This is a genomic window from Streptomyces sp. NPDC045701 (assembly GCF_056432045.1).
In genome coordinates this window covers 1-55,062 of record NZ_JBWKJV010000028.1, presented here as the reverse complement: position 1 = coordinate 55,062, position 55,062 = coordinate 1, and the positions used below count along the sequence as shown (strand labels likewise).

58 protein-coding genes and 1 tRNA gene are annotated in these 55,062 nt (G+C 73.1%); 36 read left to right on the top strand and 23 right to left on the bottom strand.

Translation table 11 applies throughout. The features are described 5' to 3' along the window. Positions 1-89 precede the first annotated feature (89 nt). The 4 genes from AC07DW_RS24895 to mshD all read right to left on the bottom strand — a co-directional run bounded on the left by AC07DW_RS24895 (position 90) and on the right by mshD (position 3,342). Positions 90-1,037 (bottom strand): hypothetical protein, encoded by a 948-nt coding sequence (locus AC07DW_RS24895; protein WP_478859895.1) that lies wholly within the window; start codon positions 1,035-1,037, stop codon positions 90-92. Beyond that, entirely contained in the window at positions 1,034-1,930 is an 897-nt protein-coding gene (locus AC07DW_RS24890; RefSeq protein ID WP_478859894.1) for an ABC transporter ATP-binding protein, read from the bottom strand. Before AC07DW_RS24890 ends, AC07DW_RS24895 begins: the two co-directional genes overlap by 4 nt. Beyond that, complete coding sequence (locus AC07DW_RS24885; RefSeq protein ID WP_478859893.1) at positions 1,927-2,313, bottom strand: GntR family transcriptional regulator; 387 nt, start codon at positions 2,311-2,313, stop codon at positions 1,927-1,929. The genes AC07DW_RS24890 and AC07DW_RS24885 overlap by 4 nt, the downstream gene beginning before the upstream one ends. A 90-nt stretch (positions 2,314-2,403) precedes the next feature. Then, positions 2,404-3,342 carry a mycothiol synthase gene (mshD, locus tag AC07DW_RS24880; RefSeq protein ID WP_478859892.1) on the bottom strand — a complete coding sequence of 313 codons (939 nt, stop codon included), beginning with the start codon at positions 3,340-3,342 and terminating at the stop codon, positions 2,404-2,406. Between the two features lie 132 nt (positions 3,343-3,474). Between mshD and AC07DW_RS24875 the strand changes: the two genes are divergently transcribed. Continuing rightward, positions 3,475-5,283, top strand: a complete 1,809-nt coding sequence (locus tag AC07DW_RS24875; RefSeq protein ID WP_478859891.1) for a bifunctional metallophosphatase/5'-nucleotidase — start codon at positions 3,475-3,477, stop codon at positions 5,281-5,283. A gap of 100 nt (positions 5,284-5,383) precedes the next feature. Then, a complete protein-coding gene (locus AC07DW_RS24870) occupies positions 5,384-6,268 on the top strand; it encodes a phosphatidylinositol-specific phospholipase C (RefSeq protein WP_478859890.1) in 885 nt (294 codons plus the stop codon). 247 nt (positions 6,269-6,515) lie between these two features. Here AC07DW_RS24870 and AC07DW_RS24865 read toward each other — a convergent pair whose 3' ends face one another. From AC07DW_RS24865 to AC07DW_RS24845, 5 genes are all read right to left on the bottom strand, one after another. Further along, positions 6,516-7,943: a HAMP domain-containing sensor histidine kinase gene (locus AC07DW_RS24865; RefSeq protein ID WP_478859889.1), complete on the bottom strand. Its 1,428-nt coding sequence runs from the start codon at positions 7,941-7,943 to the stop codon at positions 6,516-6,518. Next, positions 7,940-8,659 carry a response regulator transcription factor gene (locus AC07DW_RS24860; protein ID WP_478859888.1) on the bottom strand — a complete coding sequence of 240 codons (720 nt, stop codon included), beginning with the start codon at positions 8,657-8,659 and terminating at the stop codon, positions 7,940-7,942. Before AC07DW_RS24860 ends, AC07DW_RS24865 begins: the two co-directional genes overlap by 4 nt. 19 nt (positions 8,660-8,678) lie before the next feature. Beyond that, positions 8,679-9,632 (bottom strand): S1C family serine protease, encoded by a 954-nt coding sequence (locus AC07DW_RS24855; protein ID WP_478859887.1) that lies wholly within the window; start codon positions 9,630-9,632, stop codon positions 8,679-8,681. 128 nt (positions 9,633-9,760) lie between these two features. Further along, positions 9,761-10,789, bottom strand: a complete 1,029-nt coding sequence (locus AC07DW_RS24850) for a LacI family DNA-binding transcriptional regulator (protein WP_478859886.1) — start codon at positions 10,787-10,789, stop codon at positions 9,761-9,763. A gap of 24 nt (positions 10,790-10,813) precedes the next feature. Beyond that, the gene (locus AC07DW_RS24845) at positions 10,814-11,608 is read right to left on the bottom strand and encodes a response regulator transcription factor (protein WP_478859885.1); all 795 of its coding nucleotides are present in this window, start codon (positions 11,606-11,608) and stop codon (positions 10,814-10,816) included. A 218-nt stretch (positions 11,609-11,826) separates the two neighbouring features. Here AC07DW_RS24845 and AC07DW_RS24840 point away from each other — a divergent pair, with 218 nt between their 5' ends. From AC07DW_RS24840 to AC07DW_RS24805, 8 genes are all read left to right on the top strand, one after another. Further along, positions 11,827-12,642, top strand: coding sequence for an alpha/beta hydrolase (locus AC07DW_RS24840; protein ID WP_478859884.1), 816 nt, complete (start codon positions 11,827-11,829; stop codon positions 12,640-12,642). 42 nt (positions 12,643-12,684) lie between these two features. After that, positions 12,685-12,939: a MoaD/ThiS family protein gene (locus tag AC07DW_RS24835; protein ID WP_478859883.1), complete on the top strand. Its 255-nt coding sequence runs from the start codon at positions 12,685-12,687 to the stop codon at positions 12,937-12,939. Positions 12,940-12,949: 10 nt separating this feature from the next. After that, positions 12,950-14,212: a hypothetical protein gene (locus AC07DW_RS24830; protein ID WP_478859882.1), complete on the top strand. Its 1,263-nt coding sequence runs from the start codon at positions 12,950-12,952 to the stop codon at positions 14,210-14,212. A 96-nt stretch (positions 14,213-14,308) separates the two neighbouring features. Next, complete coding sequence (locus tag AC07DW_RS24825; RefSeq protein WP_478859881.1) at positions 14,309-15,001, top strand: LmeA family phospholipid-binding protein; 693 nt, start codon at positions 14,309-14,311, stop codon at positions 14,999-15,001. Positions 15,002-15,187: 186 nt separating this feature from the next. Further along, positions 15,188-15,268, top strand: coding sequence for a putative leader peptide (locus AC07DW_RS24820; RefSeq protein ID WP_350497993.1), 81 nt, complete (start codon positions 15,188-15,190; stop codon positions 15,266-15,268). Between the two features lie 171 nt (positions 15,269-15,439). Beyond that, a complete protein-coding gene (locus AC07DW_RS24815) occupies positions 15,440-16,285 on the top strand; it encodes a sulfurtransferase (RefSeq protein WP_478859880.1) in 846 nt (281 codons plus the stop codon). 41 nt (positions 16,286-16,326) lie between these two features. Further along, positions 16,327-16,614 (top strand): DUF1416 domain-containing protein, encoded by a 288-nt coding sequence (locus tag AC07DW_RS24810; RefSeq protein WP_064067594.1) that lies wholly within the window; start codon positions 16,327-16,329, stop codon positions 16,612-16,614. A 101-nt stretch (positions 16,615-16,715) separates the two neighbouring features. After that, a complete protein-coding gene (locus tag AC07DW_RS24805; RefSeq protein ID WP_478859879.1) occupies positions 16,716-16,976 on the top strand; it encodes a DUF3099 domain-containing protein in 261 nt (86 codons plus the stop codon). A 43-nt stretch (positions 16,977-17,019) separates the two neighbouring features. On the opposite strand, the gene AC07DW_RS24800 is transcribed toward AC07DW_RS24805, so the two are convergent. Next, positions 17,020-17,382 (bottom strand): DsrE family protein, encoded by a 363-nt coding sequence (locus AC07DW_RS24800; protein ID WP_478859878.1) that lies wholly within the window; start codon positions 17,380-17,382, stop codon positions 17,020-17,022. A gap of 240 nt (positions 17,383-17,622) precedes the next feature. Here AC07DW_RS24800 and AC07DW_RS24795 point away from each other — a divergent pair, with 240 nt between their 5' ends. From AC07DW_RS24795 to ygfZ, 3 genes are all read left to right on the top strand, one after another. Beyond that, positions 17,623-18,195: a heme-binding beta-barrel domain-containing protein gene (locus AC07DW_RS24795; protein ID WP_392274925.1), complete on the top strand. Its 573-nt coding sequence runs from the start codon at positions 17,623-17,625 to the stop codon at positions 18,193-18,195. A 61-nt stretch (positions 18,196-18,256) separates the two neighbouring features. Beyond that, positions 18,257-18,730 carry a Fur family transcriptional regulator gene (locus AC07DW_RS24790; protein ID WP_478859877.1) on the top strand — a complete coding sequence of 158 codons (474 nt, stop codon included), beginning with the start codon at positions 18,257-18,259 and terminating at the stop codon, positions 18,728-18,730. Positions 18,731-18,739: 9 nt separating this feature from the next. Beyond that, positions 18,740-19,720 (top strand): CAF17-like 4Fe-4S cluster assembly/insertion protein YgfZ, encoded by a 981-nt coding sequence (gene ygfZ / locus AC07DW_RS24785; RefSeq protein ID WP_478859876.1) that lies wholly within the window; start codon positions 18,740-18,742, stop codon positions 19,718-19,720. 119 nt (positions 19,721-19,839) lie between these two features. Here the strand turns inward: ygfZ and dtd are convergent, their stop codons facing one another. Next, positions 19,840-20,265 carry a D-aminoacyl-tRNA deacylase gene (gene dtd, locus AC07DW_RS24780; RefSeq protein WP_478859875.1) on the bottom strand — a complete coding sequence of 142 codons (426 nt, stop codon included), beginning with the start codon at positions 20,263-20,265 and terminating at the stop codon, positions 19,840-19,842. A gap of 144 nt (positions 20,266-20,409) precedes the next feature. On the opposite strand from dtd, the gene AC07DW_RS24775 reads away from it, so the two are divergent. From AC07DW_RS24775 to AC07DW_RS24755, 5 genes are all read left to right on the top strand, one after another. After that, a complete protein-coding gene (locus tag AC07DW_RS24775; RefSeq protein ID WP_478859874.1) occupies positions 20,410-21,006 on the top strand; it encodes an RsiG family protein in 597 nt (198 codons plus the stop codon). 45 nt (positions 21,007-21,051) lie between these two features. Further along, entirely contained in the window at positions 21,052-22,014 is a 963-nt protein-coding gene (locus AC07DW_RS24770) for an asparaginase (protein ID WP_478859873.1), read from the top strand. A 110-nt stretch (positions 22,015-22,124) separates the two neighbouring features. Further along, the gene (locus tag AC07DW_RS24765; protein WP_478859872.1) at positions 22,125-23,366 is read left to right on the top strand and encodes a GNAT family N-acetyltransferase; all 1,242 of its coding nucleotides are present in this window, start codon (positions 22,125-22,127) and stop codon (positions 23,364-23,366) included. 101 nt (positions 23,367-23,467) lie between these two features. Continuing rightward, the gene (locus tag AC07DW_RS24760) at positions 23,468-24,451 is read left to right on the top strand and encodes an IS481 family transposase (RefSeq protein WP_478859871.1); all 984 of its coding nucleotides are present in this window, start codon (positions 23,468-23,470) and stop codon (positions 24,449-24,451) included. Between the two features lie 72 nt (positions 24,452-24,523). Then, on the top strand, positions 24,524-25,048 hold the full coding sequence (locus AC07DW_RS24755) for an HAD family hydrolase (RefSeq protein WP_478859870.1): 525 nt from the start codon (positions 24,524-24,526) through the stop codon (positions 25,046-25,048). A 48-nt stretch (positions 25,049-25,096) separates the two neighbouring features. Here the strand turns inward: AC07DW_RS24755 and AC07DW_RS24750 are convergent, their stop codons facing one another. Continuing rightward, positions 25,097-26,071 carry a zinc-binding dehydrogenase gene (locus AC07DW_RS24750; protein WP_478859920.1) on the bottom strand — a complete coding sequence of 325 codons (975 nt, stop codon included), beginning with the start codon at positions 26,069-26,071 and terminating at the stop codon, positions 25,097-25,099. Between the two features lie 111 nt (positions 26,072-26,182). On the opposite strand from AC07DW_RS24750, the gene AC07DW_RS24745 reads away from it, so the two are divergent. Beyond that, a complete protein-coding gene (locus AC07DW_RS24745; RefSeq protein WP_478859869.1) occupies positions 26,183-26,797 on the top strand; it encodes a TetR family transcriptional regulator in 615 nt (204 codons plus the stop codon). A gap of 224 nt (positions 26,798-27,021) precedes the next feature. Beyond that, a complete protein-coding gene (locus AC07DW_RS24740; RefSeq protein WP_478859868.1) occupies positions 27,022-29,001 on the top strand; it encodes a HelD family protein in 1,980 nt (659 codons plus the stop codon). Positions 29,002-29,089: 88 nt separating this feature from the next. Here the strand turns inward: AC07DW_RS24740 and AC07DW_RS24735 are convergent, their stop codons facing one another. Then, complete coding sequence (locus AC07DW_RS24735) at positions 29,090-29,578, bottom strand: MarR family winged helix-turn-helix transcriptional regulator (RefSeq protein ID WP_478859867.1); 489 nt, start codon at positions 29,576-29,578, stop codon at positions 29,090-29,092. 115 nt (positions 29,579-29,693) lie between these two features. Here AC07DW_RS24735 and AC07DW_RS24730 point away from each other — a divergent pair, with 115 nt between their 5' ends. The 3 genes from AC07DW_RS24730 (at position 29,694) to AC07DW_RS24720 (ending at position 31,284) form a co-directional block, all read left to right on the top strand. Beyond that, complete coding sequence (locus AC07DW_RS24730; protein WP_478859866.1) at positions 29,694-30,101, top strand: helix-turn-helix domain-containing protein; 408 nt, start codon at positions 29,694-29,696, stop codon at positions 30,099-30,101. A gap of 26 nt (positions 30,102-30,127) precedes the next feature. After that, positions 30,128-30,673, top strand: a complete 546-nt coding sequence (locus tag AC07DW_RS24725) for a hypothetical protein (RefSeq protein WP_478859865.1) — start codon at positions 30,128-30,130, stop codon at positions 30,671-30,673. 272 nt (positions 30,674-30,945) lie between these two features. Further along, complete coding sequence (locus AC07DW_RS24720) at positions 30,946-31,284, top strand: DUF2516 family protein (protein WP_478859864.1); 339 nt, start codon at positions 30,946-30,948, stop codon at positions 31,282-31,284. 62 nt (positions 31,285-31,346) lie between these two features. Here AC07DW_RS24720 and AC07DW_RS24715 read toward each other — a convergent pair whose 3' ends face one another. The 3 genes from AC07DW_RS24715 to AC07DW_RS24705 form a co-directional block, all read right to left on the bottom strand. Further along, positions 31,347-32,693, bottom strand: a complete 1,347-nt coding sequence (locus AC07DW_RS24715; RefSeq protein WP_478859863.1) for a PP2C family protein-serine/threonine phosphatase — start codon at positions 32,691-32,693, stop codon at positions 31,347-31,349. Positions 32,694-32,922: 229 nt separating this feature from the next. Then, positions 32,923-33,999: a C40 family peptidase gene (locus AC07DW_RS24710; protein WP_478859862.1), complete on the bottom strand. Its 1,077-nt coding sequence runs from the start codon at positions 33,997-33,999 to the stop codon at positions 32,923-32,925. Between the two features lie 134 nt (positions 34,000-34,133). Beyond that, positions 34,134-34,949, bottom strand: coding sequence for a class I SAM-dependent methyltransferase (locus AC07DW_RS24705; protein ID WP_478859861.1), 816 nt, complete (start codon positions 34,947-34,949; stop codon positions 34,134-34,136). Between the two features lie 331 nt (positions 34,950-35,280). Between AC07DW_RS24705 and mshA the strand changes: the two genes are divergently transcribed. After that, on the top strand, positions 35,281-36,642 hold the full coding sequence (mshA, locus tag AC07DW_RS24700; RefSeq protein ID WP_478859860.1) for a D-inositol-3-phosphate glycosyltransferase: 1,362 nt from the start codon (positions 35,281-35,283) through the stop codon (positions 36,640-36,642). Next, a complete protein-coding gene (locus AC07DW_RS24695) occupies positions 36,635-37,123 on the top strand; it encodes a type III secretion system chaperone family protein (protein ID WP_478859859.1) in 489 nt (162 codons plus the stop codon). The genes mshA and AC07DW_RS24695 overlap by 8 nt, the downstream gene beginning before the upstream one ends. Before the next feature lie 129 nt (positions 37,124-37,252). Here AC07DW_RS24695 and AC07DW_RS24690 read toward each other — a convergent pair whose 3' ends face one another. Next, on the bottom strand, positions 37,253-38,548 hold the full coding sequence (locus tag AC07DW_RS24690) for an MDR family MFS transporter (RefSeq protein ID WP_478859858.1): 1,296 nt from the start codon (positions 38,546-38,548) through the stop codon (positions 37,253-37,255). Positions 38,549-38,665: 117 nt separating this feature from the next. Between AC07DW_RS24690 and AC07DW_RS24685 the strand changes: the two genes are divergently transcribed. Further along, positions 38,666-39,424, top strand: coding sequence for a phosphoglyceromutase (locus tag AC07DW_RS24685; RefSeq protein ID WP_478859857.1), 759 nt, complete (start codon positions 38,666-38,668; stop codon positions 39,422-39,424). A gap of 505 nt (positions 39,425-39,929) precedes the next feature. On the opposite strand, the gene phoU is transcribed toward AC07DW_RS24685, so the two are convergent. Beyond that, complete coding sequence (gene phoU, locus AC07DW_RS24680; protein WP_478859856.1) at positions 39,930-40,610, bottom strand: phosphate signaling complex protein PhoU; 681 nt, start codon at positions 40,608-40,610, stop codon at positions 39,930-39,932. 201 nt (positions 40,611-40,811) lie between these two features. Here phoU and phoR point away from each other — a divergent pair, with 201 nt between their 5' ends. Further along, positions 40,812-42,038, top strand: coding sequence for a two-component system sensor histidine kinase PhoR (phoR, locus tag AC07DW_RS24675; RefSeq protein WP_478859855.1), 1,227 nt, complete (start codon positions 40,812-40,814; stop codon positions 42,036-42,038). Beyond that, positions 42,035-42,715 carry a two-component system response regulator PhoP gene (gene phoP / locus AC07DW_RS24670; protein WP_064067557.1) on the top strand — a complete coding sequence of 227 codons (681 nt, stop codon included), beginning with the start codon at positions 42,035-42,037 and terminating at the stop codon, positions 42,713-42,715. The genes phoR and phoP overlap by 4 nt, the downstream gene beginning before the upstream one ends. 120 nt (positions 42,716-42,835) lie before the next feature. Here the strand turns inward: phoP and AC07DW_RS24665 are convergent, their stop codons facing one another. Beyond that, positions 42,836-43,522: a DUF461 domain-containing protein gene (locus tag AC07DW_RS24665; protein WP_478859854.1), complete on the bottom strand. Its 687-nt coding sequence runs from the start codon at positions 43,520-43,522 to the stop codon at positions 42,836-42,838. A gap of 641 nt (positions 43,523-44,163) precedes the next feature. Here AC07DW_RS24665 and AC07DW_RS24660 point away from each other — a divergent pair. The 6 genes from AC07DW_RS24660 (at position 44,164) to AC07DW_RS24635 (ending at position 50,326) form a co-directional block, all read left to right on the top strand. Then, entirely contained in the window at positions 44,164-44,646 is a 483-nt protein-coding gene (locus AC07DW_RS24660; protein ID WP_003953493.1) for a CarD family transcriptional regulator, read from the top strand. 272 nt (positions 44,647-44,918) lie between these two features. Then, positions 44,919-45,656 (top strand): 2-C-methyl-D-erythritol 4-phosphate cytidylyltransferase, encoded by a 738-nt coding sequence (ispD, locus tag AC07DW_RS24655; protein ID WP_478859853.1) that lies wholly within the window; start codon positions 44,919-44,921, stop codon positions 45,654-45,656. Continuing rightward, positions 45,646-46,143 (top strand): 2-C-methyl-D-erythritol 2,4-cyclodiphosphate synthase, encoded by a 498-nt coding sequence (ispF, locus tag AC07DW_RS24650; RefSeq protein ID WP_478859852.1) that lies wholly within the window; start codon positions 45,646-45,648, stop codon positions 46,141-46,143. Before ispD ends, ispF begins: the two co-directional genes overlap by 11 nt. 46 nt (positions 46,144-46,189) lie before the next feature. Continuing rightward, the gene (gene cysS, locus AC07DW_RS24645) at positions 46,190-47,587 is read left to right on the top strand and encodes a cysteine--tRNA ligase (RefSeq protein WP_478859851.1); all 1,398 of its coding nucleotides are present in this window, start codon (positions 46,190-46,192) and stop codon (positions 47,585-47,587) included. Positions 47,588-47,654: 67 nt separating this feature from the next. After that, positions 47,655-48,605: a 23S rRNA (guanosine(2251)-2'-O)-methyltransferase RlmB gene (gene rlmB, locus AC07DW_RS24640; RefSeq protein ID WP_478859850.1), complete on the top strand. Its 951-nt coding sequence runs from the start codon at positions 47,655-47,657 to the stop codon at positions 48,603-48,605. Between the two features lie 95 nt (positions 48,606-48,700). Next, entirely contained in the window at positions 48,701-50,326 is a 1,626-nt protein-coding gene (locus AC07DW_RS24635) for a DoxX family protein (protein WP_478859849.1), read from the top strand. A 304-nt stretch (positions 50,327-50,630) separates the two neighbouring features. Here the strand turns inward: AC07DW_RS24635 and AC07DW_RS24630 are convergent, their stop codons facing one another. The 3 genes from AC07DW_RS24630 to AC07DW_RS24620 form a co-directional block, all read right to left on the bottom strand. Further along, on the bottom strand, positions 50,631-51,341 hold the full coding sequence (locus AC07DW_RS24630) for a nucleotidyltransferase family protein (RefSeq protein WP_478859848.1): 711 nt from the start codon (positions 51,339-51,341) through the stop codon (positions 50,631-50,633). 40 nt (positions 51,342-51,381) lie between these two features. After that, positions 51,382-51,795, bottom strand: coding sequence for a hypothetical protein (locus AC07DW_RS24625; protein ID WP_189550217.1), 414 nt, complete (start codon positions 51,793-51,795; stop codon positions 51,382-51,384). A gap of 212 nt (positions 51,796-52,007) precedes the next feature. Further along, positions 52,008-53,105, bottom strand: coding sequence for an ABC transporter ATP-binding protein (locus tag AC07DW_RS24620; protein WP_478859847.1), 1,098 nt, complete (start codon positions 53,103-53,105; stop codon positions 52,008-52,010). A 184-nt stretch (positions 53,106-53,289) separates the two neighbouring features. Here AC07DW_RS24620 and AC07DW_RS24615 point away from each other — a divergent pair. Then, positions 53,290-53,366, top strand: a tRNA-Thr gene (locus AC07DW_RS24615). Positions 53,367-53,426: 60 nt separating this feature from the next. Here AC07DW_RS24615 and AC07DW_RS24610 read toward each other — a convergent pair. After that, positions 53,427-54,863 carry an NAD(P)/FAD-dependent oxidoreductase gene (locus tag AC07DW_RS24610; protein WP_478859919.1) on the bottom strand — a complete coding sequence of 479 codons (1,437 nt, stop codon included), beginning with the start codon at positions 54,861-54,863 and terminating at the stop codon, positions 53,427-53,429. Here AC07DW_RS24610 and AC07DW_RS24605 point away from each other — a divergent pair. Further along, on the top strand, positions 54,749-55,062 hold a 314-nt coding region (locus tag AC07DW_RS24605), incomplete at its 3' end, for a helix-turn-helix domain-containing protein (RefSeq protein WP_478859918.1). The genes AC07DW_RS24610 and AC07DW_RS24605 overlap by 115 nt on opposite strands.

The window sequence follows — 55,062 nt, the reverse complement described above, 5'->3', positions numbered from 1 at the left end:
GCGTGTCTGAATGGCCGGTAACGTTGACGTGACGTGCTGGGGGCGGACGGCCGGACCCCCCGTCCCGGCCGTCCGCCCAGGTGGCGCGGTTACGCGTGGTGGCGGCGCAGCACCCGGAAGGCCAGGGCGGTGGCCAGGGCCGCGAGGACGAGGAGGATGCCGGTCTCGACGAGCTGGAGGGGCCAGAAGTGCGAGGCGGGGTGGTACACGGCGTACCACTGCTTCGCGGAGCGCGCCTCGTAGCACCCGGGTGGCGCCACGGTGTGCAGGCACTCCTGGATGCGCTGCCCCGTCGGCGTGATCACACCCATGTCGAGCTGCCAGGCGCCGCCTCCGACCTCGCCGCGGGAGTTCTTCCACACCACCTCGGCGGGAGACCACAGCCCGGACCGCCACCGCTCGAAGAGGACCATCAGCAGGCCGGTGGCGGCGAGCGCGATGCCCCCGGCGGGCAGCGCGCGCCGAACCAGCAGGCCCGAGAGCGCGCCGAGGGCCAGGGCCAGCAGGCCGTACGCGGGGAGCGCCGGGCCCATCGCCACGAAGACGTCCGGGTGGTACCACACGTCGGCGAGCGCACCGGGGGCGGAGCGGCGCACCCACCGGTACAGCAGCGAGAGCGTCAGGAGACCGGTGGTGGTCGCGAGCGCCGGCAGGGCGAGCTTGGTGAGGAGCCAGCGGGCCGGGGTCACCCCCTGCGTCCAGGCGAGGTGGGCCGTGCCGCGCTGGAGCTCCGCCCCGATCAGCACCGCGCCGGCGTAGAACGCCAGGACGAGCGGGGACCAGGCCAGCACGGTGGAGGCGAGGCTCATGTTCCCCGAGTGGGCGAACGACGGCATCACGTCGTGCTCCACGCAGGGCGGCAGCCCGGTGCCGGGCGAGCCGCACGGTCCGGCCCGCCCGGCGAGCTCGGTACCCGCCGCGTGCAGTGCGACCAGGGCGGCGGCGCCGAGCACCAGGAACCCGCCGAAGAGCAGCAGCGCCCTGCGGTGCAGGGTGAGCACCGTCCAGGTGAGCCCGCGCGGGGCGAGCGCGCTCACGCCGCCACCGTCCCGTCCTCCGTGCCGACGGACGCGCTCGGGGTGAGGAGCGGTGGGGCCTCGGGGGCGCGGAGATGGGCGAGCAACAGGTCCTCCAGGGTCGGTTCCGTGGTGCGCCAGGACGCGGGGTCGACCGGGCCGTCGTGGCGGACCAGCGCGGTGAGCTGGCGGCCGGTGACGCGGGACTCCACGACCGTGTGCGGGGCCGGGTCGCCGACCGGGCCGGTGATCAGGGTGTGGGCGGCGAGCAGGTCGTCGATGCCGCCGCCGAGGCGGATCCGGCCGCCGGTGACGAGCAGCAGGTGGTCGCAGACGCCCTCCAGTTCGCCCAGGATGTGCGACGACATCACGATGCTCGTGCCGTGTTCGGCCGCGTCCGCCATGAGCGTGCCCATCAGCTGGTGGCGGGCGAGCGGGTCGAGGTCGGCCATCGGCTCGTCGAGCAGGAGCAGTTCGGGTCGTTTGCCGAGCGCGAGGGCGAGGGCGACGCGGGTGCGCTGACCGCCCGACAGGGTGCGGACGCGGGCTGTGGGGTCGAGCGTGCCGACGACGCGGCCGGCCGTTTCGGCGTCCCAGCGGCGGGGGTTGAGCTCGGCGCCCATGCGCAGCGTCTCGGCGACCGTGAGCTGCGGGTACAGCGGCTTGTCCTGGGCGACGTACCCCACGCGGTCGCGGGCGGACACCGGGTCGGTGCCGAGGACCCGGACCGTGCCGGCGGTCGGCCGCGCCAGCCCGGCGGCCAGCGCGAGGAGCGTGGACTTGCCCGCGCCGTTGGGGCCGACGAGCGCGCAGACGCGGCCGGCGGGGACCCGGAAGCCGCAGTCGGACAGGGCGGGGTCGCCCCGCCGTCCGTACCGTTTGGTGAGGCCGTGGGCCTCCAGGGCGCTGGTCATGAGTCGTCCCCCTCGTAGAGCTGTTCCAGTACGGAGGCGAAGAGCGCGGTCATGTCGTCCCGCTCCAGCCCGGCCGCGCGGGCGCGGGCGGCCCAGTCGGCGAGTTCGCCGCGCAGCGGGGAGTCGGCCGGGGCGCTGCCCAGGGTCCTCCGTACGAAGGTGCCGAGGCCCCGGCGGGCCTCCACCAGGCCCTCCCGCTCCAGTTCGCGGTAGGCCTTGAGCACCGTGTTCGGGTTGATGGCGGTGGCCTGGACGACCTCGCGGGCGGTGGGCAGCCGGTCGCCGGGTTCCAGCAGGCCCAGGCGGAGGGCCTGTTTGGTCTGCTGGACGATCTGGAGGTAGGTGGCGACGCCACTGCGCCGGTCGATGCGGTACTCGACCACGTCTGCACCACCCTTTCACTAATCAAGTAGTGAAAGGGTGGTGCAGAAGAGGGCGGGGTGTCAACACCCCGCCCTCTCGGACTTCCGGCGTCACGTCTCCGAGCGGTACATCAGGTCCACCTCGTGCGTGGTGAACCCCATCCCCTCGTACACCCGCACCGCCGCCGTGTTGTCGGCGTCCACGTACAGCATCGCCGTCGGTACGCCCTCCGCCGCCAGGTGCCGCAGCCCGACCGAGGTCAGCGCCTTGCCGAGGCCGCCGCCCTGCGCGTCGGGGCTGACGCCGACGACGTACACCTCGCCAAGCTGCTCCTCGGCGTGCACCTTCGTGCAGTGGAAGCCCACGACCGCGCCGTCCGACTCCCGTACGGCGAGGAAGAAGCCCTTGGGGTCGAACCACGGCTCGGCCTTGCGGTCGTCCAGGTCCCGCTGGGTCAGCGCGCCCTGCTCGGGGTGGTGCGCGAACGCGGCGGCGTTGACCGCCAGCCAGGCGGCGTCGTCCTGACCGGGAACGAAGGTGCGCACGGTCACGCCGGGCGGGAAGGCCGGCTCGGGTACGTCCGACAGGTCGGTCAGCGGCCGGCGCATCTGCCGCAGCTCCCGGAACAGGGTCAGCCCCAGCACCTGGGACAGGTGGCGGGCGGCGGACTTGCCGCCGTGCGCCCACACCCGCAGCCGCTTGCCGGAGGCCGCCAGCAGCGCGGAGCCCAGCGCCCGGCCGTGCCCCCGGCCGCGGTGCGAGGGGTGGACGACCAGCTCCGCCGCCGGCGCCTCGACCGGGTCGGTGTCCTCCAGCTGGGCGTAGCCCACGAGGTCGCCCCGGACGGTGAGCAGCAGGTGGGACACCCCCGCGCGGCGCCCGCCGCGCAGCTGGAGGCGGCCCTGTTCGGAGACCGCCTGCATGCCGTCGGCGCGAGCGGCGTCGGCGAGGAGGGCGAGGACGTCCTGGGCCTGCTCGTGGGTGAGCTCGTCGAAGGTGTCGATGCGGCGGCCGGGTTCGAGGGCCGGTACGGGGGCGTCAGTCGTCATGCGTACGAGCCTACGACCGGGTGCCGGTGGTCGATGGCAACCGGCTTGTAACCCGCCAACCCCTGTTGCGCTACGCGCGTTGACTCTAGGCTGCGCTGGGCCCTACCGAACTTGTTGACCACGAGGGGACAGATGTCAGCGACACCGCACAAGAACCGGGCGGCGCGGCGGATACTCGCCACCGCCGCCGGACTGGCCACCGTCGGCGCGATGGTCGCCGCCCTGCCCGCCGGCGCCGACGACCGGGGCCGGCCGGCCGGCCACCACCCGGGCCGCACCGTCGACGTGCAACTGCTCTCCTTCAACGACCTGCACGGCAACCTGGAGCCGCCGGCCGGTTCGTCCGGGCAGGTCACCCGGACCAAGCCGGACGGCACGACCGAGAAGGTCGACGCGGGCGGTGTCGAGTACCTCGCCACCCACCTGCGCACCGCGCGCCAGGGCAACCCGTACTCCGTCACCGCCGCCGCCGGTGACATGATCGGCGCCTCGCCGCTGATGTCGGGCCTCTTCCACGACGAGCCGACCGTCGAGGCGCTGAACAAGCTGAAGCTCGACGTCTCGTCGGTGGGCAACCACGAGTTCGACGAGGGCGCCAGGGAGCTGGCCCGCATACAGAACGGCGGCTGCCACCCGACCGGGGGCTGCTTCGAGGAGGGCAAGACCTTCGGCGGCGCCGCCTTCCCGTACCTCGCGGCCAACGTGACGGACGAGAAGACCGGCAAGCCGATCCTGGACCCGTACTTCGTCTGGGAGCGCAAGGGCGTCAAGATCGGTTTCATCGGGGTGACCCTGGAGGGCACGCCGAACATCGTCACCGCCGAGGGCGTCAAGGGCCTGAAGTTCGGCGACGAGGTCGAGACGATCGACAAGTACACCAAGGTCCTGGAGCGCAAGGGCGTCAAGTCGATCGTCGCCCTGATCCACGAGGGCGGCGCTCCGGCCTCGTCCTCGTACAACTACGACTGTGACAGCCCGGGGGCTGGCGACGGCATCTCCGGCCCGGTCGTCGACATCGCGAAGAAGCTGAACCCGCAGGTCGACGCGCTGGTCACCGGTCACACCCACCAGGCGTACGTGTGCACCGTGCCGGACCCGTCCGGCAAGCCGCGCATGGTCACCTCGGCGGCCTCGTACGGCAAGCTCTACACCGACACGACGCTGACGTACGACCGCCGGACCAAGGACATCGTGCGCACGTCGGTGGAGTCGGCGAACCACGTGGTCTCGCGCGACGTGCCGAGGGCCGCCGACATGACCTCGCTGATCCAGCGGTGGAACGCGCTGGCCGCGCCGATCGCGAACCGGCCGCAGGGCTTCATCTCCGCCGACATCAACGGCCGCGGGTCCTCGGAGTACGAGAAGCCGCTCGGCGACCTGATCGCCGACGCGCAGCTCGCCGGGCTCGCCCCCGCCGACAAGGGCGGGGCGCAGATCGCGCTGATGAACCCGGGCGGCATCCGCTCGGACCTGGTGTACAAGGCGTCCGGCGGCGAGGGCGACGGGGTGGTGACGTACGGCGAGGCGTTCACCGTGCAGCCGTTCACCAACATGATGAACGTGGTCGACCTGACCGGTGCTCAGCTCATCGCGGGTCTCCAGCAGCAGGTCAGCGGCTCGAACCAGGCCTCCCCCAAGATCCTCCAGGTCTCGAAGGGCTTCACCTACACGCTCGACATGACCAGGGCGGGCGCGGCGCGTGTGGTGGTCGACTCGGTGAAGCTGAACGGTGAGCCGATCGACCCGGCGAAGTCCTACCGCGTCGCGATGAACGAGTTCCTCGCGGGCGGCGGCGACGGCTTCCCGGCCCTCGCCCAGGGCAGGAACAAGCTGGTCGGCGCGTCCGACCTGGACGTCTTCAACGCCTACCTGGCGGCCAACTCGTCGGCGTCCGCGCCGATCGCGCCGCCGAAGGCCGACCGGATCACGGTCGTCAAGTAACAGCACGCGGTACGGGCGCGGGGCGGCGAGCCGGTGAAACGGTTCCGCCGCCCCGCGCACACGTCTGTCCCTAGTGACGTGTACGCGTCATACTCCGCGCATGGACCTCGACCTGGACCTGAGCCGGCGGAGCTTCCTCGCGGCCACCGCCGCCGTATCCGCCACCGCCCTGCTGGGCACCCCCGCCCGCGCCCGTACCCGGGTGCAGGCCACGCAGGACTGGATGGCCCGCATCCCAGGCGACACCCCGCTGCGGGCGCTCACCATCCCCGGTACGCACAACTCCGCCGCCCCGGCCGGCGGGCTGTGGGTCGCCTGCCAGAACACGAGCGTCGCCCAGCAACTCGCGAGCGGTATCCGCTTCCTGGACATCCGGTGCCGGGTCACCGGCGACGCCTTCGCCATCCACCACGGGGCGTACTACCAGAACCAGATGTTCGGCGACGTCCTCATCGCCTGCCGCGACTTCCTCGCCGCGCACCCGTCCGAGACGGTGCTGATGCGCCTCAAACAGGAGTACTCCGAGGACTCCGACGCCACCTTCCGGCGGATCTTCGACCTCTACCTGGACGCCAAGGGCTGGCGCCCCCTGTTCCGCATCGGCGACGGCCTCCCCGCGCTCGGCGAGGCGCGCGGCAGGGTCGTGCTGCTCGCCGACAACGGTGGCCTGCCCGGCGTGCGGTACGGGGACGGCGCGCTGTTCGACGTCCAGGACGACTACATGGCCGAGCCGTCCGCCAAATACCCGAAGGTCGAGGCCCACTTCCGCAAGGCCGCCGCCCAGCCCGGCAAGCTGTACGTCAATCACGTCTCCACCGCCGCGCTGCTCCCGCCCCGCTGGAACGCCGACCGGCTCAACCCGCGTGTCCACGGCTTCCTCGACGGGGCGGAGGCGGCCGGCTGGCGGGGCCTCGGCATCGTCCCGATGGACTTCCCCAACACCCGTGCGGGACTCGTCGAGTCCCTGATCCGCCACAACGCCTGAGCCGGCGCACGGGTTTTCCGGGCCCGGGGTTCCCCCGGCGGGCGGTGAAAAACGTCATGGCGTACCTGGGCCCGTTCCGTTTGCGCCACGAGATCCCGGCCGGATAGCTATGTATGCGCACGTCCGGCCGGGGCCGAGGGGGAACCGGCCCCGGCCGGACGTCCCGGTCCGCTTCCGGCGCGGACCGCTCCGTTCCCGGTACGGACCAGGCCGTTCCCGGTACGGACCAGGCCGTTCCCGGTACGGATCAGGCCGCTCCCGGCGTGGACGGCGGCGGCGTCGGCGCACCCGGCAGCCGGATCACCGCGCGCGTACCACCGCCCGCCGCCGCCGTCAGCTCCACCGCACCGCCCGCCTGCCGCACCGTCCGCGCCACGATCGACAGGCCCAGCCCCGACCCGGGCAGGCCGCGCGCCGACGGCGAGCGCCAGAACCGCTCGAAGACGTGCGGCAGCTCGTCCGGCGGGATGCCCGGCCCGTGGTCCCGCACGGTCAGTTCCCCGGCCACCAGCGCCACCTCCACCGTCCCGCCCGGCGGCGAGAACTTCACCGCGTTGTCCAGGACGTTCACCAGCGCGCGTTCGAGCCCCGCCGGCTCCGCCCGCACGTACCAGGGCCGCACGTCCTCCGCCGAGAAGGTCAGCTCCGGGCCCCGCAGCCGCGCCCGGTCCAGCGCCGTACCGAGGAGGTCGTGCAGTGCGACCACCTCCAGCCGGCCGGGGGCCGCCGCGTCCGGCCGGGACAGCTCCTGGAGGTCACCGATGAGCGCCGCCAGTTCCGTCATCTGCGCCTTCACGGACGTTATCAGGGCCCGCCGGTCCCCGGGCGGGATCGCCCGTCCCGTCTCTTCGCTGCGGACCAGCAGCTCGATGTTGGTCCGCAGCGAGGTCAGCGGCGTACGCAGCTCGTGCCCCGCGTCGGCGATCAGCCGCGCCTGCCGGTCGCGGGAGGAGGCGAGGGCCGCGGTCATGGCGTTGAACGACCGCGACAGGCGGGCGATCTCGTCCTCGCCGTCGGCGGGGATCCGCACGGTGAGGTCCTCCGTCCGCGCCACGTGCTCCACCGCCCCGGTCAGCCGGTCCACCGGTTTCAGTCCGGTCCGCGCCACCCACAGCCCCGCGGCACCCGCGCCGACGACCCCGACGCCGGCGACGAGGCCCAGCACGAGGGTGAGCGTGTTCAGCGCGTCGTCCACCTCGTTCAGCGGCCGGGCGACGGACACCGCGCCGGACCAGCCCGGCAGCGGATAGGTGAGCACCCGGTAGTCCGAGCCGTCGGACGCCCGGGCGTCGTGCGCCGCCTCGGCCGCCCGCCCGCCGGCGACCGCGAGGTCGTCGGCGGTCACGGTGACCGACTGCCGGCCGACCACCACGCAGCTGACGCCCTTGGCGTCGACCACCTGGATGGTCTGCTGGAACAGGTCCTGGTTGGGGCGGTCCGGCGGGGCCGACCCCGGAGCGCGGCAGCCCCCCGACCGGAACACGGCGAGGACGTCCGCCGGGGCCACCCGGTTCTCCCGCAGCGCGTCGTCCAGCGACCCCACCAGCGCGTTGCGCACCATGAACCAGCAGGTCACCGCCACCGCCGCCACCGCGACAGCCACCGCCGTCGCGGTCAGCAGCGCGAGGCGGGAGCGCAGCGGCAGCGCGCGGAAGCGGCGGAGCGGTCCGGTCACTCGGCGGCCCCGCCGCGCAGCACGTACCCCACGCCCCGCACGGTGTGCACCAGACGCGGCTCACCGGCCGCCTCGGTCTTGCGCCGCAGGTACATCACGTACACGTCCAGGGAGTTGGAGCTGGGTTCGAAGTCGAAGCCCCACACCGACTTGAGGATCTGCTCCCGCGTCAGCACCTGCCGGGGATGCGACAGGAACATCTCCAGCAGCGTGAACTCCGTACGGGTCAGCTCCACCGGCCGGCCGCCGCGCGTCACCTCGCGCGTCGCCAGGTCCATCCGGAGGTCCGCGAAGGCCAGGGCGTCGCCCTCCGGCTCCGGGCCGCCGGAGGCCGTCGCGTACGAGCTGCGCCGCAGGAGCGCGCGGATGCGGGCGAACAGCTCGTCGAGCTCGAACGGTTTGACCAGGTAGTCGTCCGCGCCCGCGTCGAGACCGGTCACGCGGTCGCCGACCGTGTCGCGGGCGGTGAGCATCAGGATGGGCACGGTCGAGCCGGCCGCGCGGATGCGGCGCGCGGCGGTCAGGCCGTCCATGCGGGGCATCTGCACGTCGAGGACGACGAGATCGGGGGCGTACGCGTCCATCCTGGCGAGCGCGTCGGCGCCGTCGACGGCGACGTCCGTCCCGTACCCCTCGAAGGCGAGGCTGCGCCGCAGCGCCTCGCGCACGGCGGGCTCGTCGTCCACGATCAGGATGCGGTCGGCGTCAGTGTTCATGGGGCCAGCGTCGCACGCGTCAGGAACCGGCCCGGAGGTCGTCCAGGTCGGCCTTGACGGTGTCGATGGGGATGGCGAAGCCGAGGCCGACGCTGCCGGCCGTGGACCCGGTGGCAGAGCTCGGCGCGTACATGGCGGAGTTGATGCCGATGATCCGGCCGTTCATGTCGATCAGCGCGCCGCCGGAGTTGCCGGGGTTGAGCGAGGCGTCGGTCTGGATCGCCTTGTACGTCGTCTTCGTGTCGCCCGTGTCGCCGTTGAACCGCTGCCCGCCGAACTCGAACGGCCACCCCTGGCCCTGATTCGGGTCCTGCTGCTGTGGCCGTCCGCGGTCCTCGTCCTTCGCCACGGTGACGTCGCGGTCCAGGGCGGAGACGATGCCGCTGGTGACGGTCCCGGTCAGGCCCTCCGGAGACCCGATGGCGACGACCTCGTCGCCGACCCGGACCGTGCCCGAGTCACCGAGCGTGGCGGCCCTGAGCCCCGACGCCCCCCGGAGCTCGATCAGCGCCAGGTCCTTGTCGGGGTCGGTGCCGACGACCTCGGCGGTGTGGGTCCTGCCGTCGCTGAGCCGGACGCTGACCCGGGAGGCGCCGGCGACCACGTGGTTGTTGGTGACGACCTCGCCGCCGGCGGTGATGATCACTCCGGAGCCGGTGGACTCGCCGGATCCGGTCGTCGCGGTGATCTCCACGATGCTCGGGGAAACGGCCCGGGCGACTCCGGCGACGGTGCCCTCGCTGGTCCGCGACACGCTCGTGCCGGCCACCGTGCCGCCGCCGGCCGGCGCCGTGGCGTCGCCGGTGAGCTCCCGCACCAGCGCGGAGGCGCCACCGCCGACGAGGGCGGCGGCGATGGCGACGGCGGTGATCAGCGCCACGGGCCTGGCGCGCCGGCGGGTGGTGGGCGGGTGGGGCGGGGGCGGCGGATACGCGAAGGCCGCCCCGGGCTCACTGGGGAAGTGGTCCGTCATGGTCACGACTCTCGGCGCCGTACATGAGAACCGTCTGAGGACGTCCTGAGAGTCCGGGAAGAGTCTCGTATGCCCGATGTGAGGAAGCGCCGGGCAGGGCGGCCGGGCGCGGTGCCGCCCGGCCGGGGCTACTGGCCGTCGCAGCCGCAGGACCGGCGCACCACCAGGGCGGACGGGAACTGCTTGACCCGTTCCCGGCGCGAACCCGCCACCCGCAGCCCGTCGTCGAGCACCAGGTCCACCGCCGCGCGGGCCATCGCCGGGCGGTCGGAGGAGATCGTCGTCAGCGGCGGGTCCGTCAGCGCGGCCTCCTTGACGTCGTCGAAGCCCGCGACCGCCAGGTCGCCCGGCACGTCCAGGCGCAGCTCGCGTGCCGCGCGGAGCACGCCGATGGCCTGGTCGTCCGTGGAGCAGAAGATGGCCGGCGGCCGGTCCGGGCCCGCCAGGAGTTTCAGCGCCACCTGGTAGGCGTCGTAGCGGTTGTACGGGGCCTGGAACAGCCGGCCCTCCACCGAGCGGCCGGACTCCAGCATCGCGCGGCGCCAGCCCTCCTCGTGGTCGGCGACCGGGTCGCCGACGGCGGGGGTGTTCTCCACGCCGCCGAGGCAGGCGACGTAGTCGTGGCCGTGCTCCAGGAGGTGCCGGGTGGCGAGCTGGGCGCCGCCGATGTCGTCGGTGACGACCGCGACGTCGTCGAGCGCCTCGGGCCGCTCGTGGAGCAGCACCACGCGCGCGTCCCACGCCTCGATCTCCTGGGCGGCGCGCTCGCTCATGCCCTGGCTGACGAGGATCAGTCCGGCGACCCGCATGCCGAGGAAGGCGCGCAGGTAGTGGATCTCGCGCTCGTCGCGGTAGTCGGAGTTGCCGACCAGGACCATCTTGCCGCGGTCGGCGGCCGCCCTCTCGACCGCGTGCGCCATCTCGGCGAAGAACGGCTGCCGGGCGTCGGGGACGATCATGCCTATGAGGTCGGTGCGCCGCGAGGCCATGGCCTGCGCGACGCGGTCGGGCCGGTAGCCCAGCTGCTTGATCGCCGCGAGTACGCGCTCGCGCGTGGCCGGGGCGACCGGCCGGGGTCCGTTGTTGATGACATAGCTCACGACCGCGGTGGAAGTCCCCGCCAGTCGCGCCACATCGTCCCGCGTCACCTTGGCCACGCGCGGCAGTCTACGCGGGGTGACCTACCTCTGGGCAGGTCGTACTGCGGCTTCCTCCGCCTCTTCGGTGTCCTCCGCACGGGTGACCACCGCCGCCTTGACCGCCTTCGACTCCTTCGTCCGCGCCTCCTCGGCCGCGCGCTCCACCTTCTCGGGCGTCACGAAGCGGTAGCCGACGTTGCGCACGGTGCCGATGAGGGACTCGTGCTCGGGGCCCAGTTTGGCGCGCAGCCGCCGTACGTGGACGTCGACCGTGCGCGTACCGCCGAAGTAGTCGTAGCCCCACACCTCCTGGAGGAGCTGCGCGCGGGTGAACACCCGGCCCGGGTGCTGCGCCAGGTACTTCAGCAGTTCGAACTCCTTGAAGGTCAGGTCCAGGACCCGGCCCTTGAGCTTGGCGCTGTACGTCGCCTCGTCGACCGACAGGTCGCCGTTGCGGATCTCCATGGGGGAGTCGTCCGCGGTGATCTGCTGGCGGCCCGTGGCGAGCCGCAGCCGCGCCTCCACCTCGGCCGGACCGGCCGTGTCCAGGAGGACGTCGTCGATGCCCCAGTCGGCGGTGACGGCCGCGAGGCCGCCCTCCGTGACGACCAGGATCAGCGGGCAGCCCGGCCCGGTGGAGCGCAACAGCTGGCACAGCGACCGCACCTGCGGCAGGTCGCGGCGGCCGTCGACGAGGATCACGTCCGCGCCGGGGGTGTCCACGAGCGCCGGTCCCTCGGCGGGGGCCACGCGCACGTTGTGCAGCAGCAGTCCGAGAGCGGGGAGCACCTCCGTCGACGGCTGGAGGGCATTGGTCAGGAGCAGCAGAGAACTCATCGTTCCCCCCCTGCCCGGGTCGTCCTGTGGTCGTGCACGGTTCGCCGGCCCATACGTCGGTTCCTCCTCGGTCCCTGCGAGGACGTTGCGGCACTGCTTCGTACGAGGCTCCTCGCGCCCTGAGAGCCCTTGTTCACCTGTCTGTAACAACGGACGGAAAACACAAAAGGATCCGGGGGCTGCGTCGCCCGGATCCTCTGCCCAGGAGAATAGCCCACATGACTTCCGAGGAAGAGGGCGCATTTCACATCGTGGATGTTCCTTCGCTCACGTCCGGCCCCCTGCGCGCCATGCTGCGTACATCCGACGGGGTCCGGATCGAAGCGGTCCACACGCCGTTCGCGGCACCGCGTACCGCCAGTGTCACGGACACGGCCGTCGTTGTCGCCCACGGGTTCACGGGCTCGGTCGACCGGCCCGCGGTGCGGCGGGCGGCGCGGGCGTTCGCCCGGCGCGCCGGGGTCGTCACGTTCTCCTTCCGGGGGCACGGCCGGTCGGGTGGCCGGTCCACGGTCGGCGACCGCGAGGTGCTGGACCTGGCGGCGGCGGTGCGCTGGGCGCGTGAGCTGGGGTACGCACGCGTGGTGACGGTCGGGTTCTCGATGGGCGGGTCGGTGGTGCTGCGGCACGCGGCGCTGTTCAAGGACGCGGAGGCGCGGGCGGACGCCGTGGTCGCGGTGAGCGCCCCCGCGCGCTGGTACTACCGGGGTACGGCTCCGATGCGGCGGGTGCACTGGGTGATCACCCGGCCCGCCGGCCGGCTGGTGGGCCGCTACGGGCTGGGCACCCGCATCCACGACCGGGACTGGGACCCGGTGCCGATGTCGCCGGTCGAGGCGGTGCCGCTGATCGCCCCGACGCCGCTGCTGATCGTGCACGGCGACCGCGACCCGTACTTCCCGGTCGACCACCCGAGGTCGCTGGCGGCCGCGGGACCGGCCGAGCTGTGGCTGGAGGAGGGCATGGGGCACGCCGAGAACGCGGCCGGCGACGCCCTGCTCGCCCGCATCGCGGACTGGCTGTCCGCGCCATAGCTCATGATGGATGCCGACGAGGCCGACGAAAGGAGTGCCGCTATGGCAGCGGGGACCATCCGCTACTGGGCCGCGGCCAAGGCCGCCGCCGGGACCGCCGAGGAGCGGTACGCCGCGGAGAACCTGGCCGAGGCGCTGGACGCGGTGCGCGAGCGGCACCCCGGGGAGCTGACGCGGGTGCTCCAGCGGTGTTCGTTCCTGGTCGACGGTGATCCCGTCGGCACCCGGAGCCATGAGACCGTACGGCTTGCCGAGGGCGGCACGGTCGAGGTGCTCCCGCCGTTCGCAGGAGGGTGAACCCCACAGCATGAGCAGCGATCAGCAGTACCCGTACGGACACGGGTACCAGGACCCGGACGTCGCGCAGACGTGGGAGGGCCAGACCTGGGACACCCAGTACCAGCCGGCCGTCCCCTCCGCGCCGCACCCGCAGCCGGCCCAGCAGCCGTACGCGGTGGACACCGCCCACCCGCCGGTGCAGGGCGCCGGCGAGGGTTCGGGTTCGTACCCGCTGCCCCCGGAGGTTTCGTACGGCGCCCAGTCTCCGTACGACCCGGCGGCCCCGTACGACCCGGCGGCCCCGTACGACGCCAAGGTCCCGTACGGCGCCTCCGTGCCGCAGGACCCGTCGGCCCGGTACGGCACCCCGTCCCCGTACCACCCGTCGGACTCGTACGGGCCCCAGGCCCCGTACGACCCGCCGACCACGCACCTGCGGCCGGTCGCCGCCGACGACGCGCCCGCGCGCGCCGAGGAGCCCGCCGCGCCCGCGGGCCCGGGGTACGGCACGCCCACCACCTCGGGGCACGTGCGGCTGACCGACGCCCAGCGGGCCCGCGCCGAGGGCCGCTCGCCGATCATCGACCCGGGCATGCAGCCCGCCGTGCTGACCGCCGCGCTCGGCGGCCTCCTCGCGGCCGGAGCCGCCCTCGGGACGTACGGACTGCTGGTCCCGCTGGTCCTGCTCCAGGCCGTCACCGCCGCCGGCTGGTTCCGGCTGAACGGCATGTGGCCCGCCCGCCAGGGCATCGCGCTCGCCTTCGCGGGCGGCCTCACCGCGGACGTGGCGCTGCTCACCGCCGGCCGGGAGCACGCGCCCGCCGCGCTGCTCGGCACGCTCGGGGTGTGGGTACTCCTGGTGATCGTCCTCCAGCTGCGCAGCCACGCGGGCTCCGACGAGCGCCAGTACGGCCTGATGGCCACCGTCGCCTCGGCGGCGCTCGCGGTCGTCGCGGCCGGGCACCTGGCCGCCGCGTCCGACGCGGTCGTCGTGGGCGGCCTCGCGGTCGCCGTCACGATCGTGGCCCGCGCCCTGCCCCTGCCGGGCCCCGTGACGCTCGTGGCGGCGCTGCTCGCCGCCGCCGGTGCCGGGGCCGCCGCCGGCGGGCTGACCGGCATGGGGGCGCAGGGAGCGCTGCTGGGCCTGGGGGCCGGGGTGTGCGCCCTGGCCGGGCACCGGGTGGCCGCCTACGACTACCCCTCCCGCTTCGTCCACATGACGGCCGGGGTGGCGCTGCCGCTCGCCCTCGCGGCACCCGCCGTGTACGTGCTGGGACGTGCCCTGGCCTGAGCGGCCGGCACGGGGGCAGGGAACCAACGCGTGGTCCCGAACGTCGATCATGACGTCACGGGGGCGGTCGCCGACAGGGTGGGGGAACACCGAGCAATGCGAGCACTGCGAATACTGCTGATCACCGCTGTGGTCCTCGGTGGCCTCTTCGTCATCGCCGACCGCCTGGCGGTGAACTACGCCGAGTCCGAGGCGGCCGAGCGAATACGGGCCGCCCAGGCGCAGGCCGGCTCCGCCGACGTCTCGATCCACGGCTTCCCCTTCCTGACCCAGGTCCTGGGCAAGGAGCTGGACCGGGTCGACGTCACGCTCACGGGCGTGGAGGCGACGGCCGGCGGCCGCCGGGTCCGCGTCACCGAGATGAAGGCCGCCCTGCACGACGTACGGCTGGAGAACAACTTCTCGCGGGCCGTCGCCGCCTCCGCCGACGGCACGGCGCGCATCTCCTACGCCGACCTGGGCGCGGCGTCCAGCGAGGACGTCACCGTCGGCTACGGCGGCAACGGCAAGGTCAAGGTCACCGGCTCGGTCGAGATTCCGGTGCTGGGCAGGGTCACGCGCAGCGTGCTGTCCTCGGTCAGCCTCGCCGGGGACGACACCATCCGGGTGCGCGCCGACAAGGTCCCCGGTGAGGGTCTCCCGGGCGTCGAGGAGCGGGTGCGCGAGCGCACCGACTTCGACCGCCAGGTCGGCGGGCTGCCGGCCGGTCTGAAGCTGCGGAAGGTCGAGGCGACGCCGGAGGGCGTCGTGGTCACCGTCACCGGCGAGAACGTCGTGCTGGCCGGCTGAAACACCGCCTTCCGGCCACATCGTGAGACGGGGCCGTCCGGTCCGCAGATGGCGAGGGGCGAAGCCCGGCGCGACGGTCGGCCGGCACCCTCCCGGCGGACCCTGCGTCCCACATCATGGATGATCGTGTCTCACGATGCGACACGCCGGTGACACGGCCGCCCGTCCGTCCCTACGATCGACGTCATGAAGCGACAGGCGGACCTCACGAAGCGGCGGGCAGTAGACCTGTGCCGCGTCGCCGCCATGCTCTGTCGCTCCGTCTGAGCGGGAGCCCGACCTCCCGTATCCCAGGGCCCGTCACCCATCCCGAGGCCCGTCCCCGTGCCGAATCCGCCGCGTGGACCCGTACCCCGTACGAGCGAGCGCGCAGAGGCGAAGAGCACCCGGCACCACCCCGCCACACCCCGCCGCACACTGCCCCGGAGGAGAAACAGCATGAGCCGCAGCGACGTCCTGGTAGACGCCGACTGGGTCGAGGCCCACATCGACGACCCGAAGGTCGTCATCGTCGAGGTCGACGAGGACACGTCGGCGTACGACAAGAACCACATCAAGAACGCCGTCCGGATCGACTGGAAGCAGGACCTCCAGGACCCGGTCCGCCGCGACTTCGTCGACCAGGAGGGCTTCGAGAAGCTCCTCTCCGCGAAGGGCATCGCCAACGACGACACCGTCGTCCTCTACGGCGGCAACAACAACTGGTTCGCCTCGTACGCCTACTGGTACTTCAAGCTGTACGGCCACGAGAGCGTCAAGCTCCTCGACGGCGGCCGCAAGAAGTGGGAGCTCGACTCCCGCGACCTGGTCGACGGCTCCGAGGTCCCCAACCGCCCGGCCACCGAGTACAAGGCCAAGGCCCAGGACACCTCCATCCGCGCCTTCCGCGACGACGTCGTGGCCGCGATCGGCACCCTCAACCTGGTCGACGTGCGCTCCCCCGACGAGTTCAGCGGCAAGCTGCTCGCCCCGGCGCACCTCCCGCAGGAGCAGTCGCAGCGTCCCGGCCACGTGCCGAGCGCCCGCAACATCCCGTGGTCGAAGAACGCCAACGACGACGGCACCTTCAAGTCCGACGAGGAGCTCAAGGCGCTGTACGCCGGCGAGCAGGTCGACCTGGCGAAGGACACCATCGCCTACTGCCGCATCGGTGAGCGCTCGGCCCTGACCTGGTTCGTGCTGCACGAGCTGCTCGGCCAGGAGAACGTCAAGAACTACGACGGCTCGTGGACCGAGTACGGCTCCCTCGTCGGCGTGCCGATCGAGCTCGGCGCCAACAAGTAACCCCGGACCTCCCGTCCCCCTCGACCCCTCAGGAGTTACCCATGTGTGGAGCACAGGCCGGCGGCCCGGACGCTTCGACGATCAAGCCCGGTGAGACCACGATCCAGGGCCAGGTGACCAAGGACGGCGAGCCCGTCGTCGGTTACGTGCGGCTCCTGGACTCGACCGGCGAGTTCACCGCCGAGGTCCCGACCTCCGCGACCGGTCAGTTCCGCTTCTACGCGGCCGAGGGCACGTGGACCGTCCGCGCCCTCGTCCCGGGCGGCACGGCCGACCGCACGGTGGTCGCCCAGCAGGGCGGCCTGGCCGAGGTCGCCATCGCCGTCTGACGGCACCGCTGTACTGGCCGAAGGGCCGCGCCTCCTGGGGGTTGGACGCTTACCGGGACCGAGGTGCGGCCCTTCGGTCGTTCCCGTCCTACGCTGGACGTATGTACGCCCGGCGTCGGCACGTGTACTTCGTGATGATGACGGCCTGCCTGGTGCTGTTCGTGGGCGCCTGGGCCGTCGTACGCCTGTGGTCCACGCCCGCCGCGGTCGCCATGTGCTTCGTCGCCATGGTCATCCCGCCGGTCGCCGCGATGGTCGCCAACCGGCGGGGGCCGGAGGACCGCTGGTGGGACGACCCTTCCGGAGACCCGGAGTCCGACGAGTGGTGGGACGAGCTCGACGGCCGGAAGAAGCACCAGTAGGCCGCCTCCGCGACCGCGGCGGCGCCGGGGGAGCGGGCGCGGGTCAGTAGACCAGGGCCTGCGCGTCGTCGGCCATCGCCTCGCTCACGAAGACCTGCGCCCCCGCGATCCGTACGCCCTCCAGCACGTCCTTCTCGGTGATCCCGCGCCGCGCCGCGCACTGGGTGCACAGCGTGATCCGCCCGGCCGCCAGGACCGAGTCGATCAGGTCCGGCAGCGGCGCCGCGTGCGGCAGCTCGAACTCCGCCGCCCGGCCCGGCAGCGCGAACCACGAGGACTCGCCGGTCAGCCAGAGCGAGACCTCCACCCCGCTGGCCACGGCGACCGCCGCCACCGTGAAGGCCTGCGAGCAGCGCTCGGGGGCGTCGGCCCCTGCGGTCACCTTGATCACGAGCTTCTTCGCCATACGCCGCACTGTAGTGCGCGGCGGGGAACCTCACACGGAGGGCCGCGCCCCCACCCATTACGCTGGGACCCGGCCCCTTCTTCGCCCACCCGCTCACCGAGGAGCACCCCGTGCTTGAGGCTTTCTTCTCCGCCCTGCTGATCCTGGTCTGCGTCGGCGTGCTCGGCTTCGCCGTCCTGACCGTGAAGAAGCTGTACCAGGGCCAGCGCTGACCACTCCTACAGATCGACTGAGCTGCTCATGATCGAGATTCCGTCCGACCTGAACCCGGACCTCGTCCCCCTCGCGTTCCTCCTGGGCACGTGGGAGGGCGCGGGCGTCTCCGACTTCCCCGGCGCCGAGAAGTGCAACTTCGGCCAGTCCGTGACCTTCAGCCACGACGGCCGGGACTTCATCGAGTACACCTCCCGCACCTGGGTGCTGGACGCCGAGGGCAACAAGGTCAAGCCCCTGGAGTCCGAGAGCGGCTACTGGCGCATCGACAAGGAGCGCAAGGTCGAGATCGTGATGGTGCGCGACCAGGGCATCGTCGAGGTCTGGTACGGCGAGCTCGCCGACCAGAAGCCGCAGATCGACCTGGTCACCGACGCCGTCGCGCGGACCGCCGCCTCCGGGCCCTACAGCGGCGGCAAGCGGCTGTACGGCTACGTGAAGGGCGACCTGATGTGGGTCGGCGAGAAGTCGACGCCCGACGTGCCGCTGCGCCCCTACATGTCGGCCCACCTGAAGAAGGTCGTCACGCCCGAGCAGGTCGAGGCCTGGGCCAAGGACCTCGGCGACCTGCCGGACGACGGCATCGCGTTCTTCAAGTAGCCCGCAAGAAAGCCGTTCGGCAGCCCTCGGTCTTCGCGGTCGGTGCTCCTACACTGGAGCGGTGGTGAGCACCGACTGGAAGAGCGACCTGCGGCAGCGCGGCTACCGGCTGACTCCCCAGCGCCAGCTTGTCCTGGAGGCGGTGGACGTCCTGGGGCACGCGACGCCCGACGACATCCTCGGCGAGGTCCGCAAGACGGCCTCCGGCGTGAACATCTCCACCGTCTACCGGACGCTGGAGCTGCTGGAGGAGCTGGGCCTGGTCAGTCACGCCCACCTCGGCCACGGCGCCCCCACCTACCACCTCGCCGACCGGCACCACCATCTCCACCTGGTGTGCCGCGACTGCACCGACGTCATCGAGGCGGACGTGGAGGTGGCCGCGGAATTCACCGCGAAGCTCCGCCGCACCTTCGGTTTCGACACCGACATGAAGCACTTCGCCATCTTCGGGCTGTGCGGGAACTGCGCGAAGAAGGCCCAGGGGGCGGAAGAGGCCGAGGAGGCCGGCGCCCCGTCCGGCGGCGAGTCGTAGGCTGATCACATGCTGCGACATTCACCGACCAGCCCCCTCCTGTCCCTGCCCGGCGCCGTGCCCGCCGAGGGGCGCGACGAAGGTGTCGCCGCGCACTACGGCGACCTGTTCCGCGAACAGCGCGCCCTCGCCGCCGGCGCCGGCCTGGTCGACCTGAGCCACCGCGGGGTCGTCACCGTCACCGGCGACGACCGGCTCGGCTGGCTGCACCTGCTGCTCACGCAAGCCGTCAGCGAGCTCCCCGCCGGCCAGGCCACCGAGGCGCTGATCCTCTCCGCCAACGGCCACATCGAGCACGCGCTGTACCTCGTCGACGACGGCGAGACGGTCTGGGCGCACGTCGAGCCCGGCACCCAGGAGGCGCTGATCGCCTACCTGGAGTCGATGAAGTTCTTCTACCGGGTCGAGGTCGCCGACCGGACGGACGACATCGCCGTCGTCCACCTGCCGGCCGGTTCGATCGCCGACGTCCCGGACGGCGTCGCCGTACGGGAGACGCCGTACGGCCGGGACGTGTTCCTTCCGCGCGGCGACCTGGCGGCCTACGCGGAGGGCCACGGGCCGCTCGCCGGGATATGGGCGTACGAGGCGCTGCGCGTCGAGGCGCACCGCCCCCGGCTCGGGTTCGAGACCGACCACCGCACGATCCCGCACGAGATCGGCCTGATCGGCAGCGCCGTCCACCTCCAGAAGGGCTGCTACCGGGGCCAGGAGACCGTGGCGCGCGTCCACAACCTGGGGAAGCCGCCGCGCCGGATGGTCTTCCTGCACCTCGACGGCAGCGACGTGCACCTGCCCCCGCACGGCACGCCGATCCGGCTCAAGGCGGACGGCGAGGAGGGCCGGCAGCTCGGGTTCGTCACCACCGCCGTACGCCACCACGAGCTCGGCCCGATCGCGCTCGCCCTGGTCAAGCGCAACGTCCCGGTGGACGCGGAGCTGCTCGCGGGCGGTACGGCCGCCGCCCAGGAGGTCGTGGTCGAGGCGTAGGCCCCACCGGGAGCCGGGAGCCGGGAGCCGGGAGCCGGGACGGCGGGACGCGGGCACCCGGCGCTGACACCCGGCCCCGGCACCCGGGACCCGGCCCGGGCGCCCGGCTCCTCGGCGCCTCAGACGTCGATGACCAGGGTGAACGGGCCGTGGTTGGTGAGCGAGACCCGCATGTCCGCCCCGAACCGGCCCGTCGCCACCGTCGCCCCGAGCTCTCGCAGCCGCGCCACCACCTCGTCCACCAGCGGCTCGGCGACCTCGCCGGGCGCCGCGGCGTTCCAGGTGGGGCGGCGGCCCTTGCGGGCGTCCCCGTAGAGAGTGAACTGCGAGATCACCAGCAAGGGCGCGCCGACGTCCGAGCAGGACTTCTCGCCCTCCAGGATCCGCACCGACCACAGCTTCCGCGCGAGCTGCGCCGCCTTGTCGGGCGTGTCCTCGTGGGTCACACCCACCAGGACGCACAGCCCCTCGCCCACGATCTCGCCGACCGTCTCGCCGGCCACGACGACCGCGGCCCCGTCGACCCTCTGTACCACTGCACGCATACAGACCAACCTATCCGCGTCCGAACGGGTGCAGGCGACTGCATCGGCACCGGCACAAATGGCACCATGCCTCTCAGGCGGTGCTTCCCCTCGGCCCTTCGGGCCCGGGGAGACCTCAAGCACCGGTCGAGGGGACGGATTCCTATGAGTACACCTGGCGCCGGGCAGACGCCGCTGCCCGTACCGATGACATGTGCCGGTGGCAGGGGGCCGCTGCGGCCTCCCGCCCAGCGGACCGGTGACGCCGTCCTGCCGGAGGCGCGGCAGCACGACCTGAAGACCATGCGGCTGCCGGAGCTGCGGGCCCTGCGCCGTGACTCGCACGGCGACGAGGCGGACCTGAGTTACGTACGGAGGCTGCTCCAGGGGCGGATCGACATCCTGCGCGCCGAGCTGGCCCGCCGGGGCGGGACGGAGGTGCCGGTGGTCGACCGGCTGTCGGAGATCCTCGCGGACACCCCGTCGCGGCACCGGTCGTCGGCCCGCCACGTGACGGTGGGCACGCCGCGGGGTGAGGAGTACCGGCGGCTGGCCGCCGAGATGCTGGCGGAGGTCGAGCTGTCGGACCTGACCGCCCGAACGGACGAAGAGCTGCACGCCGCGATGGGACGGCTGGCGGGCTACGAACAGCAGGTCTCCCGGCGCCGCCAGCAGCTCCAGCGCACGGCCGACGACTGCAGCGCCGAGATCGCCCGCAGGTACCGTGAAGGCGAAGCACAAGTGGACGACCTGCTCCGCTGAGTACGCCGAGGGGCAGGTCACCGTTCCGGAAGGAAGGCCCACACCATGACCTCCTCCGCCAACGCGATCATCCCCCCGGTTCTCGCCGAGGTCGTCCGCTCCGGGTTCGTCGAGGGGCACCACCGGGGGTCCCTGGTCGTGCTCGCCGCGGACGGCACCGTCGAGATGTCGGCCGGCGACCCGGCGGCTCCGGTGTTCCCCCGCTCGTCCAACAAGCCCATGCAGGCCGCGGCGGTGCTGCGGGCCGGTGTGGACCTGTCGGGCGAGCGGCTGGCGCTGGCCGCCGCAAGCCACTCGGGCGAGCCGTTCCACCTCGACCTCGCCCGGAAGATGCTCGCCGAGCACGGCTTCACCGAGTCCGACCTGCTGACCCCGCCGGGCCTGCCGCTCGACCCGGTGGAGGCCGAGGCGCACCTGGCCGCCGGCGGTGTCCGGGAGCGGATCGCCATGAACTGCTCGGGCAAGCACGCGGCGATGCTGGCCGCCTGCGCCGTGAACGGCTGGGACCCGGCCGGGTACGTGGACCCTGCGCACCCGTTGCAGCGGCTCGTCCGCGACGAGATCGAGGCGGCGACCGGCGAGACGGTGCCGGTGACCGGTACGGACGGGTGCGGCGCGCCGCTGATGGCGACCAGCCTGGTGGGCCTCGCGCGGGCGTTCCGCTCGTACGTGCTCGCCGAGCCGGGGACCCCGCAGCGGCGGGTCGCCGACGCGATGCGCGCGCACCCCGAGTACGTGGCGGGGACCCGGAGGCCCGACACCTGGCTGATGCGGGAGGTGCCGGGGGCGCTGTCCAAGATGGGCGCCGAGGCCGTCCAGGCGGTCGCCCTCGCGGACGGCCGGGCGTTCGCCTTCAAGATCGACGACGGCTCGGGGCGGGCGCTCGGCCCGGTCCTGGCGCGGGCGCTGGGGATCCTCGGTGTCGACGGCCCGGTCATCGGCCGCATCGCCGACGCCCCGCTGCTGGGCGGCGGCCGGCGGGTCGGGGCGATCCGGGCGGCCTTCTGAGCGGGCGCGGGAAGTCCGGGCGCCGAGGGGCGGAGGCCGGGGCGACCGGGCGTACCGGGCGCCGGAAATCCGGGTGCGGCCCGCGGGCCGTGCCGCCTAGCGTGGCGCGCATGAGCCTCGACGTGCGTGCGGTCACCGAGTCCGAGTTCCGCGACTGGCTGCGCGCCCGCCGCACCGGGTTCATGCAGCCGCCGACCGTCCCGGAGGAGGAGGTCGCGCAGCGGCTGCCGTACGTGGACCTGGCCCGCACCCAGGGGGCGTTCGACGCCGGGCGGTGCGTCGCCACCTTCCGCTCGTTCGCGCAGGAGCTCTCCGTGCCCGGCGGCGCCCGGATCGGCGCGAGCGCGGTGACCAACGTGGCCGTCTCGCCGACGCACCGGCGGCGCGGACTGCTGAGCCGCATGATGGCGGTGGACCTGGCGGCGGCCAAGGAGCGCGGGGAGGCCGTCTCGACGCTGGTCGCCGCCGAGTACCCGATCTACGGGCGGTACGGGTACGGCCCGGCCACCTGGATCACCGAGTGGACCGTCGACGTGCGGCGGGCCGGGCTGGACCCGCGCTGGTCGGGACCGGAGGACGGCGGCCGTGTCGACCTGGTCGAGGCGCGGGACATCCGTGCGGCCGGCCCCGCCCTCCACGACCGGCTCGGAGCCGTCCGGCACGGCGTGGTCAGCCGGAACCGGCGTGCCTGGGACGTCGGCACGGGTGCCGCGCTCCTGCCCGGCCTGCCGTGGCGGGAGCCCTTCTACGCGACGTACCGCTCGGCGGCGGGGGAGCTGGAAGGGTACGTCTCCTACACCACGGACGACACCTGGCAGGACAAGCAGCCGCTGTGCGGCGCGACCGTGCGCGACCTGATCGCCGTGACCCCCGCCGCCGAGCGGGCCCTGTGGCACTTCGTCTGCTCGATCGACTGGATGACCACGGTCAGGTCCGGCTACCGCGCCCCCGACGACCTGCTGCCCCTGCTGCTGCCCGACCCCCGGGCGGCGCGGATCACCACGCACGCCGACCTGATGTGGCTGCGGGTCCTCGACGCCGTACGGGCCCTGGAGGCGCGGACGTACGGCGGGACCGGCTCGCTGGTGCTGGAGCTGGTGGACCCGGCGGGCCTCGCGGGCGGCCGGTTCCGGCTGGACGCCTCGCCGCAGGGCGCGTCGTGCGCGTCCACCACCGCGTCCCCGGACCTCACGATGGACGTGGCGGAGCTGGGGACGCTGTATCTGGGCGACGAGTCCGCGGTGCGGCTCGCGGCCCTCGGGCGGGTGGAGGAGTCGAGGCCGGGGGCGGCTGCGCTGGCCGACGCGCTGCTGCGCACCCCGCGCCGCCCGTGGTGCCCGGACGTGTTCTAGGTGTATTGATCACGAGCGTTGTTGACACTCGGCGGTCTTGATCGTGGCGAAGACCTCCGGTGTGGTGGAGGTGTCTAGGACTACACCGCACGGAGGTCTTCGTGTCCCACCGTAATGCCCGGCTGACCGTTCACGGCAGGCGGATCCTGGTCGAACGTGTCCTGGCGGGCCGTCCCGTCGCGCACGTGGCTGCGGAGATGGGGATCTCCCGGCCCACGGCCCACAAATGGGTCCGTCGCTGGCGGACCGAGGGCGACGCGGGCCTGCACGACCGTTCCAGCCGGCCCCGCACGACACCGCACCGGACTCCCGCCGCGGTCGAGGCCCGGGTCTGCCGCCTGCGGACCGACCGCAAGCTCGGCCCGGCACGGATCGGCCCGATCCTGGGCCTTCCCGCCTCGACCGTGCACCGCATCCTTCTCCGGCGCGGCCTGAACCGTCTGGCCTGGCTCGACCGGCCCACCGGCGAGCCGATCCGACGCTACGAACGGGCCAGGCCGGGAGAACTGGTCCACGTCGACATCAAGAAACTCGGCAACATCCCCGACGGCGGCGGCTGGCGAACCGTCGGCAGGACCGCCGGCGACCGTAATCGCCAGGCCACCACCACCGAGCGCAAGAGCTGCACTCCGGTGATCGGCTACAGCTACATCCACTCGGCCGTCGACGACCACTCCCGCCTGGCCTACAGCGAGGTCCTGCCCGACGAACGCCAGCACACCGCCATCGCCTTCTGGCAGCGCGCGAACGCGTTCTTCACCGCCCACGGGATCACCGTCGAACGCGTCCTGACCGACAACGGCTCCTGCTACAAGTCCAAGCTCTTCACCCAGGGCCTGGTCACGGCCGGCATTGCCCACAAGAAGATCCGCCCCTACCGTCCGCAGACGAACGGCAAGGTCGAACGCTTCAACCGCACTCTCCTCGACGAATGGGCCTACCTACGGCCCTACACCTCAAACCACGAGCGGACAGCGGCCCTGGCAAACTTCCTCCACATCTACAACCATCACCGCTGCCACACCGCACTCGATGGACACCCGCCCATCAGCCGTGTCAACAACGCTGCGGGTCAATACATCTAGGCCGTGTCCGGACCGCGGACGTCTTCCGGGGCCTGTCCGGACCCGCCCCGATCTGACACCCTCGTCCTACCCTTGGTCCCCGACCCCCTGGCGGCAGCTGTGTACGACGACCTCATCGACGTCATCGGCGGCACCGAGCACGTCCTGTTCGGCTTCGACGGCCCGCTGTGCCGCCCCCGCGCCGCGGCGGCGTGGCCCACGCCGTACGCCGACCCCCTGGTGCGCACCCTCGCCGCGGTCGGCACGGGCCTCGCGGTCGTCGGCGGTGCCTCGCCGGCCGCGGTGCGGGCCTACCTCGCCGGCCGCGGCCTGACCGGCTGCTTCGGTACGCACGTGTACGGCGACGTCGCGGGCGCCCTGGCCTCGCTGGGGGCGCGGCCGGCCGCGTCCCTGATGGTCGGCGCCACTCCCGGGGACCTGACGGCCGCGTGGGAGGCGGGCGTGCCGTTCCTCGGGCACGGCCCGGACGAGCGGGGCGTCGAACTGCTGCGCCGGGCCGGGGCGCGGTGGGTGGTGCCGTCGCTGGAGCCGGTGCTCCTCGCCGTGCGCGCGGCGGCGCGGCGCTCGGCGGGTACGTACACCGAACAGCGCACCTGACGGGCCGGCCGGGCCGCACCGCGTACCGGACGGCATCCGGGCGCCGGGTCACACCGTGAGCACCACCTTGCCCAGCAGGCTCCGGTCCTCGATCGCCGCGTGCGCCTCGGCCGCCCGCTCCAGCGGGAACCGCCCGCCGACCACCGGGCGCAGCCGGCCGGCCGCCGCCTCCGTGAACACCCGCCCCAGCAGCCGGGCGTGCTCCCGCGCCGACAGCTGGACGTCCCCGATGCCCAGCAGCCGTACCCCGCGCCGCTCCGCCGCGGCCGGGTCGACGGCGGCGAACCCGCCGGTCGGCGCCCCGTGCGCGGAGAACCGTCCGCCGTCCGCGACGAGCCCGAACGCCGCCGCGCCCACCTCGCCGCCGACGCCGTCCAGCACGACGTCCGCCCCGGCGGGGCCGAGCGCCCCGCGCGCCCGCTCGACCCAGCCGGGGGCGCCCGGGTCGACCACCGCGCCGGCCCCCAGCTCCCGTACGAGCGCGGTCTTGCGCGCACCCCGCGCGGTGCCGACGACGCGCGCGCCCGCCGCCTTCGCCAGCTGGACCAGCAGCGTGCCCATCCCGCCGGACGCGCCGACCACCAGGACCGTCTCGCCGGGCTTCGGCTCCGTCGCGTCCAGCAGGGCGGCCGCCGTGACACCGTCGTGGACGAGGGCCACCGCGTCGGTGAACGCCAGCCCGTCGGGGACCGGCGCCAGCGACTCGACACCGGCGACGGCCCGCTCGGCGTACCCGCCGGTGACGCCCAGTGAGGCGGCCACCCGGCGGCCCCGCCACTCCGCCTCGTCGACGCCCGCCCCGACGGCCCGGACCGTGCCGGCGATGCCGCCACCGGGCACGTACGGCGGTTCGAGTGCGAAGAACTCGCCGCCCCAGCCCGACCGCAGCTGGGTCTCCAGGTAGAGGGTGTCGACGGCGGCGACGTCCACCAGCACCTGACCCGGCCCCGGGACCGGATCCGGTACCTCGGTCGCCACCAGGACCTCCGGTCCGCCGAACCCCATCGCCCGCGCCACGCGCATCGCGCTCACACCCCTCCCGTTCGCCGGCGTGCCCCGGTCCGTCCGGCGCCGGCGGGACGAGTCTGGAACGTCAAGTCCGGTTGAGGTCAACGGGTGCGTAGGCTCGGCGGCATGAGCGGTGACATGGGGCTGCGTGAGCGCAAGAAGCAGCGGACGTACCGGACGATCTCCGAGACGGCGATCGCCCTCTTCCTGGAGAGGGGCTTCGACCGGGTCCCGGTCGCCGAGGTCGCGGCGGCGGCCGAGGTCTCCAAGCCGACGCTGTTCCGGTACTTCCCGGCCAAGGAGGACCTGGTCCTGCACCGGTTCGCCGACCACCGCGAGGAGGCGGCGCGGGTGGTCGCGGGGCGCCCCGACGGCGTCGGCCCGCTGGAGGCGCTGCACCGCCACCTCGTCGAGGGGCTCGCGCGCCGCGACCCGGTGACCGGGCTGAACGACGACCCGGACGTGCTCGCCTTCCACCGGCTGCTGTACGGCACGCCCAGCCTGGTGGCACGGCTGTACGCGTACCAGGGCGCGTCCGAGGCGGCGCTCGCGGACGCGATGGGCGGAGGCGGGCTGCGGGACCGTCTCGCGGCGGGCCAGATCGTCGCCGTGCAGCGGATCCTGGCGGAGGAGAACTGGCGGCGCATCGAGGCGGGTGAGACCGCCGACGCGGTGGAGGCGGACGCGGTGGCCGCCGCCGGCCTGGCCTTCCGGCAGCTGGCGGAGGGGCTGCGGCTCTGAGACGCGGACCCGGCCGCCGCCCCCCGAAGGAAGAGCGGCGGCCGCACCGCTGCGCAGGGAGCACCCTGGCGACGACGCCGCCAGGTTAGGTCCGGGGCACGGAGAGTGTCGACGAGGGCCTGTTCGTTACTCACGCGTGCCTCGGGATCACGGTGTGTTCCGAGCCCCTTGCCCCTTTGGGAACCGAGTAATAAAAGTGACTGAGTTGCATTATTCTGGCCGTCATGACGTCACTCGACCGTGAGCTGAGCAAGGAACGGACCCACCACGACACCTGCCGCGCCGCCCTGAACCGCATGGTCGAGGGCGCCGCCCACCACGTCGTCACCGGCGAGGACGTCTCCGCGTCGGGCGCCGACGCGGAGATCCTCGGCCACCACCTGCGCAGCCGTGCCAAGGCGCTGCGCGAGGAGCGGCCCGGCCCGCTGTTCTTCGGCCGCGTCGACCGCGAGGACGGTGAGTGCCACCACATCGGCCGCCGCCGCATCGGGGAACACCCGGCGGCCCCGCCGCTGGTGGTCGACTGGCGGGCGCCCGTCGCCCGCGCCTTCTACCAGGCGAGCGCCCGCGATCCGCAGGGCGTCCGGGTGCGCAGGCGGTTCGGCTGGGCCCCGTTCAGCGACGGCGACTCCGCGGACCTGACCGGGCTGGAGGACGAGCACCTGGCCGCCGGGGAGGCCGGACCGCCCAGCGCGATCCTCGCCGGGGAGCTCGAACGCCCCCGGGTCGGGCCCATGCGGGACATCGCCGCCACCATCCAGCCCGAGCAGGACGACCTGGTGCGGGCCGGCCTCACCGCGTCCCTCTGCGTCCAGGGCGCCCCCGGCACCGGGAAGACCGCCGTCGGGCTGCACCGGGCCGCGTACCTCCTCTACACCCACCCGCAGCGCATCCGGCGCGGTGGGCTGCTGATCCTCGGACCGAACCGCACGTTCCTGTCGTACGTCTCCGAAGTCCTGCCCGCGCTCGGCGAGTCGGACGTCCGGCAGTCGACCATCGAGGAGGAGGTCGACCGGGGCCACCCGGTGCGGGCGGTCGACCCGCCCGAGGCGGAGGTGGTCAAGCACGACGCCCGGATGGCCGGCGTCCTGAGGCGCGCCCTGTACGCACGGGTGGGCGCCCCCGCCGAACCGCTGACCGTCCCGGACGGCTCGTACCGGTGGCGGGTGCCGCTGGAGGCGCTGACCGCGATCGTCGAGGAGGTACGGGCGGAGGCCCCGCCCTACGCGGTGGGGCGGGAGCGGGTGCGCAGCCGGGTGGTGCGGGAGGTCCAGCTGCGGGCGGAGCGGCGGGCCGGGCCGAGGGGTATGGCGTGGACGCGGCGGATCGAGCGGTCCCGGGCGGTGACGGCCCTGGTGGACGCGTGCTGGCCGAGGGCCCTCCCCGAGGAGGTCCTCGCCGGAGTGCTGGCCGATCCGTCCGACCCGGCGCTCGCCGAGGCGGAGCGGGAGGCGATCCGGTGGCGGCGGCCGCCGCGCTCGTACCGGTCGGCGCGGTGGAGCGCGGCCGACCTGCTCCTGCTCGACGAGCTGGCCGGGCTGATCGAACGCCCCGCCGGGTACGGGCACATCGTGATCGACGAGGCCCAGGACCTCTCCCCGATGCAGTGCCGCGCGATCGCCCGCCGCGCCGGCTTCGGCACCCTGACCGTCCTCGGCGACCTGGCGCAGGGCACCACCCCGTGGGCGGCCCGCGACTGGCGGGAGCAACTCGCCCACCTGGGCCGGACGTCGGTGCCCGTGGTCGCCCTGACGACCGGCTTCCGCGTCCCGGCGGGTGTCGTCGCGCTCGCCAACCGGTTGCTCGACGCCCTCGACGTGGACGTACCGCCCGGCCGGTCGCTGCGCCGGGACGGCGAGGTGACGGTCCGCGAGGTGCCGGACGTGCGGGCGGCCGTGGTCGGTGCGGTGCGGGCGGCGCTGGGCCGCGAGGGCTCCGTCGGCGTGATCGCCGCGGACCGGTCGGCCGCCGGGCTGCGCGCCGCGCTGGACGGGGCGGGCCTGACCGGGCCCCGTGTCACGGTGCTGCCCGCCACGCTCGCGAAGGGCCTGGAGTACGACCATGTCGTCGTGGCCGAGCCCGCCGACGTCGTCGCGGCCGAACCGCGCGGGCTGAACCGCCTCTACGTGGTCCTCACCCGCGCGGTCTCCCGCCTCGACGTCCTGCACAGCGAGCCGCTGCCTGCGCCGCTGCGGCCGTCCTGAGCGCCTCGCCCGCCCGGGGCCCGGGGCCCGCGGCACGCCGCCCGCCCGGCGCGGCACGGTGGACGACTCTCGCGGATCCGGTGGGGTGCTACTTCTCCCGCCGGCGCGCCCGCCGGATCGGCCGGGGCCCCTCGACCGGTGTCGCCAGGTGCCCCTCGGCCAGCCGGTTCAGTGCCCGGAGGAGCGCCTCGCGGTCGCCCCGGGGGAGCGGGGCCAGGGCCTCCGTGTGGACCCGGTCGACGATCTCCTGGCTGCGCCGGGCGACCCGCGCCCCCTCCTCGGTGACCGCGATGATCCGGGCGCGCCGGTCGGTGCCGGAGGTCCGGCGCTCGGCGAACCCGGCCTTCTCCAGGGCGTCGACCGTCACCACCATCGTGGTCTTGTCCATGTCGCCGATCCCGGCGAGCTGGATCTGGGTCCGCTCCTCCTCCAGGGCGTGGACCAGGACGCAGTGCATGCGTGCCGTGAGGCCGAGCTCGGCGAGTGCGGCCGACATCCGTGTCCGGAGCACATGGCCGGTGCGGTCGAGGAGGAAGGAGAGGTCGGCCTGGGTGCGGGCGGGCGACATGGCGGTCATTCCGCCAGCGTAGGAGTCGATCCGTAACGGATTGTTGGCAAGCGGACGGTGCGCCACGTAACACTTTTGCAAGCACTCGCTTGCAAAAGTTAGCAAGCCGGTGCACCATCGAGGCATGGCATCGCTCAACGTCGGCAATCTCGGTGAGTACCTGCGCGAACAGCGGCGTAGCGCCCAGCTGTCGCTGCGTCAGCTCGCCGACGCCGCCGGGGTGTCCAATCCGTATCTGAGCCAGATCGAGCGCGGGCTGCGCAAGCCGAGCGCGGAGGTGCTCCAGCAGGTCGCCAAGGCGCTGCGGATCTCCGCCGAGACGCTGTACGTGCGGGCCGGGATCCTGGACGAGCGGGAGCGCGAGGAGCTGGAGACGCGTGCCGTCATCCTCGCCGATCCGTCGATCAACGAGCGGCAGAAGCAGGTGCTGCTCCAGATCTACGACTCGTTCCGCAAGGAGAACGGACTCGTTACGGAGACGAAGACGGGTGCCGGCCACACCACCGAGGACGGCACCTCACCCGAAAACTGACTCCGCTATCCGGGAGGACCACAGTCGTGGCCATCATCGAAGAACTCCGCACGCCCCTCTACTTCGCCGCCGGTACGGCCGACCTCGCCGTGCAGCAGGCCAGGAAGGTGCCCGGCCTGATCGAGCAGATCGCCGCGGAGGCGCCCGCCCGCATCGACGCGGTGCGCAACACCGACCCCAAGGCCGTGCAGGAGAAGGTGAGCGCCCAGGCCAAGGAGGCCCAGGCCAAGGTCACCGAGGTGCTCGGTTCGCTGGACACGGACCTGAAGAAGCTCGGCGAGAACGCCCAGCACCTGGCGCTGCGCGGTGTCGGCGTGGCGGCCGAGTACGCGGTCAGGGCCCGGGAGGCCTACGAGAAGGTCGCCGAGCACGGCGAGCAGGCCGTGAGGCAGTGGCGCGGCGAGGCGGCCGAGGAGATCACCGAGATCGCCATCGCCGTCGAGCCGGACCCGGAGCCGAAGGCCGCCCAGCCGGAGCCCGAGGCGCCCGCCGTGAAGAAGACCCCCACCGCGAAGAAGGCGCCGGCGCCGCGCAAGCCCGCCGCGAAGAAGACGACGGCCTCCGAGTCCTGACGGGCCGCCGCGCCGGCGCGCGGCGCCCAGGCGTCCGCCCCCGCCGGGGCGCGGTCGCCGTCCGGGCGTCCGTCCGCTGTCCGCCCCGCCGGGGCGGGCCGCGCCGGCGCGCGGCGCCCCGGACGAAACCGCCCGCCGACAGGCCGTCCGCGGGCCGCCCGATGCCCGCCCCGGCGGCGCGCGGCCCGGCCGGGCACCTTCGGGATGGCCGGGGCGTTGTACGGGTACCTTGGCCGCGAGGTGTCCCACCCACTCACTAGGCGGTGCTCAGCATGTTGCTCGCTGGATTCAGCACGTTCCTCTTCCTGCTCAACCTGGCGATGCTCCTGATCGCCGTGGTCGCCCTGTTCATCGCGGTCACGGCCCGCGAGGACGCCTACCGCGCCGCCGACAAGCAGACCAAGATGTTCTGGCTGGTCATCCTCGGCGTCACGGTCGCGGTGAACCTGCTCGTGCCGATGCTGTTCCTGCAGATCGCCGGGCTCGTCGCCTCGATCGTGTTCATGGTCGACGTCCGCCCGGCCCTCCAGCAGGTCTCCGGTGGCCGCGGCGGCCGTCGCGGAGGGTCCAGCAGTGACGGGCCGTACGGCCCCTACAACGGCGGCCGCTGAGTCGGGTCCGCCCACGCGCGGGACGCCTGGGCGCCCATCCCCTCCCGCCGGCGGCCCCGGGCTCAGCGGCGCCGGCGCGCCCTGCGGCCCGTCGCCGGGTCCGGGCGCGCCGCCCGGTCGGTCGCCTTCTCGCGGGCGAGCAGCAGCACCGCCACGTCGTCCGTCAGCTCCCCGCCGTTCAGCCGCCGCACCTCCGCCACCGCGGCCTCCAGCAGCTCCTCACCGCCCAGGCCCTGCGCCAGCTGGCGGTTGATCATCTCGACCATGCCTTCCTGGCCCAGCCGGGGCGTGCCGGGCCCCGCCGAGCGGCCCTCGATCAGACCGTCCGTGTACATCAGCAGGCTCCACGCGCCGCCCAGCTCCACCTGGCGCCGGGGCCAGCGGGCGCGCGGCAGCACCCCCAGCGCGGGCCCGCCGTCCTCGTACGGCAGGAGCCGCGCCGTGCTGCCGTGCCGGGCGATCAGCGGCGAGGGGTGGCCCGCCAGGCACAGCCCCGCGCGGCGCCCGTCGGGCGCGATGTCCACCGTGCAGAGCGTCGCGAAGATCTCCTCGTTGTCCCGCTCGTGCTCCAGCACCTGCTGGAGCGTCGAGAGGAGTTCGTCGCCGCACAGGCCCGCCAGCGTCAGCGCCCGCCACGCGATCCGCAGCTCCACGCCGAGCGCGGCCTCGTCCGGCCCGTGCCCGCACACATCGCCGATCATGGCGTGCACGGTCCCGTCCGGCGTGCGGACGGTGTCGTAGAAGTCGCCCCCCAGCAGCGCGCGCGAGCGCCCCGGCCGGTACCGGGCCGCGAAGCGCAGGTCGGAGCCCTGGAGCAGGGGCGTCGGCAGCAGGCCCCGCTCCAGGCGGGCGTTCTCCTGCGCGCGCAGCCGGGACTCGGCCAGCTTGACCTGGACCGAGTCGGCCCGCTTGCGCTCCACGGCGTACCGGATGGCCCGGCTGAGCAGCGGTCCGTCCAGCTCCTCGCGGCAGAGGTGGTCCTGCGCCCCCGCGCGTACCGCCTCGGCCGCCAGCGCGGCGTCGCCGGACGGGGTCAGCGCCAGGACGGCGTGGCGCGGCGCGAGGCGCAGCACGTGGTGCAGCGGGGCGAGCCGGTCGTCGTCGTCCGTCCGGCAGGAGGCCAGCGCGAGGTCGACGAGTACGCAGTGCACGTCGTCGGTGAGCAGCCGCTCGGCCTCGGTGAGGTTGCGGGCGGTACGGATGCGGACCCGGTTGCCGGACGCGTCGATCAGCTCGGGGACGGTGAACGTGCCCGCGGGGTCGTCCTCGATCACCAGGAGGACGAGGTCGGTGCCACCGGCCGCGGCCGGGGCGGCCGGTGCCTCACCCGGCGCACGTGCGCCGCCGGCGTCCGGTGTGCTCGGACTGCTCGGTGTGCTCACCCTCTGTAGCGGTACGGGTACGGGCATCGGTTCGGTTTCCTTCCCTCCCCCCGAGGGCACGGCGGTGCGCCGGTCGACACACCACCGACCGGGACCATAGCGGTCCGCGGCGGCCGAGCGGAATGGCGATCGGCGAAGAGCCGTTGGCATATGCCGCGCAGCGGGAGGTAGTTGGGCAGCCCGTCATGACGAACGTCACGCGCCGCGTGTCGGCCCGGTCACATCCCGGGAGGTATACGACACGCGTGGCGCACCCTCACCTGTCCGGCCGCACCACTCCGAGGATCGCCATCGAGCCCGCTCCCGCCACCGTCACGTTCCGTCCCGGCCGGGGGGCGTGGATGATCGACCCGTTCCCGATGTAGATGCCGACGTGACTGGCGTCCGCGTGGTAGATGATCAGGTCGCCCGGCCGCATGTCCTTGACGTCGATCCGGGGCAGCAGCCGCCACTGCTCCTGCGACGTGCGGGGGATGCCCGTGCCGGCCGCGGCCCACGCCTGTGACGTCAGCCCCGAGCAGTCGAAGGACCCCGGGCCCTCCGCGCCCCACACGTACGGTTTGCCGAGCTGGGCCGTCGCGTACGCGATCGCCTTCCTGCCCTGCGGGCCGGCGTCGCCGCCGACTCCCCGGAGCACGCCGGAACCGAGCCAGGCGGTCTGCGCCCGCGCCTGCTCCGCCCGCTCCAGCCGCAGGAGCCGCTCCCGCTCCTCGGCCTCCAGCCGGGACTCCAGCCCCTTCGCCGCCGCGATCTTGGTCTCGATCCGCTTCTTCGTCCTGGCCTGCTGGGCCCGGTTGGCCTCCAGCCTGGTCCAGTGGGCGCTGGCGTCCTTGGTGTACGCCTCCAGGTCCGCCTGCCGCTGCTTGAGCTCGGCGAGGAGGTCCTTGGTCGCCTTCTGTCCCTGCTGGAGGCGCCCGACGCCGTTGAGGAAGAGCTGCGGGTCGTCGGTGAGGACGAGCCGAGCCTCGTCGGGCATGCCGCCGTTGCGGTACTGGGCGCGGGCGGCGGCCCCCGCCCGGCTCTTCAAGTCCTCGATCCGCGCCTGGCCGTCCACGATCGCCTGCGCCAGCCGCACGATCTCGGCCGACTGCTCCTTCGCCCGCTCGTCGGCGAGGTTGTACGCGTCGGTGGCGGAGGCGGCCTGGCGGTACAGGGCGTCGATCTCCCTGCGTACCTCTTCGAGGCTCCTGCCCGGCGGCGAGGCGGGAGGCGGGACCACGGGGGAGGCGGGCGGCGGGGTGGGCGCCGCGTACGCCGCCCGGGCAGGCGCCGCCAGCACGGTCAGCGCGCAGACCACGGTGATCGCGGCGGTGGCGCAGCGGCGTCGGTTCACAGAGACCCCCATCTCCCCATCTGATTTACCGTCAGTAACTTAGGGTGCCGACCGAGATGGTGCCACGGCGGTGGCGAAAACGACAGAGTCACACCCACAGGGAGGGGACGAAGGTTCACCGCGAAGCGTTCCGTTCAGTACGCGCCCGGCGCCAGCGCCGGCCAGGCCACCGTCACCTCGCCCTGGCGCCACCGCCGCCGGCCGTCCTCCAGCGGCCAGTCCGCGGCCAGGTCCCGCGCCGTCCTGATCCACCGCTGCCGGGCGCCCAGCGAGGCGTACGGCGCGGCCGCCGCCCACGCCCGGTCGAAGTCCCGCAGGAACGCGTGCACCGGATCACCCGGCACGTTCCGGTGGATCAGCGCCTTCGGCAACCGCTCCGCCAGGTCCGAAGGCCGCTCCAGCGAACCGAGCCGGGTCGCGAACGTCACCGTCCGCGGACCCTCGGGCCCCAGCGCCACCCACACATGACGCCGCCCGATCTCGTCGCACGTCCCCTCCACCAGCAGTCCGCCGGGCGCGAGCCGCGCGCACAGCCGCGCCCACACCGAGGCGACCTCGTCCTCGTCGTACTGGCGCAGCACGTTCGCCGCCCGGATCAGTGCCGGGGAGCCGTCCACCGGCACCTCGAAGCCACCGTGCACGAAGGTCAGCCCGTCGCGCTCGTACGGCCGGGCGGCCTCCACCCGGGCCGGCTCGATCTCGACACCCACGACCCGGGTACGGGGATCGGCGTCGTCGCGGAGCCGGCGCAGCAGCTCCACCGCGGTCCAGGGGGCGGCACCGTACCCCAGGTCCACCGCCGTGGGCGCCCGCTCGCCGCGGCGCAGCTCCGCGCCGTGCACGGCGGCGATCCAGCGGTCCATGCGGCGCAGGCGGTTGGGGTTGGTGGTCCCGCGGGTCGGGGTACCGACGGGGCGGGTCCCGGCGGGGCGGGTGGTGCGCGGGGCCATGGGGACGAGGGTAAGCGGTGCTCGGCCGCCGCCCCTCACGCGCGGTGCGGGCGCCGCCCCACGCGCGCGTGCGGTCCCGTCGCTCTCCACGCGTGCGTGCGGTCGTCGCTTCCCGTTCCGCGCGTGCGCACGGACGCCGCTCCCCGCGCATGCGTGCGTACGGACGCCGCCCCCCGCGGCCGCATCCCGCCCGCGTGAGGAATTGGCTAATGAATTGGCAAAGCGGAAATGTGGCGGGCCGGTCCGCTGTTGTCGCTGACGGGAGGGCCGTACGCGCAGGTGCGGGCGTGTCCTCCGCTTGCCATGCCCGCACAGCGGAAGGACTGCCGACGTGAGCCAGTACGTGTCCCGGTTCGCCGGCACCCTGGCCGGACCGCACCGGCTGCCCGCGTCGCACCGGCTCCGGCTGCCCGGCAGGGCGCGGGTACCGCGCCGGGTCGCCATGCTCAGCGTGCACACCTCCCCGCTGCACCAGCCCGGCACGGGCGACGCCGGCGGCATGAACGTCTACATCGTCGAGCTGGCCAAGCGCCTCGCGGCGATCAACATCGAGGTCGAGATATTCACCCGGGCCACCAGCGGGGGGCTGCCGGCCGCCGTGGAGCTGGCTCCGGGCGTCCTCGTGCGGCACGTGGACGCCGGCCCCTACGAGGGGCTCGCCAAGGAGGAGCTGCCCGCCCAGCTGTGCGCCTTCACGCACGGCGTGATGCGGGCCTGGGCGGGGCACCGGCCCGGTCACTACGACCTGGTCCACTCCCACTACTGGCTCTCCGGCCACGTCGGCTGGCTGGCCGCCGAGCGGTGGGGCGTCCCGCTCGTGCACGCCATGCACACCATGGCCAAGGTCAAGAACGCGGCGCTCGCCGAGGGCGACACCCCCGAGCCCGCGGCCCGGGTCATCGGCGAGACCCAGATCGTGCGGGCCTCCGACCGGCTGATCGCCAACACCGCGGGGGAGGCGGACGAACTGGTCCGCTTCTACGAGGCCGAGCCGTCGAAGGTCGCCGTCGTGCACCCCGGCGTGAACCTCGACCGGTTCCGGCCGGCCGACGGACGGGCCGCCGCCCGCGCCCGGCTCGGGCTGCCCGCCGACGCGTTCATCCCCGTGTTCGCCGGGCGCATCCAGCCCCTGAAGGCCCCCGACATCCTGCTGCGCGCCGCCGCCAGGCTGCTGGACGAGGACCCGTCCCTGCGCTCCCGGATGCTCGTCCCCGTCGTCGGCGGACCCAGCGGCAGCGGCCTCGCCAAGCCCGAGGGCCTGCAGAAGCTCGCCGCGCGCCTGGGCATCGCCGACGTGGTGCGCTTCCACCCGCCCGTCGGCCAGGAGCGGCTCGCCGACTGGTTCCGGGCGGCGTCGGTGCTCGTCATGCCGTCGTACAGCGAGTCCTTCGGGCTCGTCGCCATCGAGGCGCAGGCGGCCGGCACCCCGGTCGTCGCCGCGTCGGTGGGCGGGCTGCCGGTGGCGGTGCGCGACGGCTCGACCGGCTACCTGGTGCGCGGCCACGACCCGGCGGACTACGCGGTCGCGCTGCGCCGCTTCGTCGACGATCCGTCGCTGGCCGACCGCCTGGGCGAGGCGGCGGCACGGCACGCCGGATCGTTCGGCTGGGACACGGCGGCGGCCGGGACGGCGGACGTGTACACCGCCGCCATGCAGGAACACCGCCGTGGCGTACGCTCGCGTCATGGCTGACGCCCGGAAGATCATCGAGTCCGCGCTGACCGACGCCGAGCTGACCTGGGAGTCCCCGGAGCCCGGCTCGTACGTCGTCACCCTTCCCGGTACGCGCAAGCTGTCCACCACGCTGTCGCTGCGCCTGGGCCGGCACTCGCTGTCCCTGAACGCGTTCGTGATCCGGCACCCCGACGAGAACGAGGCCGCCGTCCACCGCTGGCTGCTGGAGCGCAACCTGCGCCTGTACGGGGTGGCGTACGCGGTCGACGGCCTCGGCGACATCTACCTGACCGGCAGGCTGCCGCTCTCCGTGGTCACCCCGGAGGAGCTGGACCGCGTGCTCGGCTCGGTCCTGGAAGCGGCGGACGGGGCGTTCAACACGCTCCTGGAACTGGGCTTCGCGACGGCGATCCGCAAGGAGTACGCCTGGCGGGTCTCGCGCGGCGAGTCCACGCGCAACCTGGACGCGTTCAACCACCTCACCCGCCCGGAGAGGTGACTCCCGGCCGCTGACCCCCGGCCCCGACACCGGACTTCACCGGTACGCACCCCTCACGCGCGACCGGGGCCGTACGGCACCCCCGTGACCGTACGCCCCCGGAACCCTCGCGCCGCGGGGCGCGCCCGCTCAGGTGCCGACGGCCTCCCGGGGCGCGGGCGCCGGTACGGACGCGGTCGCGTCCGCCGGGGCCGCCTCCCGGCCTCTCTTCTCGTCCTCCGCCGGCAGGCCGCGCATCAGCAGCCAGTAGCCGAACCCGGCCACCGTCCCGAGGACCGCGCACGCCCCCCACAGCCACTCCGCGCCGAACCGGTCGATCGTCCACCCGGACATCAGCGGGGCGATCAGCGCCGCGACCGACCACGACATCGTGTACACGCCCTGGTAGCGGCCGCGCCCGTGGACCGGCGAGAGGCGCACCACCAAACCCGTCTGGGTCGGGGCGTTGACGATCTCGGCGAGCGTCCAGACGCAGACGGTCAGCGCGTACCCGGCCACCGATCCGGCGAAGGCGGTGAGCCCGAACCCGTACCCCGCGAGCAGCGACGAGACGATCAGCAGCCCGCGCGGGTCACGGTGCTCGATGTACCGGGTGACGGGGATCTGGAGCGCGACGATGAGGACGCCGTTCACCGCCATGGCCAGCCCGAAGTCCGCCGCGCCGAAGCCGTCCGCGCCCATGGCGACGGGCAGCCCGACGTAACCCTGCTGGAAAATCAGCGAGATGAGGAAGGACAGGCCCACCACGCCCATGAACCGCCCGTCGCGCAGCACCGTCCCCATGCCGGTCTCCGGCTCCAGGGCCTTCCCGCCGGTGGCCGGGGTCCGGGCGGGACGGGACTCCGGGATCCGGACGAAGACCAGCACCGCGCAGGTCAGGGTCAGCACGGCCTCGCCGAGGAAACCGGCGAGGTAGCTGTGCTCCGCGATGAACCCGGCGCCCGCCGCCGATATGGCGAAACCCAGGTTGATCGCCCAGTAGTTGAGCGAGAACGCCCGCACCCGGTCCTCGGGCCGGACGATGTCCGCCATCATCGCCTGCACGGCCGGCCGCGAGGCGTTCGAGGCGGCACCGACGACGAACGCGACCGCGGCGATGGCGACCGGGTGCTGCATGAAGCCGAGCACGGCGACCGAGACGGCCGTCGACACCTGCGCGATCAGCATCGTGGGGCGCCGGCCGAGCCGGTCGGTCATCACCCCCGCCCCGATCGACGACACCACGCCGCCGAGGCCGTGCAGTGAGGCGACGAGACCGGCGTACGAGGCCGAGTAGCCGCGGTCCAGGGTCAGGTACAGCGCCATGAAGGTCGCGACGAAGGCGCCGAGCCGGTTGATCAGGGTGCTCGCCCACAGCCACCAGAACGCCCGCGGCAGGCCCGCGACACTCTCCCTGGCCGCCCGTCTGAGCGCGGTGATGGACATGCGTGACCCCCCGTAAGTGGCTGACTCGGTGATCGAAAATTACGGGCCGCCGCCCTGGGGAGCCACCGGATTGACGGGAGCCGTCAAGTGTCATCGGCGTCCATTAATCTCGTACGCATGGCCGACGCACCGTACAAGTTGATCCTCCTCCGCCACGGCGAGAGCGAATGGAACGCGAAGAACCTGTTCACCGGCTGGGTGGACGTCAACCTCACCGAGAAGGGCGAGAAGGAGGCCGTCCGCGGCGGTGAGCTGCTCAAGGACGCCGGTCTGCTCCCCGACGTGCTGCACACCTCCCTCCAGAAGCGCGCCATCCGCACCGCGCAGCTCGCGCTGGAGGCCGCCGACCGCCACTGGATCCCGGTCCACCGCTCCTGGCGCCTGAACGAGCGGCACTACGGCGCGCTCCAGGGCAAGGACAAGGCGCAGACGCTCGCCGAGTTCGGCGAGGAGCAGTTCATGCTGTGGCGCCGCTCCTACGACACCCCGCCGCCGGTCCTCGCCGACGACAGCGAGTTCTCCCAGGCCGAGGACGCGCGGTACGCCACGATCCCGCCGGAGCTGCGCCCCCGCACCGAGTGCCTCAAGGACGTCGTCGTCCGCATGCTGCCGTACTGGTACGACGGCATCGTCCCGGACCTGCTGGCCGGCCGCACGGTCCTCGTCGCCGCCCACGGCAACAGCCTGCGCGCCCTGGTCAAGCACCTGGACGGGATCTCCGACGAGGACATCGCGGGCCTGAACATCCCGACCGGCATCCCGCTCGCCTACGAGCTGGACGCCGACTTCAAGCCGCTCGTCAAGGGCGGCACCTACCTGGACCCCGATGCGGCCAAGGCGGCCATCGAGGCGGTCAAGAACCAGGGCAAGAAGTAGCCCGTCACGCTCCGGCAGTGCCCCCCACTCGCGGCTCGCGGTGGGGGCATCGCCGTTCCCCGGCCAGGATGGGGTCCCGGCGCGGCTCGGGTGCCGGGCGACAACGACCGGGCCGGCCCGCGGCGGGCACGGTGCCGCGCGGGTCCGGCCGGCGGAACACCGAAGGCCCCGCCCACCGGGGTGGACGGGGCCCTCGTGCGGTACGCCCGGCCGGTCAGCCGCAGCAGCCGCCGCACTGGCACGGTGCGCCCGACTGGCAGCCGCAGCCGCAGCCGGAGCCGCAGCCACAAGCCCCCAGCACGGGCGGTCGGAGCACTTCGACGGGTACTTCCTGCGCGGGGTCGGTCATGGGCGTATCTGCCATGGGTCCCTCCTCGAAGGCGTACGTTCCAAGGCGTACGTCGCCTCTCCCCATTGCATGCCCAGCCACCAGGGCGCATCAACGGCGCACGGAGGTGAGGCCGCCCTTCGGCGCCCCCTCGGCCGGGACCCCGCCGGGCGCCGCCTACGCGCCCTCCACCGGCGCCTCCGACTGCTGGAGCTCGTCGGCGTGCTCGCCCGTGACCAGGTAGACGACCCGCTTGGCCACCGACACCGCGTGGTCGGCGAAGCGCTCGTAGTAGCGGCCCAGCAGGGTGACGTCGACCGCCGTCTCGATGCCGTGCTTCCAGCGGTCGTCCATCAGGTGCTGGAACAGCGTCCGGTGCAGCCGGTCCATCTCGTCGTCGTCGTGCTCCAGCTGGAGCGCCAGGTCGACGTCCTTGGTGATGATGACCTCCGCCGCCTTCGCCATCAGGCGCTGCGCCAGCTGCCCCATCTCCAGGATCGTGGCGTGCAGGTCCCGCGGCACCGCCGCGGCCGGGAACCGCAGCCGGGCCAGCTTGGCGACGTGCTGCGCCAGGTCGCCGGAGCGCTCCAGGTCCGCGCTCATCCGCAGCGAGGTCACCACGATCCGCAGGTCCGTCGCGACGGGCTGCTGGCGCGCCAGCAGGGCTATCGCCCGGGCCTCCAGTTCGTGCTGGAGGTCGTCGACCTTCTGGTCGGCCGCGATCACGGCCTCCGCCAGCTTCAGATCGGCGTCGAGCATCGCCGTGGTGGCGCGCCCGACGGCCGACCCGACCAGCCGGGCCATCTCGACCAGACTCTCGCCGATCGAGTCCAGTTCCTCGTGGTACGCGTCCCGCATGGATGTCCCTCTCTCACTACGGCCAACAGGAGTCCGGGTGGGGCTCGGACCCCCACGCTCCCACGGTCGGAGTCCAAAAAGTCCGGGGCCTCCCTCACAAGTGAACCGTCACTTTCCCCTCGGTGAACTCTGGGCGACGACTGTCCGAGGTGGCCCCCTCACGGCTGGGAGAGTGTCCGAGCGCCCGCATAACCTGGTCACATGGACGTGAACGCGGCGGTCGCCGCATTGGCAGCGATCGCCGGGGTGTGCACCGGCGTGATCGCCATGCTGGCGTTCCGCTGGAGCGAGCGCGACCAGGCGAGACCCACCAGGACCTCCCTCCACACCGACGCGGTGCTGCCGCCCGGCGTGGACACGGTGCTGTCCGTGCTGCGGTCCTCGGCGGTCGTCCTCGACGAGAGCGACTCCGTCGTCAAGGCCAGCTCCGCGGCGTACGCCCTCGGGCTCGTCCGCGGCGGCAAGCTCGCCGTCGAGCCGATGCTCCACATGGCCCGCGACACCCGGCGCGACGGCGAGATACGCCAGGTCGAGCTGGACCTGCCCCGGCGGGGCACCGGGCGGGGCGAGGCCCTCGCCGTCTCCGCGCGGGTCGCCCCCCTCGGTTCCCGCCTCGTCCTGCTCCTGGTCGAGGACCTCACCGAGGCCCGCCGCATAGAAGCCGTACGCCGCGACTTCGTCGCCAACGTCAGCCATGAGCTCAAGACCCCCGTCGGCGCCCTCTCCCTGCTGTCCGAGGCCGTCATGGACGCCTCCGACGACCCCGAGGCGGTCATGCGCTTCGCCGGGCGCATGCAGATCGAGGCGACCCGCCTCACCAACCTCGTCCAGGAACTCATCGACCTCTCCCGGGTGCAGAACGACGACCCGCTGGACGACGCCGAGCCGGTCCGGGTCGACGAGCTGGTCGCCGAGGCCATCGACCGCTCCCGTCAGCCCGCCTCCACCAAGCAGATCACCATGGCCGCGGGCGGCGCCGCCGACCTGCACGTGTGGGGCCACCGCGGCCAGCTCGCCGCCGCCCTCGGCAACCTCGTCGAGAACGCCGTCAACTACTCCCCGGCCCACACCCGCGTCGGCATCGCCGCCCGCCGCGTCACCGCGCCCGGAGGCGACCTGATAGAGATCGCGGTCACCGACCAGGGCATAGGCATCCCCGACAAGGACAAGGAGCGCATCTTCGAGCGCTTCTACCGCGTCGACCCCGCCCGCTCCCGCGCCACCGGCGGCACGGGACTGGGCCTGGCCATCGTCAAGCACGTGGCCGCCTCGCACGGCGGTGAGGTCACCGTATGGAGCACCGAGGGTCAGGGCTCCACGTTCACCCTCCGCCTGCCCGAGGCCGGCACCGGACGGGACCGCTCCACCCGGTCCCACCACGACCACACCACCACCGAACCGCTCACAGCCCCGGAGGTCCTTCCGTGACCCGAGTGCTCGTCGTCGAGGATGAGGAATCCTTCAGCGACGCCCTGTCGTACATGCTCCGCAAGGAAGGCTTCGAAGTCGCCGTGGCGACCACCGGGCCCGAGGGGCTGGACGAGTTCGAGCGCAACGGCGCCGACCTCGTCCTGCTCGACCTCATGCTGCCCGGCCTGCCCGGCACCGAGGTCTGCCGCCAGCTACGCGGCCGGTCGAACGTCCCGGTCATCATGGTGACCGCCAAGGACAGCGAGATCGACAAGGTCGTCGGCCTGGAGATAGGGGCGGACGACTACGTCACGAAGCCCTTCTCCTCCCGCGAGCTGGTCGCCCGCATCCGCGCGGTCCTGCGCCGCCGAGGCGAGCCGGAGGAGGTCGCCCCGGCGGCCCTGGAGGCCGGTCCGGTCCGGATGGACGTCGACCGTCACGTGGTGACGGTCGCGGGCGGCAAGGTCGACCTGCCGCTGAAGGAGTTCGACCTGCTGGAGATGCTGCTGCGCAACGCGGGCCGGGTGCTGACCCGGATGCAGCTGATCGACCGGGTGTGGGGCGCGGACTACGTCGGCGACACCAAGACCCTCGACGTGCACGTCAAGCGCCTGCGCGCCAAGATCGAGCCCGACCCCGGCGCGCCCAGGTACCTGGTCACGGTCCGGGGCCTCGGCTACAAGTTCGAGCCGTAGGCCGACCCGCGCGGCCGCCGGTCCGCCGTCGCCAAGAGGCCGGCCCGCGGCGCGGGAGCGTACGTGAACGGGAGGGGCGCCCCACCGGCCGGTGGGGCGCCCCTCCCGTTCACGCGTACCTCAGTGGTTCTCGCCGTGCGAGGCCGAGGCGGAGTCCGACGGGGCCTCCGGCGCCTCGTCGCCCTCGTTCGGGGCGTCCGGGGCGGCGGGGGAGCCGCTGGGGCTGCCGGTCGGGGCGCCCGACGGCGGTGCCGGCGGGGTGGAGGACGGCCGCTCCGCGGGCTGCTGCGGCACTTCCTCCGGGCCGAAGCCGGCGAAGTAGCTGCTCGCCGGGACGACGAGGACGTTCAGCTTGACGTCGCCGGTCTCGCTGAGCTTGAAGACGACCTCCTGCGCACCGCCGTTCTCGGCCGCCTCGCGGCCCTTCTCGATCACGGCGGACGCGTTGCCCTTGCCGCCGAGGAGGACGGAGCCGCCCGCCGGGACGGTGATCGGGCCGGAGCCGCCGGCGGCGGTGAGCTTGACCGGGGTGTTCGAGCCGGGCAGCTCGACGGCCTCCAGCGTCTCCGCCTTGGCGCCGTTGTTGAAGAGCATCGCCGAGACGACGGCGGGGCCCTCCGCGTCAGGCTTCGGCTGCGTGATCACCACGGCGTTCTGGACCTTGACGGTGCCGACGGAGGTGGCGGCGTTGTCCGGCCTGACGCCGAGGGTCTGGGCGTCGTTGCCCGCACCGCAGGCGGAGAGCGAGGCGATCGAGAACACGATGGCGGTGGCGGCGATGGCGCCGCGTCGAAGGCTGCGGCTCACGGCGGCGGCAACTCCTAGGACGTACGGACGGAGGGACGGGCACGGTCTGGTGGTACTGGCTGTCCGCCCGACCCCGGGCCCGGCCTGAACGCGGCCCGGGGATCAGTCGGCGGGCTCAGGTTACCGACCCCTCCACCCCGCCCCGCACCCGACCCGCCCCAGTCCCGGGTCGGGCTCGGCCGGGGCCCGCGGCCCTCCGCCGCTCGGCGGTTCTTCGCACCGCGTTCACATAACCTCTCTTGATCAATTCCGCGGCGCTCCCGCATTCCCCGGGAAAAGCCCCTCCGGATCAAGCTCCGGGGTTCACCGCGCGGGCCGCGCCCGTCAATTTCGACAGTCGGCCGGACTGCCGTCCGTACGAGTGAGCGGCGGCCGAACGGAGTACGGGAAGTTCACCTCCTGGAACCCGGCAAACCGGGATGATTCACCCATTGGGGCCGCCCGTCGAGCGGTGTGACGTGCTCGTTTCGCGCCGCCCGCACAGCCGCTCCGACCTGCGGATACCCCCTTCCGGAAGCCCTCCGCAGCACGTTCCTGTTGCTGTTGTCAAGCCCCGAGATATGCCCTGACCTGCGAAAACGCCATTCAGAAGAAGCCGTATCCGTGTTACCCTGGATAGCCACGGAAGGGGTACCTGTCACATGACGTTCAAGGTTGGCGACACCGTGGTCTATCCCCATCACGGGGCCGCGCTGATCGAGGCCATCGAAACTCGCCAGATCAAAGGCGTGGACAAGACCTACTTGGTGCTCAAGGTCGCCCAGGGCGACTTGACGGTTCGTGTGCCGGCGGACAACGCGGAGTTCGTCGGTGTTCGCGATGTGGTCGGTCAGGACGGACTGGACCGGGTCTTCGAGGTGCTTCGCGCGCCGTACGCCGAAGAGCCGACGAACTGGTCCCGTCGCTACAAGGCAAATCTCGAGAAGCTCGCCTCCGGCGATGTCATCAAGGTAGCCGAAGTGGTGCGTGACCTGTGGCGCCGTGAGCGTGAGCGCGGTCTCTCGGCCGGAGAGAAGCGCATGCTCGCCAAGGCGCGGCAGATCCTGGTGAGTGAGCTCGCACTCGCCGAGAACACCAACGAAGACAAGGCCGAGGCCCTGCTCGACGAGGTCCTCGCGTCCTGACGCGCCTCACGCGGCCAGTGGCCGACGTGACGCGCGGCTGATGTGGAGCGATGCCGCGGTGCCCGCTGACATGCTGTGATGAGCAGCCATGTCGCCGGGCGCTGCGGCATGTCCAGCTCCATGTCCGGCTGAAGCCCGCACGCGGTCCTGCCCGGGCGGATGGCGCCCGATCGCCCGGGGTCACGGAAGGGTCCCGGCCGGAGGCGTGGCACCGCCCCGCCAGAGGCCATACCCAGATCGGCCGAGTCAACAAACCTGCCGGAGTGCAACCGATGTCAGACGCAGCACCCCCCGCCCGTACCGCCGCGGTGATCCCCGCGGCCGGCCGCGGTGTACGGCTCGGCCCGGGCGCCCCCAAGGCGCTCCGCACCCTGAACGGGACGCCGATGCTCGTCCACGCCGTCCGCGCCATGGCGGCCTCCCGCGCGGTCTCCCTCGTCGTGGTGGTCGCCCCGCCCGACGGGGCGCCCGAGGTCAAGAACCTCCTCGACGCGCACGCGCTGCCCGAGAGGACCGACTACCTGGTCGTCCCCGGCGGCGAGACCCGTCAGCAGTCCGTCCGCCTCGGCCTGGACGCGCTGCCCGACGACATCGCCACCGTCCTCGTCCACGACGCGGCCCGCCCGCTCGTGCCCGTCGACACCGTCGACGCGGTCGTCGAGGCCGTCCGCGACGGGGCCGTCGCCGTCGTCCCCGCCGTACCGCTCGCCGACACCGTCAAGCGCGTGGACCCCCGGGAGAACGGCGAGCCCGAACCGGTCCTCGCCACCCCCGACCGCGCCACCCTCCGCGCCGTGCAGACCCCGCAGGGCTTCGCCCGCGACACCCTCGTACGCGCCCACGCCTCCGTCACCGACGACGTCACCGACGACGCGAGCATGGTCGAGCGGCTCGGCGAGCCGGTCGTCGTCGTGCCCGGCCACGAGGAGGCGTTCAAGGTGACCCGCCCGCTCGACCTCGTGCTCGCCGAGGCGGTACTCGCCCGCAGGAGGGCCAACGATGGCTTCTGAACCGCCGACCATCCCCAGCGTCGGCATCGGCACCGACGTCCACGCCTTCGAACGCGGCCGTGAGCTGTGGTGCGCCGGCCTCCTCTGGGAGGACGAGGAGTACGGCCTCGCCGGCCACTCCGACGGCGACGTCGCCGCCCACGCCGCCTGCGACGCGCTGTTCTCCGCCGCCGGCGTCGGCGACCTCGGCGCCCACTTCGGCACCTCCCGGCCCGAGTGGTCCGGCGCGTCCGGGGTGACGCTGCTCGCCGAGGCCGCCCGGATCGTCCGCGCCGAGGGCTTCGAGATCGGCAACATCGCCGTCCAGGTCATCGGGGTACGCCCGAAGATCGGCAAGCGGCGCGAGGAGGCCCAGAAGGCGCTGGGCGCGGCGGCCGGCGCTCCGGTGTCGGTGTCCGGCACGACGACCGACGGCCTCGGACTGACCGGCCGCGCCGAGGGCCTCGCGGCCGTCGCCACGGCTCTCCTCGTCCGCAGCGTCCCGTAGCACCTGGGGGCACCGGGCACTGGCACCGGCCCACTACTCTGGAGTGGTGACTATTCGTCTGTACGACACCAGCGCCCGGCAGGTCCGCGACTTCACCCCGCTCACGCCGGGCTGCGTCTCGATCTACCTCTGCGGTGCCACCGTGCAGGCGGCCCCGCACATCGGGCACATCCGGTCGGGGCTCAACTTCGACATCATGCGCCGCTGGTTCGCCCACCGCGGCTACGACGTCACGTTCGTGCGCAACGTCACGGACATCGACGACAAGATCATCGCCAAGTCCGCCGACCAGGGCCGCCCCTGGTGGTCGATCGGGTACGAGAACGAGCGCGCGTTCAACGACGGCTACCAGGCCCTCGGGTGCCTGCCGCCCACCTACGAGCCGCGCGCCACGGGCCACGTCCCCGAGATGGTCGAGATGATGCGCGGCCTCATCGAGCGCGGCCACGCGTACGAGGCCGACGGCAGCGTCTACTTCGACGTCCGGTCCTTCCCCCCGTACCTGGCGCTGTCCAACCAGGACATCGACGACCTGCGCCAGCCCACCGAGGAGGGCATCACCGGCAAGCGCGACCCGCGCGACTTCGCCATGTGGAAGGCCACCAAGCCCGGCGAGCCCGACTGGGAGACGCCGTGGGGCCGCGGCCGCCCCGGCTGGCACCTGGAGTGCTCGGCCATGGCGCACAAGTACCTCGGCTCCGCCTTCGACATCCACGGCGGCGGCATCGACCTGATCTTCCCGCACCACGAGAACGAGATCGCCCAGGCCAGGGCCTACGGCGACGAGTTCGCCCGCTACTGGGTGCACAACGCCTGGGTCACCATGAGCGGCGAGAAGATGTCCAAGTCGCTCGGCAACTCGGTGCTGGTCTCCGAGATGGTCAAGCAGTGGCGCCCCATCGTGCTGCGCTACTACCTGGGCACCCCGCACTACCGGTCGATGATCGAGTACAGCCCGGAGGCCCTGCGCGAGGCGGAGTCCGCCTTCGCCCGTATCGAGGGCTTCATCCAGCGGGTCGTCGAGAAGGCCGGGCCCGTCGAGCCGGCCGCCGAGGTCCCGCTCGCCTTCGCCGAGGCGATGGACGACGACATGGGCGTCCCGCAGGCGCTCGCCGTCGTCCACACCACCGTCCGGCAGGGCAACAGCGCGCTGGCCGCCGACGACAAGGAAGCCGCCGTCGCGCGCCTCGCCGAGGTCCGTGCCATGCTCGGCGTCCTCGGCCTGGACCCGCTCGACCCGCACTGGGCGGGCGAGACCGACCGCGGCGAGGACCTGCACGGCGTCGTCGACAGCCTCGTACGCATGGTCCTGGACCAGCGGGAGGCGGCCCGGGCGCGCAAGGACTGGAGCACGGCGGACGCCATCCGCGACCAGCTGGGCCAGTCCGGGCTCGTCATCGAGGACGGCCCCGACGGGCCGCGCTGGACGCTCGGCGCGCGCTGAGCGCCGCGCGCGCTGGCACACTTCATATACACGTACGTACGACACGCATCGACAGAGCAGGTAAGTCATGGCCGGGAACAGCCAGCGCAGGAACCGCCGCACGTCCAACAAGAAGGGCGCGACGGTCGGCAGCGGTGGCCAGCGGCGCCGGGGCCTGGAAGGCAAGGGCCCCACGCCGCCCGCGTCCGCCCGCAAGGGCCATGTGAAGAACCGCGTCGCCAACGCCAAGGCCAAGCAGGCGCACCGCCGCCAGGTCGCCCGCCGGGGCGGCAAGGGCCTGTCCGAGATGGTGGTGGGCCGCAACCCCGTCTTCGAGGCGCTGCGCGACGGCGTACCGGCGTCGACGCTGTACGTCCAGCAGTTCATCGACAACGACGAGCGGGTGCGCGACGCGCTCAAGCTCGCGGCGGACCGCGGCGGCATCAACCTCATGGAGGCCCCGCGGCCCGAGCTGGACCGGATGACCAACGGCCTCAACCACCAGGGCCTCGTCCTCCAGGTCCCGCCGTACGAGTACGCCCACGCCGAGGACCTGGCCGCGGCCGCCTTCGACGACGGCGAGGACCCGCTGATCGTCGCCCTCGACGGCGTCACCGACCCGCGCAACCTCGGCGCAGTCGTCCGCTCCGTCTCCGCCTTCGGCGGTCACGGCGTGGTCGTGCCGGAGCGGCGCGCGGCCGGGATGACCGCCGGTGCCTGGAAGACCGCAGCGGGCACCGCCGCCCGCACCCCGGTCGCCCGCGCCACCAACCTCACCCGCGCCCTGGAGGCGTACCAGAAGGCCGGCATCACCGTCGTCGGCCTCGCCGCCGACGGCGACACCGAGGTCGGCGAGCTCGAGGCCCTGGGCGGCCCGGTCGTCATCGTCATCGGCAGCGAGGGCAAGGGCCTGTCCCGCCTCGTCGGCGAGACGTGCGACTACCTCGTCCGCATCCCGATGCCGGGCGGTGCCGAGTCGCTCAACGCCGGTGTCGCCGCCGGTGTGGTGCTGTACGAGGCGGCCCGCCGCCGCGCCTGACCGAGCCCCGTCCCCGGGACCCGTCATGATCTTGACGGGTCTCGGACATTTCCCGGCCGTCAAGGCAGTGTCCTAAGCCCACGTCACTCGGTTAGATGAGTGTGGACACCAGAACGCCCCGGCCCGGTTTCGACGATCAGCCTGCGCTGAGCATGGTCAAGGTGGATTGCGATCCCGCGCAGGTCATCGTGAACCACGCCAGTTTCCGTGTGCAGCTAGCCCCGGTGAACAAGCCCCGGTCGGCCGGCCCCGCCCGCGTGCCCGCCATGAGCGGCGCCTCCGGCGCGGTGGCCCGGCGGCGCGCGCCCGTCGTCTGGAGCGGGAAGTCCTCGCCCGGCGACCCCGGCGCCACCGGGCTGCTCCAGGCCGTGCGGGAATCCACCGCCGTCGGCACGCTCGACGCCGGGGCCACGCAGGTCATCCCCCGGCTCGACGACACCATGCCGACCCCGGTCGTCGGCGGTGGCGGCAGGCGCGGCCCCGACGCGCCGCCGCTCCTGCCGCCCATGCGCCGCGCGGAGAGCGCGTACGACGAACAGCCCGCCTCGTACGCCGACTCCCACGCCGATCCGTACGAGGGCGACGACCACCCCCACGGCCGCGACGACGCCCGCGACGCACGTGACGGAGGCCGCGCGGCGGACGGGGCCTACACCGGGCCCGCCCACCGGCACGCGTACTACCCCGGCCGCCGGATGAACCTCGGCGTCGTCCTGCTGCCGCTGCGCGTGTTCCTCGGCTTCATCTCCATCTACGCCGGCATGGGCAAGCTGTGCGACCCCGTCTACTTCGACGGCGGCGAACGCGGCTCCATGGTCAAGTGGCTCAACTCCCTCCACCCCTGGGCCCTCGCCGAACCCCTGCGGGACTTCGCCCTCGCCCACCCCGTCGGCGCCGGTCTCACCGTCGCCTTCGCCCAGGTCATCGTGGGCGTCCTCACGGTGCTGGGGCTCTGGCAGCGGGTCGCCGCCGTGTTCGGCGCGATGCTGTCCGCCGCGCTGATCCTCACCGTCAGTTGGAAGACCGTCCCCGTCTACGACGCGCCCGACATCATCTACCTCGCCGCCTGGTCCCCGCTGATCATCGCCGGCGCGCCCGTCTACTCCATCGACGGACGCCTCGCCGGCGAGGCCTGGCGCACCCTCGGTCCGCGCTCGGCGCTGTGGGACCTGCGCCGCCGGGTGCTGCGGCGCGGCGTGGTCGTCGCCACCGTCGTGGTCGGCCTGACCCTGCTGATCGGCTCGGTCCTCGGCGGCGCCGTACGGTCCACCGAGATGGTCACCGTCCCCGGACCGAACGACGACCCGACCAACCACCTGCCCGGCCGGCCGCTCCCCGAGGAGCCCAGCGAGCGCGTCCCGTCGGCCCCGGAGTCCTCCCCGAGCCCCGAGCCCTCCGCGTCGGCGTCCGCCGGCCCGGCCGCCGAGGAGGAGTCGTCCGCCCCGGCCGAGCCGGCCCCCGAGGAGGAGCGCGTCGAGGAGGAGCGGCCGACCGCCTCCCAGGGCACCGGCCAGGAGGCCCCGGAGCAGTCCGAGCCGGTGCCCCCGCCGACCAGCAGCGCCGGCCCGACCTCCACGGGCGGTTCCGGCACCGGTGGCAGCACCGGCGGCGGTGGCGGCGGCGACGACGGCGGTACGAACGGCGGCAGCGGCTCGGGCGGCAACGACGGCGGCTCCACCACCGGCGGCAACCGCAACCCGATCGGCGGCCTGCTCGGCTGACGCACCCCACCAGGAGGGGCGGGCACCAGGACAGGTGCCCGCCCCTCTTCCGGTATCCGCGCGCGAGTACGGCCGCCACGCCGAGGGCGGCGCCGGCACCGTCCGGGACCGCCCCGAGCGCGGTCGCCCCTGCGCGGTGGGCGCCGCCGGGGCCGTGCCGGCCGGCGCGGGGCCTTAACCGGTCCGGGGGCGGTCGCCGCCGCGCTCGGAGGCGTGTCGCCGGTCCGGGGGGTGTCGACGGGTTCGGGGCGGCGTCCCGGCGCCCGGCTCGGAGTGGCCCCGGCCGGGCGGGGCGGCGCCGGGCTCAGTCGGCGGCCAGCTCCTTCGCCGCCTCCCGCAGGTCCTTCGCGGTGTCGATGGCCCTCCAGTACGCCCCCTGCGGCAGCGGAAAGCCCGCCAGGCGGCGCTCACGGGCCAGCCGGGGGAAGGTGGTGCGCTCGTGGTCCCCGCGGTCGGGCAGCGCGTCCGTGAAGGCGGGGGAGAAGACGTACACGCCCGCGTTGATGAGGTAGGGCGAGGGCGGCGACTCGATGAAGTCGGTGATGTGCCCGAAGGTGTCCGTCTCGACGGCCCCCCAGGGGATACGGGGACGGGCCAGGGCCAGGGTCGCGGTGGCGTCGCGCTCGGCGTGGAACGCGGCCATCTCGCGCAGCGAGAAACGGGTCCAGATGTCACCGTTCGTGGCGTACCACGGTTCGTCGGGGTGCGGCAGGCGCGCGGCCGCGTACTTGAGGCCGCCGCCGCGGCCCAGCGGCTCCGGCTCCACGACGGTGGTGACGCGCAGGGGCAGTTCGGCCGTCGCCAGCCACTGCTGGAGCACCTCGGCGAGGTGGCCGCAGGAGACGACGGCGTCGGTCACGCCCTCGGCGGCCAGCCAGGAAAGCTGATGGCCGATGATCGGGGTCCCGGTTCCCGGGATCTCGACCATCGGCTTGGGGCGGTCGTCGGTGTAAGGGCGCAGTCGTGAGCCCTGGCCGCCCGCCAGGACGACGGCCTGCGTCGGAGAGGTGTGCATACCGCGCACGATAGGCGCACCTCGGTGCGGCTGACAGGCCTCAGCTCTCGTGGGCGACGCCGGCGGCGTAGGACGTGTCGCACACGGGCCGGGAGTAGGTCTGCGCCCGGACGGGGCCGTAGTGCTGGACGGCGGCCTTGCCGAGCGCGCGGGCGATCGACATGCAGTGCCTGGCGAGGGACGGGCGCTCCTCCACGGTGCGCTGGAGGTGCGTCAACGCGACACCCGGGTCCTTCTCCTGAAGCTCTGCGAGGAGCTTGTCGCGGAGAATATCCTGCGGGGCACGGGGCTTGGCCCGTACCGAGACGTTCTCCGAGGACGCGGTGAGCATCTGGGTCTGGGAGCTTCCGCCCGCCCACGGGACGCTGGTGACCGCGAGAGTTCCGGAGAGCACCAGGACGACGGGCAGGACGAGGGCGAGGGAGCGGCCGATTCGGCGTGCTGTGTGGGTCACGGACGTGAGCGTAGCGGCCAGTAATGATTTGGAGACATTTAGTCACCCCCACGGGGGATGGTTCGATGCTCCTTTTCGAATCAGGCGTTGACGAACGAGGTCCGAATTGACCCGTGTGCCGGGGTATTTGTCGACATCGCGGAAGGGATGTACGGCGGGAACGCGGACGGCCCCGCACCGAAGTGCGGGGCCGCGCGGGCGTTTTGCCCGGGTCAGCCGGAGAGGCGCTCACCGGTCGAGGTGGAGAACACGTGGATCTCGTCCGGGCGCGGCACGACGTGCAGGACGGAGCCCTTCTCCGGGATGGAGCGGCCGCCGACGCGGACGACCAGATCCTTGTCCTCGCCGCTGACGCGGGCGGATCCGTAGACGTAGCCGTCGGCGCCGAGTTCCTCGACGACGTTGACGGAGACGGCCAGGCCCTGGTCGCTCTCGGCACCCGCGACGTCGAAGTGCTCGGGGCGGACACCGACCGTCACGGTCCGGTCGCCCTTGTCGGCGGCGGCGGACAGCGCCTCGCGGGACACCGGCACGACGCTGTTGCCGAACTTCACGCCGCCGTCGGTGATCGGGACCTCGACCAGGTTCATGGCCGGGGAGCCGATGAAGCCGGCGACGAAGAGGTTGGCCGGGCGGTCGTACATGTTGCGCGGGGTGTCGACCTGCTGGAGCAGACCGTCCTTGAGGACCGCGACCCGGTCGCCCATGGTGAGGGCCTCGACCTGGTCGTGCGTGACGTACACCGTGGTGATGCCGAGCCGCCGCTGGAGGCTGGCGATCTGCGTACGGGTCGAGACGCGGAGCTTGGCGTCGAGGTTCGACAGCGGCTCGTCCATGAGGAACACCTGCGGCTCGCGCACGATCGCGCGGCCCATCGCCACACGCTGGCGCTGACCGCCGGAGAGCGCCTTGGGCTTGCGGTCCAGGTACTCGCTGAGGTCGAGGATCTTCGCGGCCTCCTCGACCTTCTTGCGGATCTCCGCCTTGTTCACGCCGGCGATCTTGAGCGCGAAGCCCATGTTGTCGGCGACGGTCATGTGCGGGTACAGCGCGTAGTTCTGGAACACCATGGCGATGTCCCGGTCCTTCGGCGGCAGGTGGGTGACGTCGCGGTCACCGATGCGGATGGCGCCGCCGTTGACGTCCTCCAGGCCGGCGAGCATGCGCAGCGAGGTCGACTTGCCGCAGCCGGAGGGGCCGACGAGGACGAGGAACTCGCCGTCGGCGATCTCGATCTCGAGCTGGTCGACGGCGGGCTTGGTGCCACCCGGGTAGATCCGGGTCGCCTTGTCGAACGTGACAGAAGCCATGGTGATGCAGTCCCTTCACCGGCAGGAACGTGCCGGACGATCCGAGTAGAGGGAGAGAAGTGGTCTGGTCCACGCCAGTGAACCCGCTGTGACGCTACCCGGCCGGGCGGCATCTGTCAGCAGTCGGAGGGCGCCGAGATTTTCGACCGGAGGCGCACGGTGTCCGGTTACACTCGTGCGACGTGCCTCCTTAGCTCAGCTGGCCAGAGCAACGCACTTGTAATGCGTAGGTCGTCGGTTCGAATCCGACAGGGGGCTCCACGAGCAAGGCCCCGGACGGTGGGTGTCCGGGGCCTTTGTCGTGGGTGGGTGGGGGTGGGGTCAGTGGCGGCCGGAGATGCGGTCGGCGAGGGTGGCGATGCGGTCGGTGGTGGGGGTGCGGGCGGTGGCTTCGCGGCGGTCGGCGGCGCGGTAGGCGGCGTAGAGGGTGTGGACGCCGAGCCAGCGGAGGGGTTCGGGTTCCCAGGAGCGGACCTTGTGGTTCACCCAGGGCAGGGTGGTGAGGTCGGTGGGGCCGGACTGGCCGGAGTCCTGCTGGATGAGGTCGCGCAGGGTGCGGGCGGCGAGGTTGGCGGTGGCGACGCCGGAGCCGACGTAGCCGCCGGCCCAGCCGAGGCCGGTGGAGCGGTCGAGGGTGACGGTGGCGCACCAGTCGCGGGGGACGCCGAGGACGCCGGACCAGGCGTGGGCGATGCCGGTGCCGGCGAGCCGGGGGAAGAGGCGGACGAGGACGTCGCGCAGGGCGTCGACGGTCGCGGGCCGGGTCCGGCCGTCGTTGTCGGTCGCGGAGCCGTAGCGGTAGGGGATGCCCCGGCCGCCGAGTGCGATGCGGTCGTCGGCGGTGCGCTGGGCGTACATGTAGGCGTGGGCCATGTCGCCGAGGGTTTCGCGGCCGGTCCAGCCGATGTCGTCCCAGAGGGTGGCGGGGAGCGGGTCCGTGACGATCATGGAGGAGTTCATGGGGAGCCAGGTGCGCTTGTGGCCCTTGATGCCGGCGGTGAACCCTTCGGTGCAGCGCAGTACGTAGGGGGCGCGGACCGTGCCGTACGGGGTGATGGCGTGCTTGGGCCTGATCTCGGTGACCGGGGTGGACTCGTGGATCGTGACGCCCAGCGCCTCGGCGGTGGCGGCGAGTCCCCTGACCAGTTTGACGGGGTGGACGCGGGCGCCGTGCGGGGTCCAGGTGGAGCCGACGGCGCCGGTGACGCGGACGCGGTCGGCGGTCTCGCGGGCGCCGAGCAGCCGGCGGTCGGTCTCGCCGAAGGCGACGTCGACGGCGTGGTACGCCTTCAGGCGGTCGAGCTGGGCGGGGGTGTAGGCGACTTCGAGGACGCCGCCCCGGTGGATGTCGGCGTCGATCTTCTCGGCGGCGGCCGTCTCGATCACTTCGGTGACGGTGTCGTTCATCGCCCGCTGGAGGCGTACGGCGGCTTCGTGCCCGTGGGCCTTGGCGTAGCGGTCGCGGCCGGCGATGCCGTTGTAGAGCCAGCCGCCGTTACGGCCGGAAGCGCCGTAGCCGCAGAACTTGCCTTCCAGGACGATGATGTTGAGGAAGGGCACGGTGAGGTCAATGGGTGGGTGCAACATCCCAGGTAGAACGGTGCTGGAGGTGTTGCTGGGTGGCGAGGATCGGGCGTCCGGGGTTGTCGGACGAGCAGAAGCGTGAGTTGTGGCGGCGGTGGCGGGACGGGCAGTCGCTGAGTGAGATAGGCAGGGCGCTGGGCAAGGTGCCCGGGTCGGTCCATGGGGTGATCGCAGCGAATGGCGGGTATGTTCCTGCTGCCCGAAGCAGGTCTGTCGGCGTACTGTCCCTGGCTGAGCGGGAGGAGATCTCGCGCGGGCTGGCCGCTGATGAATCATTGCGCACGATCGCGGCCAGGATCGGCCGGGCTCCGTCCACCGTCAGCCGTGAGGTGGGGCGGCACGGCGGGCGTAAGAAGTATCGTGCGGCACGCGC

Coding starts and splice junctions, on each gene's coding strand:
- AC07DW_RS24890 (WP_478859894.1), bottom strand. CDS start 1,930: ATGACCAGCGCCCTGGAGGCCCACGGCCTCACCAAACGGTACGGACGG.
- mshD (WP_478859892.1), bottom strand. CDS start 3,342: ATGACGACTGACGCCCCCGTACCGGCCCTCGAACCCGGCCGCCGCATC.
- AC07DW_RS24875 (WP_478859891.1), top strand. CDS start 3,475: ATGTCAGCGACACCGCACAAGAACCGGGCGGCGCGGCGGATACTCGCC.
- AC07DW_RS24870 (WP_478859890.1), top strand. CDS start 5,384: ATGGACCTCGACCTGGACCTGAGCCGGCGGAGCTTCCTCGCGGCCACC.
- AC07DW_RS24860 (WP_478859888.1), bottom strand. CDS start 8,659: ATGAACACTGACGCCGACCGCATCCTGATCGTGGACGACGAGCCCGCC.
- AC07DW_RS24855 (WP_478859887.1), bottom strand. CDS start 9,632: ATGACGGACCACTTCCCCAGTGAGCCCGGGGCGGCCTTCGCGTATCCG.
- AC07DW_RS24845 (WP_478859885.1), bottom strand. CDS start 11,608: ATGAGTTCTCTGCTGCTCCTGACCAATGCCCTCCAGCCGTCGACGGAG.
- AC07DW_RS24840 (WP_478859884.1), top strand. CDS start 11,827: ATGACTTCCGAGGAAGAGGGCGCATTTCACATCGTGGATGTTCCTTCG.
- AC07DW_RS24835 (WP_478859883.1), top strand. CDS start 12,685: ATGGCAGCGGGGACCATCCGCTACTGGGCCGCGGCCAAGGCCGCCGCC.
- AC07DW_RS24830 (WP_478859882.1), top strand. CDS start 12,950: ATGAGCAGCGATCAGCAGTACCCGTACGGACACGGGTACCAGGACCCG.
- AC07DW_RS24825 (WP_478859881.1), top strand. CDS start 14,309: ATGCGAGCACTGCGAATACTGCTGATCACCGCTGTGGTCCTCGGTGGC.
- AC07DW_RS24820 (WP_350497993.1), top strand. CDS start 15,188: ATGAAGCGACAGGCGGACCTCACGAAGCGGCGGGCAGTAGACCTGTGC.
- AC07DW_RS24815 (WP_478859880.1), top strand. CDS start 15,440: ATGAGCCGCAGCGACGTCCTGGTAGACGCCGACTGGGTCGAGGCCCAC.
- AC07DW_RS24810 (WP_064067594.1), top strand. CDS start 16,327: ATGTGTGGAGCACAGGCCGGCGGCCCGGACGCTTCGACGATCAAGCCC.
- AC07DW_RS24805 (WP_478859879.1), top strand. CDS start 16,716: ATGTACGCCCGGCGTCGGCACGTGTACTTCGTGATGATGACGGCCTGC.
- AC07DW_RS24800 (WP_478859878.1), bottom strand. CDS start 17,382: ATGGCGAAGAAGCTCGTGATCAAGGTGACCGCAGGGGCCGACGCCCCC.
- AC07DW_RS24795 (WP_392274925.1), top strand. CDS start 17,623: ATGATCGAGATTCCGTCCGACCTGAACCCGGACCTCGTCCCCCTCGCG.
- ygfZ (WP_478859876.1), top strand. CDS start 18,740: ATGCTGCGACATTCACCGACCAGCCCCCTCCTGTCCCTGCCCGGCGCC.
- dtd (WP_478859875.1), bottom strand. CDS start 20,265: ATGCGTGCAGTGGTACAGAGGGTCGACGGGGCCGCGGTCGTCGTGGCC.
- AC07DW_RS24775 (WP_478859874.1), top strand. CDS start 20,410: ATGAGTACACCTGGCGCCGGGCAGACGCCGCTGCCCGTACCGATGACA.
- AC07DW_RS24770 (WP_478859873.1), top strand. CDS start 21,052: ATGACCTCCTCCGCCAACGCGATCATCCCCCCGGTTCTCGCCGAGGTC.
- AC07DW_RS24765 (WP_478859872.1), top strand. CDS start 22,125: ATGAGCCTCGACGTGCGTGCGGTCACCGAGTCCGAGTTCCGCGACTGG.
- AC07DW_RS24750 (WP_478859920.1), bottom strand. CDS start 26,071: ATGCGCGTGGCGCGGGCGATGGGGTTCGGCGGACCGGAGGTCCTGGTG.
- AC07DW_RS24745 (WP_478859869.1), top strand. CDS start 26,183: ATGAGCGGTGACATGGGGCTGCGTGAGCGCAAGAAGCAGCGGACGTAC.
- AC07DW_RS24740 (WP_478859868.1), top strand. CDS start 27,022: ATGACGTCACTCGACCGTGAGCTGAGCAAGGAACGGACCCACCACGAC.
- AC07DW_RS24735 (WP_478859867.1), bottom strand. CDS start 29,578: ATGACCGCCATGTCGCCCGCCCGCACCCAGGCCGACCTCTCCTTCCTC.
- AC07DW_RS24730 (WP_478859866.1), top strand. CDS start 29,694: ATGGCATCGCTCAACGTCGGCAATCTCGGTGAGTACCTGCGCGAACAG.
- AC07DW_RS24720 (WP_478859864.1), top strand. CDS start 30,946: ATGTTGCTCGCTGGATTCAGCACGTTCCTCTTCCTGCTCAACCTGGCG.
- AC07DW_RS24715 (WP_478859863.1), bottom strand. CDS start 32,693: ATGCCCGTACCCGTACCGCTACAGAGGGTGAGCACACCGAGCAGTCCG.
- AC07DW_RS24705 (WP_478859861.1), bottom strand. CDS start 34,949: ATGGCCCCGCGCACCACCCGCCCCGCCGGGACCCGCCCCGTCGGTACC.
- AC07DW_RS24695 (WP_478859859.1), top strand. CDS start 36,635: ATGGCTGACGCCCGGAAGATCATCGAGTCCGCGCTGACCGACGCCGAG.
- AC07DW_RS24690 (WP_478859858.1), bottom strand. CDS start 38,548: ATGTCCATCACCGCGCTCAGACGGGCGGCCAGGGAGAGTGTCGCGGGC.
- AC07DW_RS24685 (WP_478859857.1), top strand. CDS start 38,666: ATGGCCGACGCACCGTACAAGTTGATCCTCCTCCGCCACGGCGAGAGC.
- phoU (WP_478859856.1), bottom strand. CDS start 40,610: ATGCGGGACGCGTACCACGAGGAACTGGACTCGATCGGCGAGAGTCTG.
- phoR (WP_478859855.1), top strand. CDS start 40,812: ATGGACGTGAACGCGGCGGTCGCCGCATTGGCAGCGATCGCCGGGGTG.
- AC07DW_RS24660 (WP_003953493.1), top strand. CDS start 44,164: ATGACGTTCAAGGTTGGCGACACCGTGGTCTATCCCCATCACGGGGCC.
- ispD (WP_478859853.1), top strand. CDS start 44,919: ATGTCAGACGCAGCACCCCCCGCCCGTACCGCCGCGGTGATCCCCGCG.
- ispF (WP_478859852.1), top strand. CDS start 45,646: ATGGCTTCTGAACCGCCGACCATCCCCAGCGTCGGCATCGGCACCGAC.
- rlmB (WP_478859850.1), top strand. CDS start 47,655: ATGGCCGGGAACAGCCAGCGCAGGAACCGCCGCACGTCCAACAAGAAG.
- AC07DW_RS24635 (WP_478859849.1), top strand. CDS start 48,701: ATGAGTGTGGACACCAGAACGCCCCGGCCCGGTTTCGACGATCAGCCT.
- AC07DW_RS24630 (WP_478859848.1), bottom strand. CDS start 51,341: ATGCACACCTCTCCGACGCAGGCCGTCGTCCTGGCGGGCGGCCAGGGC.
- AC07DW_RS24620 (WP_478859847.1), bottom strand. CDS start 53,105: ATGGCTTCTGTCACGTTCGACAAGGCGACCCGGATCTACCCGGGTGGC.